The 57,671-nt window shown below is 53.1% G+C and carries 51 protein-coding genes and 4 pseudogenes (2 of these 55 cut by a window edge); 16 read left to right on the top strand and 39 right to left on the bottom strand.

The genetic code is table 11. From position 1 onward, the window contains the following. Positions 1–359, bottom strand: a pseudogene (locus tag P4S53_RS14415) (MurR/RpiR family transcriptional regulator) (it extends 503 nt beyond the left edge of the window). Positions 360–528: 169 nt separating this feature from the next. Here P4S53_RS14415 and P4S53_RS14410 point away from each other — a divergent pair. Beyond that, positions 529–1,801 (top strand): annotated as a pseudogene (locus P4S53_RS14410) (amino acid deaminase). A 93-nt stretch (positions 1,802–1,894) separates the two neighbouring features. On the opposite strand, the gene P4S53_RS14405 reads toward P4S53_RS14410, so the two are convergent. Further along, on the bottom strand, positions 1,895–2,806 hold the full coding sequence (locus P4S53_RS14405; protein WP_337113182.1) for a LysR family transcriptional regulator: 912 nt from the start codon (positions 2,804–2,806) through the stop codon (positions 1,895–1,897). A gap of 113 nt (positions 2,807–2,919) precedes the next feature. On the opposite strand from P4S53_RS14405, the gene P4S53_RS14400 reads away from it, so the two are divergent. The 3 genes from P4S53_RS14400 (at position 2,920) to P4S53_RS14390 (ending at position 4,662) form a co-directional block, all read left to right on the top strand. Continuing rightward, positions 2,920–3,576, top strand: coding sequence for an alanine--tRNA ligase-related protein (locus P4S53_RS14400; RefSeq protein ID WP_337113181.1), 657 nt, complete (start codon positions 2,920–2,922; stop codon positions 3,574–3,576). Between the two features lie 26 nt (positions 3,577–3,602). Beyond that, complete coding sequence (locus P4S53_RS14395; RefSeq protein WP_337113180.1) at positions 3,603–4,238, top strand: LysE family translocator; 636 nt, start codon at positions 3,603–3,605, stop codon at positions 4,236–4,238. Positions 4,239–4,461: 223 nt separating this feature from the next. Continuing rightward, positions 4,462–4,662: a hypothetical protein gene (locus P4S53_RS14390; RefSeq protein WP_337113179.1), complete on the top strand. Its 201-nt coding sequence runs from the start codon at positions 4,462–4,464 to the stop codon at positions 4,660–4,662. A 69-nt stretch (positions 4,663–4,731) separates the two neighbouring features. Here the strand turns inward: P4S53_RS14390 and gloA2 are convergent, their stop codons facing one another. The 5 genes from gloA2 to amrS form a co-directional block, all read right to left on the bottom strand. Next, a complete protein-coding gene (gloA2, locus tag P4S53_RS14385; RefSeq protein WP_337113178.1) occupies positions 4,732–5,118 on the bottom strand; it encodes an SMU1112c/YaeR family gloxylase I-like metalloprotein in 387 nt (128 codons plus the stop codon). Continuing rightward, a complete protein-coding gene (locus tag P4S53_RS14380) occupies positions 5,118–5,807 on the bottom strand; it encodes an MOSC domain-containing protein (RefSeq protein WP_337113177.1) in 690 nt (229 codons plus the stop codon). Before P4S53_RS14380 ends, gloA2 begins: the two co-directional genes overlap by 1 nt. Next, a complete protein-coding gene (locus P4S53_RS14375; RefSeq protein WP_337113176.1) occupies positions 5,804–6,256 on the bottom strand; it encodes an OsmC family protein in 453 nt (150 codons plus the stop codon). Before P4S53_RS14375 ends, P4S53_RS14380 begins: the two co-directional genes overlap by 4 nt. A gap of 61 nt (positions 6,257–6,317) precedes the next feature. Then, positions 6,318–6,617, bottom strand: a complete 300-nt coding sequence (locus P4S53_RS14370) for a glutaredoxin domain-containing protein (RefSeq protein WP_120510462.1) — start codon at positions 6,615–6,617, stop codon at positions 6,318–6,320. A gap of 99 nt (positions 6,618–6,716) precedes the next feature. Then, the gene (amrS, locus tag P4S53_RS14365; RefSeq protein ID WP_337113175.1) at positions 6,717–7,841 is read right to left on the bottom strand and encodes an AmmeMemoRadiSam system radical SAM enzyme; all 1,125 of its coding nucleotides are present in this window, start codon (positions 7,839–7,841) and stop codon (positions 6,717–6,719) included. A gap of 170 nt (positions 7,842–8,011) precedes the next feature. Between amrS and amrB the strand changes: the two genes are divergently transcribed. Beyond that, positions 8,012–8,815 (top strand): AmmeMemoRadiSam system protein B, encoded by an 804-nt coding sequence (gene amrB / locus P4S53_RS14360; protein ID WP_337113174.1) that lies wholly within the window; start codon positions 8,012–8,014, stop codon positions 8,813–8,815. Continuing rightward, positions 8,769–9,383 carry an AmmeMemoRadiSam system protein A gene (gene amrA / locus P4S53_RS14355; protein WP_337114494.1) on the top strand — a complete coding sequence of 205 codons (615 nt, stop codon included), beginning with the start codon at positions 8,769–8,771 and terminating at the stop codon, positions 9,381–9,383. Before amrB ends, amrA begins: the two co-directional genes overlap by 47 nt. Before the next feature lie 167 nt (positions 9,384–9,550). On the opposite strand, the gene P4S53_RS14350 is transcribed toward amrA, so the two are convergent. From P4S53_RS14350 to P4S53_RS14335, 4 genes are all read right to left on the bottom strand, one after another. After that, positions 9,551–10,072 carry an outer membrane beta-barrel protein gene (locus tag P4S53_RS14350; protein ID WP_337113173.1) on the bottom strand — a complete coding sequence of 174 codons (522 nt, stop codon included), beginning with the start codon at positions 10,070–10,072 and terminating at the stop codon, positions 9,551–9,553. Then, positions 10,048–12,201, bottom strand: a complete 2,154-nt coding sequence (locus tag P4S53_RS14345; protein ID WP_337113172.1) for an Ig-like domain-containing protein — start codon at positions 12,199–12,201, stop codon at positions 10,048–10,050. The genes P4S53_RS14350 and P4S53_RS14345 overlap by 25 nt, the downstream gene beginning before the upstream one ends. A gap of 5 nt (positions 12,202–12,206) precedes the next feature. After that, positions 12,207–17,888: an Ig-like domain-containing protein gene (locus P4S53_RS14340; RefSeq protein ID WP_337113171.1), complete on the bottom strand. Its 5,682-nt coding sequence runs from the start codon at positions 17,886–17,888 to the stop codon at positions 12,207–12,209. A gap of 211 nt (positions 17,889–18,099) precedes the next feature. Continuing rightward, positions 18,100–19,173, bottom strand: coding sequence for a TIGR03032 family protein (locus P4S53_RS14335; protein ID WP_337113170.1), 1,074 nt, complete (start codon positions 19,171–19,173; stop codon positions 18,100–18,102). Positions 19,174–19,242: 69 nt separating this feature from the next. Here P4S53_RS14335 and P4S53_RS14330 point away from each other — a divergent pair, with 69 nt between their 5' ends. Beyond that, the gene (locus P4S53_RS14330; RefSeq protein ID WP_337113169.1) at positions 19,243–20,529 is read left to right on the top strand and encodes a sulfotransferase; all 1,287 of its coding nucleotides are present in this window, start codon (positions 19,243–19,245) and stop codon (positions 20,527–20,529) included. A gap of 21 nt (positions 20,530–20,550) precedes the next feature. Here P4S53_RS14330 and P4S53_RS14325 read toward each other — a convergent pair whose 3' ends face one another. The 15 genes from P4S53_RS14325 to P4S53_RS14255 all read right to left on the bottom strand — a co-directional run bounded on the left by P4S53_RS14325 (position 20,551) and on the right by P4S53_RS14255 (position 30,672). After that, positions 20,551–21,078 carry a GNAT family N-acetyltransferase gene (locus tag P4S53_RS14325; RefSeq protein WP_337113168.1) on the bottom strand — a complete coding sequence of 176 codons (528 nt, stop codon included), beginning with the start codon at positions 21,076–21,078 and terminating at the stop codon, positions 20,551–20,553. A 27-nt stretch (positions 21,079–21,105) separates the two neighbouring features. Then, entirely contained in the window at positions 21,106–22,377 is a 1,272-nt protein-coding gene (locus P4S53_RS14320) for a S8/S53 family peptidase (protein ID WP_337114493.1), read from the bottom strand. 48 nt (positions 22,378–22,425) lie between these two features. Beyond that, entirely contained in the window at positions 22,426–22,956 is a 531-nt protein-coding gene (locus P4S53_RS14315; protein ID WP_337113167.1) for a phage tail protein, read from the bottom strand. A 12-nt stretch (positions 22,957–22,968) separates the two neighbouring features. Beyond that, complete coding sequence (locus tag P4S53_RS14310; protein ID WP_337113166.1) at positions 22,969–23,490, bottom strand: phage tail protein; 522 nt, start codon at positions 23,488–23,490, stop codon at positions 22,969–22,971. A 14-nt stretch (positions 23,491–23,504) separates the two neighbouring features. Beyond that, positions 23,505–24,044, bottom strand: a complete 540-nt coding sequence (locus P4S53_RS14305) for a phage tail protein (protein WP_337113165.1) — start codon at positions 24,042–24,044, stop codon at positions 23,505–23,507. Between the two features lie 15 nt (positions 24,045–24,059). Further along, positions 24,060–24,356, bottom strand: a complete 297-nt coding sequence (locus P4S53_RS14300; protein ID WP_337113164.1) for a DUF6916 family protein — start codon at positions 24,354–24,356, stop codon at positions 24,060–24,062. 336 nt (positions 24,357–24,692) lie between these two features. After that, the gene (locus tag P4S53_RS14295) at positions 24,693–25,004 is read right to left on the bottom strand and encodes an NIPSNAP family protein (RefSeq protein ID WP_337113163.1); all 312 of its coding nucleotides are present in this window, start codon (positions 25,002–25,004) and stop codon (positions 24,693–24,695) included. 14 nt (positions 25,005–25,018) lie between these two features. Then, positions 25,019–25,618 (bottom strand): DUF2238 domain-containing protein, encoded by a 600-nt coding sequence (locus tag P4S53_RS14290; RefSeq protein WP_337113162.1) that lies wholly within the window; start codon positions 25,616–25,618, stop codon positions 25,019–25,021. Positions 25,619–25,673: 55 nt separating this feature from the next. After that, positions 25,674–26,291, bottom strand: a complete 618-nt coding sequence (locus tag P4S53_RS14285) for an NUDIX hydrolase (RefSeq protein WP_337113161.1) — start codon at positions 26,289–26,291, stop codon at positions 25,674–25,676. Positions 26,292–26,371: 80 nt separating this feature from the next. Beyond that, a complete protein-coding gene (locus P4S53_RS14280; RefSeq protein ID WP_442958667.1) occupies positions 26,372–27,490 on the bottom strand; it encodes a DUF3541 domain-containing protein in 1,119 nt (372 codons plus the stop codon). Between the two features lie 117 nt (positions 27,491–27,607). Continuing rightward, a complete protein-coding gene (locus P4S53_RS14275; protein ID WP_337113160.1) occupies positions 27,608–28,219 on the bottom strand; it encodes an alpha-ketoglutarate-dependent dioxygenase AlkB family protein in 612 nt (203 codons plus the stop codon). A gap of 8 nt (positions 28,220–28,227) precedes the next feature. Continuing rightward, positions 28,228–29,349 (bottom strand): endonuclease/exonuclease/phosphatase family protein, encoded by a 1,122-nt coding sequence (locus P4S53_RS14270; protein ID WP_337113159.1) that lies wholly within the window; start codon positions 29,347–29,349, stop codon positions 28,228–28,230. Positions 29,350–29,428: 79 nt separating this feature from the next. Then, the gene (locus P4S53_RS14265; protein ID WP_337113158.1) at positions 29,429–29,923 is read right to left on the bottom strand and encodes a hypothetical protein; all 495 of its coding nucleotides are present in this window, start codon (positions 29,921–29,923) and stop codon (positions 29,429–29,431) included. Between the two features lie 240 nt (positions 29,924–30,163). Further along, positions 30,164–30,529 carry a macro domain-containing protein gene (locus P4S53_RS14260; protein WP_337113157.1) on the bottom strand — a complete coding sequence of 122 codons (366 nt, stop codon included), beginning with the start codon at positions 30,527–30,529 and terminating at the stop codon, positions 30,164–30,166. Beyond that, the gene (locus P4S53_RS14255) at positions 30,454–30,672 is read right to left on the bottom strand and encodes a macro domain-containing protein (RefSeq protein WP_337113156.1); all 219 of its coding nucleotides are present in this window, start codon (positions 30,670–30,672) and stop codon (positions 30,454–30,456) included. The genes P4S53_RS14260 and P4S53_RS14255 overlap by 76 nt, the downstream gene beginning before the upstream one ends. Positions 30,673–30,792: 120 nt before the next feature. Between P4S53_RS14255 and mobB the strand changes: the two are divergent. Then, positions 30,793–31,318, top strand: a pseudogene (gene mobB / locus P4S53_RS14250) (molybdopterin-guanine dinucleotide biosynthesis protein B). Between the two features lie 54 nt (positions 31,319–31,372). Here mobB and P4S53_RS14245 read toward each other — a convergent pair. Next, positions 31,373–31,852 carry an RNA-binding S4 domain-containing protein gene (locus P4S53_RS14245; RefSeq protein ID WP_337113155.1) on the bottom strand — a complete coding sequence of 160 codons (480 nt, stop codon included), beginning with the start codon at positions 31,850–31,852 and terminating at the stop codon, positions 31,373–31,375. Positions 31,853–32,110: 258 nt separating this feature from the next. On the opposite strand from P4S53_RS14245, the gene P4S53_RS14240 reads away from it, so the two are divergent. From P4S53_RS14240 to P4S53_RS14230, 3 genes are all read left to right on the top strand, one after another. Continuing rightward, positions 32,111–32,926 carry a TPR end-of-group domain-containing protein gene (locus tag P4S53_RS14240; protein WP_442958688.1) on the top strand — a complete coding sequence of 272 codons (816 nt, stop codon included), beginning with the start codon at positions 32,111–32,113 and terminating at the stop codon, positions 32,924–32,926. Positions 32,927–33,032: 106 nt separating this feature from the next. Then, entirely contained in the window at positions 33,033–33,491 is a 459-nt protein-coding gene (locus P4S53_RS14235) for a methylglyoxal synthase (RefSeq protein WP_192014866.1), read from the top strand. Between the two features lie 203 nt (positions 33,492–33,694). Continuing rightward, on the top strand, positions 33,695–34,678 hold the full coding sequence (locus tag P4S53_RS14230) for an alcohol dehydrogenase catalytic domain-containing protein (protein ID WP_337113153.1): 984 nt from the start codon (positions 33,695–33,697) through the stop codon (positions 34,676–34,678). Positions 34,679–34,696: 18 nt separating this feature from the next. On the opposite strand, the gene helD is transcribed toward P4S53_RS14230, so the two are convergent. Then, on the bottom strand, positions 34,697–36,796 hold the full coding sequence (helD, locus tag P4S53_RS14225; protein ID WP_337113152.1) for a DNA helicase IV: 2,100 nt from the start codon (positions 36,794–36,796) through the stop codon (positions 34,697–34,699). 142 nt (positions 36,797–36,938) lie between these two features. Between helD and yccS the strand changes: the two genes are divergently transcribed. Beyond that, the gene (gene yccS / locus P4S53_RS14220) at positions 36,939–39,134 is read left to right on the top strand and encodes a YccS family putative transporter (protein ID WP_337113151.1); all 2,196 of its coding nucleotides are present in this window, start codon (positions 36,939–36,941) and stop codon (positions 39,132–39,134) included. Between the two features lie 123 nt (positions 39,135–39,257). Then, positions 39,258–39,896: a LysE family translocator gene (locus P4S53_RS14215; RefSeq protein WP_337113150.1), complete on the top strand. Its 639-nt coding sequence runs from the start codon at positions 39,258–39,260 to the stop codon at positions 39,894–39,896. A gap of 83 nt (positions 39,897–39,979) precedes the next feature. Here the strand turns inward: P4S53_RS14215 and treC are convergent, their stop codons facing one another. The 3 genes from treC to treR all read right to left on the bottom strand — a co-directional run bounded on the left by treC (position 39,980) and on the right by treR (position 44,330). Continuing rightward, entirely contained in the window at positions 39,980–41,662 is a 1,683-nt protein-coding gene (gene treC / locus P4S53_RS14210) for an alpha,alpha-phosphotrehalase (protein WP_337113149.1), read from the bottom strand. Positions 41,663–41,722: 60 nt separating this feature from the next. Beyond that, on the bottom strand, positions 41,723–43,153 hold the full coding sequence (gene treB / locus P4S53_RS14205) for a PTS trehalose transporter subunit IIBC (protein WP_337113148.1): 1,431 nt from the start codon (positions 43,151–43,153) through the stop codon (positions 41,723–41,725). Positions 43,154–43,367: 214 nt separating this feature from the next. Beyond that, the gene (gene treR, locus P4S53_RS14200; RefSeq protein WP_337113147.1) at positions 43,368–44,330 is read right to left on the bottom strand and encodes a trehalose operon repressor TreR; all 963 of its coding nucleotides are present in this window, start codon (positions 44,328–44,330) and stop codon (positions 43,368–43,370) included. A 305-nt stretch (positions 44,331–44,635) separates the two neighbouring features. On the opposite strand from treR, the gene P4S53_RS14195 reads away from it, so the two are divergent. After that, on the top strand, positions 44,636–45,802 hold the full coding sequence (locus tag P4S53_RS14195) for a Card1-like endonuclease domain-containing protein (RefSeq protein ID WP_120510428.1): 1,167 nt from the start codon (positions 44,636–44,638) through the stop codon (positions 45,800–45,802). A 65-nt stretch (positions 45,803–45,867) separates the two neighbouring features. Here the strand turns inward: P4S53_RS14195 and udp are convergent, their stop codons facing one another. From udp to P4S53_RS14175, 4 genes and pseudogenes are all read right to left on the bottom strand, one after another. Beyond that, positions 45,868–46,635: a uridine phosphorylase gene (gene udp, locus P4S53_RS14190; protein ID WP_337113146.1), complete on the bottom strand. Its 768-nt coding sequence runs from the start codon at positions 46,633–46,635 to the stop codon at positions 45,868–45,870. A 381-nt stretch (positions 46,636–47,016) separates the two neighbouring features. Further along, positions 47,017–49,494, bottom strand: coding sequence for a zinc/cadmium/mercury/lead-transporting ATPase (locus tag P4S53_RS14185; protein ID WP_337113145.1), 2,478 nt, complete (start codon positions 49,492–49,494; stop codon positions 47,017–47,019). A gap of 159 nt (positions 49,495–49,653) precedes the next feature. Beyond that, the gene (locus P4S53_RS14180; RefSeq protein WP_337113144.1) at positions 49,654–50,070 is read right to left on the bottom strand and encodes a CBS domain-containing protein; all 417 of its coding nucleotides are present in this window, start codon (positions 50,068–50,070) and stop codon (positions 49,654–49,656) included. A 160-nt stretch (positions 50,071–50,230) separates the two neighbouring features. Then, a pseudogene (locus P4S53_RS14175) lies at positions 50,231–51,549 on the bottom strand (DUF945 family protein). 169 nt (positions 51,550–51,718) lie between these two features. On the opposite strand from P4S53_RS14175, the gene P4S53_RS14165 reads away from it, so the two are divergent. Beyond that, entirely contained in the window at positions 51,719–52,711 is a 993-nt protein-coding gene (locus tag P4S53_RS14165; RefSeq protein ID WP_337113141.1) for a 2-hydroxyacid dehydrogenase, read from the top strand. Between the two features lie 191 nt (positions 52,712–52,902). After that, positions 52,903–53,451 (top strand): hypothetical protein, encoded by a 549-nt coding sequence (locus P4S53_RS14160; protein WP_192014853.1) that lies wholly within the window; start codon positions 52,903–52,905, stop codon positions 53,449–53,451. Between the two features lie 179 nt (positions 53,452–53,630). Here the strand turns inward: P4S53_RS14160 and sucD are convergent, their stop codons facing one another. The 4 genes from sucD to sucA all read right to left on the bottom strand — a co-directional run. Further along, positions 53,631–54,503 (bottom strand): succinate--CoA ligase subunit alpha, encoded by an 873-nt coding sequence (gene sucD / locus P4S53_RS14155; protein WP_337113140.1) that lies wholly within the window; start codon positions 54,501–54,503, stop codon positions 53,631–53,633. 2 nt (positions 54,504–54,505) lie between these two features. Continuing rightward, positions 54,506–55,672, bottom strand: a complete 1,167-nt coding sequence (gene sucC, locus P4S53_RS14150; RefSeq protein ID WP_120510421.1) for an ADP-forming succinate--CoA ligase subunit beta — start codon at positions 55,670–55,672, stop codon at positions 54,506–54,508. 131 nt (positions 55,673–55,803) lie between these two features. Continuing rightward, positions 55,804–57,015 (bottom strand): 2-oxoglutarate dehydrogenase complex dihydrolipoyllysine-residue succinyltransferase, encoded by a 1,212-nt coding sequence (odhB, locus tag P4S53_RS14145; protein ID WP_337113139.1) that lies wholly within the window; start codon positions 57,013–57,015, stop codon positions 55,804–55,806. Positions 57,016–57,047: 32 nt separating this feature from the next. After that, positions 57,048–57,671, bottom strand: partial view of a 2-oxoglutarate dehydrogenase E1 component gene (sucA, locus tag P4S53_RS14140; protein WP_337113138.1) — the 3' portion only. 2,190 nt of this gene lie beyond the right edge of the window; only the last 624 of its 2,814 coding nucleotides appear in the window; the start codon falls outside the window, past its right edge; it ends in the stop codon at positions 57,048–57,050.

The raw sequence follows: 57,671 nt of genomic DNA, 5'->3' as shown, positions 1-57,671 counted from the left end.
CGGCTTGGGCGACATCCGCCTCGTTCACGATTTTGCGGTTGATGTTGATGACGTTCTTAATCGACTCGTACACCCCCTGGATCCCCGACTCATCCGGACTTTCATGGATGAATCTCTGCCCTACCGCCAGCGACTGGGCCAGCTTCATTTTCAGGTCGCGCACATTTTTACAACCCACCGCTTTAGCAAAACGGGTGATCGTGGCTTCGCTGACACCGGCTTCTTCAGCCAGTTCTGTGATGCTGGCTGACGCTGCATCACTTAAATCGTCCATCACCAGGCGGGCGACTTTTTTCTGCTTCTCTTAATTGAGGGAAGCACTCTGTAATTCTGGACACGATGTCCACTTCAATGGTCACGGCTGCCTTTCCTCTATGGGGTGAATACTAGTAAGACGGGCGGTCATAAACAGTGAGAAACCGCACAATTCATCTCGTATTGTTTGATAGTTTCTAACATCAGGAATACTATCAACATGCCACAAACCATATGTGGCAAGGCCTAAAGGCTATGTTAGGAGAATAACCAATGCCTCAAGCAAACAAAAAGCATGTTAGTAAATACCAAGAATTCGATCACAAAATCTTTCCTGCCGGCACCAAAGGTGTGTGGGTAGATGAAAAAAGTGACGGTCAATACAGCCTGATTCACGAAGAAATCTGCCTGCCTGCCGCCGTGATCCGGAAATCGGCGATCCACAACAACCTGAACTGGATGCAGCAGTTCGCCAATCATCATCAGGTGAAATTGTCGCCGCACGGTAAAACCACTATGACACCGGCCTTGTTTTCAGAGCAGCTGGAAGCCGGTGCCTGGGGAATTACGGTTGCGACCCCAGCCCAGGCAGAGACCGCAGCGATTGCGGGCGCCAGGCACATTCTGATGGCCAATCAGCTGGTCGGCAAAGCCAACATGGCACTGATTGCCCGGCTGATGCGCCAGCACGGCGCGCAATTTTACTGCTGTGTCGACTCTTGTGAAAACGCTGCGCAACTGAGCCACTTTTTCGGAAGCATCTCTCACACTCAATGTGCTGATTGAATACGGTGTCCCTGGCGGGCGATGTGGGTGCCGTAATCACCAAGAAGTCGAGACGCTGGCCGGTTTCATTCAAGCGGCCAAAGGCCTGACTTTATACGGGCTGGAGGTTTACGAAGGGGTGATCCACGGGGCGGATGCTGAAGATAAAATCCGGCTGTTTCTGCGCGATGCCGTGATGCTGGTCGAACAGCTGACCGAGAAAAAACTGATCACAGCCGACAGCCCGATTGTCACAGGGGCAGGTTCTGCCTGGTACGACATCGTGGCCGATGAATTTTCCGCGCATCCGCACTTAACGGCCATCATACGTCCGGGGTGTTATCTGATCCACGACACAGGGATTTATCAGGATGCCCAGCAGCAGGTCATGTCCCGGGCAAGACGCAATCAGGGCTATGCCTGCGAGCTGGGCGGTGATCTGGAATCTGCCCTTGAACTGTGGGCCTATGTGCTGTCTGTGCCTGAAGCCTGTAAAGCCGTGATCGGCATGGGCAAACGGGATGTGGCTTTTGATGCCGGGCTGCCGCTGGTTGAGCGCGGATTCCGCGACGGTCAGCCCCTCAATATTCAGGGACTGGAAACGACCGCGATCATGGACCAGCATACCTTTGTCAATGTGCCGGCCGGTTGCGATCTCAAAGTCGGGGATATTCTGGTGTTCTCAACCTCGCATCCCTGCCTGACCTTCGACAAGTGGCGTTACATCTGTGTTGCCGATGATACAGATACAGTGACGCATTTCGTGGATACCCGCTTCTGATCACGGTTTCAGACCATGACGCTGCAGCCGCCCTCGGGTGGCTGTTTTTCCGTGATGCCTGTGCCGGTAATGGCACACTGCATCCGCACATACTCAGCGACCCAGCTTACCCACGATATAATCGGCAAACAGGCTGACTTTCGCCGGGATATGCCGTGTTGCGGGGTACAGCATCCACAAATCACCTGTGTAGGCGGTTTCAAATTCCCAATCCGGCAATACCTGCCTGATGCTGCCATTGGCGATGCCCGCTTCTGCCACAAACACCGGCAGGCTGGCAATACCGATGCCCTGCTCTGCCGCTTCCAGCCGCACACGGGAATGGTTGGCGCGGTAACGACCGGTCACAGGCACTGTCAGCCGGCTTTCGCCCTGCCTGAAGCGCCATTTTGAATCTGCATCGTTTTCTCCCAGCGAAATACAGCTGTGCTGCGTCAGCGCTTTGGGGTGGGTCGGCGTCCCTCTGCGACTCAGATAATCCGGTGACGCGCACAGCACATGATCGATCGGCATCAGGCTGCGCCCTATCAGTCCCTGCGGCGGCTGGCGGGTGATTCTGAACAGGATATCGATCTCCTGTTCAATCAGATCCAGCGCCTGATCATCCAGCACCAGGTGCACATCGATGTCCGGATACAGACTGAGAAACTCCGCCACATAAGGATGAATCAGTGAATGCGCAACAGCTTTGGGCGCAGCCACTTTCACCACACCACGGGCCGAGCTGTCCTGGCTTTCACACAGTGCCAGCACCTCTCGTGCGGTGTCATCCAGCTGCAGACAGCGCTCATACACGGTCCGGCCGGTTTCACTCAACCGCAGTTTGCGTGTGGTGCGCTGCAACAAACACACACCCAGTTGCTGCTCCAGTTGCTTGATGGCGCGGCTGACCGCAGAAGGCGACACACCCAATAATCTGGCGGATTCGGAAAAACTGCCGGTTTTCACCACAGACACAAAAATCGCCATGTCCTGCATTAAGCCAATGTGTTTGTTGCTGCTCATGCCGCCTCTGATTCATGCGCTCTGCGCAAAAGTTATTTGAATTGATGATGGATTATCATGTAGTGCAGCCACGATTACAATGAATGACAGACAAGCGGACAGGGAAGCACAAGATGACAACACAAGCCTTATACCTGGATTCACATGCCCTTCACTGTGAGGCCGAGTTACTCGCCTGCTATCAGGAAAGTGACCATTGGATTGCCGTGCTGGACAAAACCGTCTTTCATCCGCAAGGCGGTGGCCAGCCCGGCGACACCGGCCGCATTACCACCCATTGCGGTGAGCGGGCGCAAGTCCTGCACACCAAAAAAGAGGGAGACATTATCCAGCATGTGATCAACCAGCCGCTGCCGACGGGCATCGTCACGATTGCTATGGATAAAGAACCCAGAAATACCCACAGCATACTGCACAGTCTGGGTCATCTGATTGGCAATATCGGTCAGCAAAATGGCTGGCAACCCGAGAAAGCCCACCACTGGCCGAACGAGTGCCGGGTCGAATTTTCGCCCCGTGATCATGTTGTTGAACTGGACGAACTCACTATATTACAGCACCTGACCCGGCTGATTGCGGCCGATCTGCCCATGCGCTCGCACACAGAAGCGGATGGTACACGCTGGGTTGCCTTTGGTGATTTGATGGCCTGGCCCTGCGGCGGCACCCATGTCGCGACCACCAGCGAGATCCCGGCCAATGTACAGGTTTCAACCAAGCTGAAAAAAGGTAAGCTTCAGGTTCGCTATCAGATTGCTGATAGGGGCTGAGTCCAACAAGCAGAAGGATATTGCTGATGTTCAATGAATACTGGCCTGAATTTATTTCCCTGGCGCTGATCCATTTTATGGCCGTTGTTGCCCCCGGCCCCGATTTTGTCATGACAGTCCGCCAGAGCCTGAAGTTCGGCCGCCGACACGGTATCGTGACCGCCTTCGGTATCGGTGCGGGACTGTCGGTTCACGTGCTCTATACCCTGCTGGGCGTGAGCGCCATCATGCATACTTCAGAATGGCTGTTGATCGCCGCCAAGCTGCTGGGCGCCGCGTACCTTGTCTATCTCGGCGTGCAGTTATGCCGCAGCCAACCAGCCACCAGCGACGCCCCGGCGATCGATGCAACATCAGAATCAGGCCATCAGACGCTGCGTCGCGCATTCGGCATCGGGTTTCTGACCAATGCCACCAACCCGAAAGCCACCCTGTTTTTTCTGGCCATTATCACCAATGTGGTCAGCCTGGATACGCCACTGACGATTCAGATTTTCTACGGTGTCTGGATGTGTGCCGTCACCGCTTTGTGGTTTGTGCTGGTCAGCCTGTTGTTTTCCGCCGAAAAAGCCCGGCTGTGGTTTCACCGCCAGATGCACGTGATTGAGCGCACTTTGGGTGTCGTCCTGATTGCCTTCGCGGCAAGGCTGGCCTTGGTGTGAAAATCGGCAGGCAAACAACCGCTTAACCTTTACACCTTTGTCATCCTTGATTACATCCTCCGGGATTACACTTGCGGCCAGAAGGTGTATCATGCGCCCCGAAATAACGACCAATCCGGGTAATGTTCCGGTTGGGATAAGACGTGCAGTTCGTCCCTGGCCAGCCGCCAGGAAGGCCAACAACAAGCATGCATACACCTTGGGCTCATCAAAGAGGATTGATATGGCGTTTATTGATTTCGTCCAGGCCGGTCTGTTCAGTCTGGGCGTACTGGCCGTTGCTCTGGCGGGAGGCTGCGTCTTCAGCATGCTGACCGTTCAAAAAGAAGAAGTGGATTGTATCGTTGAAAAGCGCGTCGAATACGGCGTCTTTGGCGGGGCTTGCATTATTTTTGCCAGCCTGATTGGCTACGCCCTGTCGTAATCAACTGCACACTACACAAGACAACGGGCTACCCGGGTAGCCCGTGCTTCAATGCGGAACAATACCCCTTCATTCGCATTCGTACAGCTCAAGCGGTAAACCATCCGGATCACGGAAAAACGTAAAGGCTTTCCCTGTCAGTTCATCGATACGAACCTGTTCAGTCGCAATCCCCTTCTCGTTGAGCCAATGCGCCACGGTTTCCACTGACTCAACGGCAAAAGCAAGGTGCCTGAGTCCCTGAGCTTCAGGGTAACTTGGCCTTGGCGGCGCGCCGGGAAAAGAGAACAGCTCAAGCTGACTGCCGTCCGGCAGGGCTAAGTCGAGCTTCCAGGATTGACGCGCTTCACGGTACTGTTCAGAGATAATCTCCAACCCGAGCAGTTCGGCGTAAAACGCTTTCGAACGGGCATAATCGGAACAGATAATCGCCGTGTGGTGGAGCCCTTTCAGCATCAGTCCACTCCGTTCAGACGGTAATGCCAGTTTTCGAGCTCGCCTGTCTTCAGGCGTTTCTCCACCGTATTACGCCAGCTGACCGACAACGCCTCACACTCTTGCAGCAGGCGCAGTTTGTCCAGATTCATCGGGTCATTGAAATACCAGTCCATCACGCGTTTTACCGTGAACCTGTCTTCTCCCTGCCGGATCAGCACCAAGGGGTCATCGCAACTGACATATCCCGGCGTAATCACCCGGTACAGCCAGCCACTGCGACCTGTCTGCTGCATGACGGCCGAAAATTCCGGCAGTTCCCAGCGACGGCTGAGCTTATAGCAAGGAGAGCGAGGCTGGCTGATTTCTATCACCGCCTCTCCCCATTGAAAACGATCACCGACCCGCACATTCTCTTCCGTCATGCCCTGGGTGCTGATGTTTTCTCCCACTCCGGGGGCTGGCCAGTCACGGTCCGGAAACTGCTGCTGCCAGAACGCATAATGCTCCAGCGGATACTGATGCAGCGCCCTTTCCGTACCGCCATGAAATTTAGGCTCGGCGCATTCATCGCCGTCCAGTCCGGTGGCAGAGAGATAGCGTTTGCCGCTGACCGCCTGCTTGGCCATCGCCGTTCTGATACCGTATTTCTGCGCCACTTTTCCGCAGTACAAACCTGTTAATGCAATTGCTGTATCAAGCTGAATCAATGGCTGAACTCCTTTCCGTTCAGCCGGACTGTGGTATTCAGGCTGTTGGCAATAAAACAGTTGTCGTGCGCTTTCTGGTGCATTTTTTCCAGCACTTCCGGCGATACCTCGACACCGTCGACAAAAGTGATGACAGGGTTGAGATCAATCACGGCCACTTTGGTTTTTCCGACATCGTTCTGGCCCAGTTCAGCCGTGACATTGTCCTGGTAACTGGCAACCGGCAATCGCTTGAGATGAGCAATCGCCAGGAAAGTCAGCATGTGACAGGACGACAGGGCCGCCATCAGGCTTTCTTCCGGGTTGACCTTATCGGCACTGCCGTTGAAATCCGGCGCAGATGAAGCCTTAAGCGCTTGCCCGCTGCCAAACTGGATCTGATGATCCCGGCTGAATGCTTCACCCGGCTGAGAGTTACCCTGCCAGGCAACTTTGACGTTAAAACTCATACCGACCTCCTAATGAATAGTTAATCAATAAAGAAAAGGCTCCCAACGGGAGCCTTGCTGATCACAATTCGAAATCACCGAGTGCATCGGCTTCGACCTGCCGCTCTAAAAAGGCAACCAGATCATCGTGACCTCCGATATATTTACCGTCCAGGATGATTTGGGGCACAGTGCGTACTGTGGTGCCGGCCACTTGCTCGATAAAAGCAATCATCTCGGTTTTTTCCAAATTCTGGCCCAGTACCAGCGTGGTATAGTCAGTCCCGCGATCATCCAGAATCGCTTTCGCTCTCACACAGTAAGGACAGTTAGGTTGGGTAATGACCAGATTCTGAAACTGGTGTAATTCTTCAATCGTCATGCGGGCCGTTCTCTGTTGGGTACCGGGAAAAACGGTAAGATAATGCAAAGCGGCACAGGAGTAAAATCTCAACGCCCGACTTGCTGGTTTTATCCGCTTTCAGGCACGGATACGGATTGGAATCCGTCTGCGGCCGAAGCTGCCATGGTAGGCCGTAAACCGTCCTGCCAGATGAAAACCGCAATGTTTGCAGCAGCCGGTCTCGGTCAGATCATAATCACCCAGCGCATACCAGTTGCGCGCAATCACCCGCTGACCACAACCCGGGCAATAAGTGCTGTCGCCAGCCTCATCGAACATATTCCCGACATAGACATAATGCAGACCGGCCTCCAGCGCAATCCGCCTGGCCTGCAGAACCGTGGCCGGCGGAGTCGGCGGCGTATCCATCATTTTAAAATCCGGATGAAAAGCGCTGAAGTGCAAAGGCACATCCGGGCCGAGGTTGTCCATCAGCCAGCGGGACATGGCAGCGATTTCGGCCGGGCTGTCATTCTCGCCCGGGATCAGCAAGGTGGTGATTTCAAACCACACCCGGGTTTCGTGACGCAGGTACAACAGGGTATCGAGCACAGGGGCCAGATGGCCGCTGCAGATTTTATGATAAAAGTGCTCAGTGAAGGCTTTCAGATCGATATTCGCCGCATCCATCTGGCGGTAGAACGCCTGCCGGGGGGCATCACAGATATAACCGGCACTCACCGCCACACTGTGGATGCCATGCGCATGACAAGCCTGCGCACAGTCCATGGCGTATTCCATGAAAATCACCGGATCGTTGTAAGTGAAGGCTATCGAGTCACAGCCATACGCCTTGGCCGCCCGGGCAATCTGCTCCGGCATGGCCGTTGCGCCTAAGGTATCGATTTCACGCGATTTGCTGATGCTCCAGTTCTGACAGAATTTACAGCCCAGATTGCAGCCCGCCGTACCGAACGACAACACTGAGCTGCCGGGATAGAAATGATTCAGCGGTTTTTTCTCAATCGGATCAATGCAAAAACCGCTCGAACGCCCATAGCTGGTCAGCACGATCTGGCCATGCTCCGCCATACGTACAAAGCAGGCACCGCGCTTGCCCTCACGCAACCGGCAATGCCGCGGGCAAACGTCACACACCACCCGGCCATCATCCAGCGGATGCCAGAACTCAGTCGGCCAGCTGTCAGCTGAGCGGCTTCCTGTTTCAATCTGTCCTGTCGGTGCGGGGTTCAGTCGTGACATGGCGGTGCTTGCTGTCCGGTTGGTTTTCTGGAAACGGCGCTGGTAACAGTTCTGGTAACTGCCCGGTCATGATTCCTTCCTATACTTAACTATAGTTGGTAGCGCACTGTTCTTGCCTGCAAGCGGTGCGTGACCTTGTTGCAGTCATCACCCAGAACAAAGGCCAGACAATGAGCATTCGCGCTCCCGCCGTGGCTGGACGGTTTTATCAGGCTTCACCGCTCGGGCTGAGAAAACAGATCCAGCAATGGTTTGCTGAACCCTGTAACCCTGAGCTGATGCCCAGGGCGCTGATCGTGCCGCACGCCGGATACATGTTCTCCGGAAAAGTGGCGGCCAATGCTTTTCGCTGGCTGAAAAAAGCGCACAGTCAGTATCGCAAAGTGATTTTGATTGGCCCCAGCCACCATTATGCGTTCGACGGCTGTGCCCTGCCTGCTGACCAGTATTTCGCCACACCGTTAGGTGAAGTCAAAATCGACTTACAAGGTGTTGAAAAGCTGTCGCATTTGAATGATATTGAGATATCAGATCGCATACACGAACTGGAGCATTGTCTGGAAGTACAGTTACCTTTCCTGCAAAGCTGCCTTTCTGCGTTTACCTTGCTGCCGATTCTGACCAGTCGCATTGCACCAACCAGGCTGGCAGAGATGATCGATCCCCTGTGGCAGGACGACACCCTGCTGGTGATCAGCAGCGATCTGAGCCATTACCACCCCTATGCAGATGCACAGGATATCGATCACCATACCCTGACAGTGATCGAAACGTTCGACCCCAGTCTGACACCGCAGCAAGCCTGCGGGTCTACCGGGATCAACACCTTGTTATTACTGGCAAAGCAAAGAGGCTATTTCTTAACACAAATAGAATACAAAAATTCCGGCGACACAGAAGCCGGAGATAAGGAGAGAGTCGTTGGATATGTCAGTTACCTCGTGTCCGCCACCACCCAAACCGGCCCTGAATAAAGGCGAAATGACCCAACTGCTGGATATCGCCAGAGAGGCCATTCGCAGCCATTTCTCTGAAGCCTTGCCGCGACCACCGCAACTGGATTTATACAATCGCAAATTACTCGCTAACGGTGCATGCTTTGTAACCCTGGAAGTCGACGGCGAATTGCAGGGCTGTCTGGGGACTGTGACCGCCAATGAGCCTCTGGTCCTTGAAGTGCACAACAAAGCCAGAGACAGCGCCTATCAGGACAGACGCTTCATGCCACTGACCGAAGATCAGCTCAGCAGCCTGACCATAGAAATTTCAGTACTTTCCGATCCTAAACTGCTGCAGGTCGATTCCGAAGACGCGCTGATCGCCTATCTTGAAGAGCATAAAGTGGGCGTGATCCTGACCGAGCACCATTCACAGGCAGTCTTTTTGCCTCAGGTATGGCATAAACTGGCCTCGCCGGCTGCCTTTCTCAAAGCGCTGAAACAAAAAGCGGGCTGGCCGATCAACCACTGGTCACCCAATGTCAGAGTAAAAACCTTCACCACGACCCAAATCAAAGGGAAGTATTTCTCTCAGTTTGTGTGAGTGAATCGAGTCACCGGTCTAACCCCCAATGCTGACAGACGCCAGCATTGGGTTTCTCTGGCTATGGTTACTCTGGCTAGCGTTTATCTGACCAGGGTGTTTAGCTGCAGGTTACTGACCAAACTGGTAACTCAGCGTCAAGGTGATCTGGCTGACATCGTTGATATCTATAAAATATCGATTGAATTTCCCCCGACCCGCCATGCCGGTGCGATACGATAATCCAGCCCGGCAGTCAGATACGGATCCACGCCCCAATCAGATGAACGGATTGTCTGCCCCTGAAACGTACTGCTGTAATCCGCTTCCCAGCGGTAAACACCGCCACCGACTAAAAAGCGGAACCCCTGATCAGACACCACGGGATAGCGCACATCCAGCGCCACACCCGAGGTCAGCACAGGGGTGGCCTTGACCACGCTCTGATGATAGTCAGCAGAGACTGCGCTGGTTGGCTTGAGTGTGGCCTTGCCGTCACCCTGATCCAGATAGCGGGCCGTCAACAGCCAGTGATGCCGGGTTTCGTAGCCCACCCCCAGTGACACAGCCGTGTCGCTGTCATCTTGTGAAACCAGGGTCTCCGCCGGTTGCGTATTGCGCTCGCTGGCTTCACTCACCCCAAGTTCGGCATCGACAAACCAGGCTGCCTGGCTGTTCAAGCTGATCAGTGCCAATACCAGCGCAAGCAAGCGTCCCCCCTGCGACGGATAACGGCCAAACCGCCGAGTAATACCAGCATCAGGGCAGTGACCGCCCCTCCAGCCCGGTTTTTCACTTCTGTGCCCTCACTGAGCCTGGTGCTCACTCGTACCTGCGCACTGGCTTGCAGGCCAGTTGCATCCGCGATGTGGTAAGTAATGATACTTTCTCCTTCGTAACCGACTTCGGGTGTAAATGTCAGGCTCTGGTCGCTGTTCATCCTGACTGTGCCTCGCGTGGTTATCGCGGAGATGACGGACAAACGGTCACCGTCGGCATCGGTATCATTGTCCAGTACAGCAATGACCACGGCTGTTTTATCGTCAGTCTCGATAACATCATCCACAGCCACCGGGTAATCGCTGTTCAGCACGGTCACTTTCGCTTCCGCATTCGCCGTACCGCCAGCCCCGTCTGAAATACTGTAACTGATGGTCGCAACGCCATAGAAACCATCGGGAGCGGCATAGTGGATCTGATTCGCCGTCAGATTGACGACACCAAAATCAACCAAGGCAGCCATCACTGACAAGGGATCATTGTTGGCATCGGTATCATTGGTCAGCACATCGATCGTGATGTTTCCGTTCCGGTTCAGTAATACAGCATCATCCACCGCCGATGGCGACAGATTCGCACTCAGGGGGACACCGACACCGCCCGGATCCATCACGCTGCCATTGGCCTGGCCGTCATCATCATTCGGCCCGCCATCTTCTATGGTGAGCTGCACGCACCAATACCCTTCCTGCAATCCGGCCTGCCACTGACTGTCGCCCGGAGGCGGACAGTAACCGGCTTCACCCTGGGCAGAAAAGACAAGGTTCTGCGCATCCGTGACAAAGTTTTTCCAACCCTGACTCTCTGTGTATTTGCGATAGACTGCGTTTGCCGGTATGGGTAAGCGTTGCGGCAGTACCACCTGATAACTCTGACCGGCGACCGGCAAACCATGCGCGATAAAGTCAAACACACCACCGATGTTTCTGACCTCGGCATCTGGCGGGATTTCACTGGCCAGCAGTTGTACGCCTCCGGTCTGATTTCCTGCCACCGTCACCCCTTTACGCAGGCAAACACCCGGATCGCCTTCCAGCAGATAACGGCCTGATAACTGAACCTGCTCGGGGATGACATTACAGTCTGCCGCCATGTCCAGATAATCCGGAATGCCGTCTTCGTCACTGTCGGTAAAGCCTTCCAGATTATCAGGCAGCAGATCGCCATCGCTGTCCTCGCTGCCTAACTGGGGTAACTGAGTCACAGCCTCCAGGTAGATTTGTTTCACCACAGACTGAGCCGGCGTTCCGCTGTCAGTGACGGTCAGTTTCAGGCTGTATACTCCCTGAGTCAGCCCATCCGGTGCAAAGATAAAGTGTTCGTCGTCCGTGCTGAGATTAGCCATCGCACTGTGGCTGGCTTCCCACAGATAGCTGTGGCTGTCGCCACTGTTCTGATCTGTGACTTGCGCACTGACGGTAACCTGACCGCCTGAGATATCCACAATCTGCCGGGAGTCACCATCCTGGCTCACAGCCGTGGTCACTTTTGGCGCTAAATTCTCTTCTGAGATAGTCAGCGTGTATTGTGACTTACTGCCGAGATTCAGGGTGGGGGATAAAGTAACCGTCAATGTTTCCGGCCCCTCGGGCAGACCATCGCTCAGTACCTCGAATTCAATCGCACCTTGCGTCCCTTCCTGAATCTCCAGAACACCATCAATCAGGGTGTGATCACTCGCATCACTGCTGCCTGATACGGTATAAGGAATCGTTACCGGGTAATCAGGTGCAGGGCCGTTCAGGTACACACTGATGCTGTGTGTCGTCCCTTCCGTGGTGTGGTCATCTTTAGAGAGTGTGATACGCGGATGCAGAACCACCTGCTGGCTGACTTGGGACTCATTGCCCTGCGAATCCACCGCCCGCCAGTAAACCGTATGTCTGCCCGGCTTGAAGACAGGCACCTGATCCACCAGAGAGACAGCCAGTGACCTGCCCTGGCTGTCGGTGGCTTTGGCAACGCCCAGATTGACCCGGGTAAACAAACCGGTTGCGTTCAGCTCAATATCAGCCGGGGGCTGAATCGTCGGAGGCTGGCTCACCGCCGACGCAATCACCACAGTCACCTGACCGATTTGCTGGCTCCCCCAGCGTCGCTGACGCCATATTGCAGCGAGAAAGTCCCCTGCTGAGTGGTGGCCAGAACCAGCTGACCATTGTGTATGCTGGCCGCCCCTTTCGTCGATGTCACCCAGAGCAGGTTCAGCAAATCCTGATCGATATCCGTATCGTTACTCAGCACATCCAGCACATAACGGCCCGAGGCGCTGGCCTTGAAGTGGTAGGTATCAGACACGATCACGGGCGGATCATTCACAGGCGTCACGGCAAGTGAAACTGTATAAGTGCCGGATACTGTTTCGCCGTCTGTCACCTGATAACTGAAGCTGTCGACACCGTTAAAGTCGGCATGGGGTGTATACAACCAGCCGCTGCCCTGTGCGGTCAGATTGCCGTGCAGCGGCGGATCGCCCACCAGCAGACCCAGTGCCGTGCTGTCGACATCGGTCAGGGTCGGGGCAATCATCAGGCTGGTATCTTCCGCCAGCGTCACCGCCAGGTTTTCCCCCTGCGGTGCATCGTTGACGTTGATCACATTGATACTGAAGGCTGCCAGAGATGCCGATTCAATGCCGTCGCTGACACTGATCACTATACCGCTGCTGCTGCCGACATGGCTGTTATCCGGTGTGCCGGACAACTCACCGGTCTGCGGATTAAAGCTGGCCCAGAGTGGCTTGTTCTGGATACTGAAGGTCAGCGTGTCCGCATCGATATCGGAGGCCTGAGGGATAAAGCTGTATTGAGTATCTTCAGACACCTGCTCCTGAGGCTGCCCGCTGATCACTGGCGCATCATTCACATTATTGACTGTCAGCGTAAACGGCGGTAACGAAGCTGTTTTATCGCCATCACTCACACTGATCACGATATTGCTGACGCTGCCTACCGCATCATTATCCGGAACGCCATACAAACGCCCGGTCTGCGAATCAAAGCTCGCCCAGCCGGGCAGATGAGTGATACTGAAGGTCAGACTATCGTTCTCGACGTCCGCAGCCACAGGCTGGAACTCGTAGCTCTGATCCTGATCCACGCTCAGCACAGGCGTGCCGCTGAGGGTCGGCGCATCATTAACCGTCTCGATCGTTACCGACACAGTGGCTGTATTGGAGACTTCAGCCTCGTTATCGGCAATGGTATAGGTAAAGCTGTCATTGCCGGACTGATCCGCAGCCGGGGTATAGCGCAGACTGCCGTTCCCCAGATCCTGCAACTGGCCCATCTGTGGCGGCGTCAGCACCTGGATTGAGTTCAGATCCAGCGTCCCGTCCAGATCACTGTCGTTGGCAATTAAAGCAATATCAACCGCCGTATCTTCCTGCGTGGTGACCTGATCGGCATTGGCAACCGGGGCATCATTCACCGCCTGTACTGTCATGGTGACGGTGGCGAGATTCGACCATTCATTCAAATCATCTTTCACCCGATAGGTGAACTGATCGTGACCGCTGAAATTCGCTGCCGGGGTATAGATCACTGCACCATTGCTTTCAACGGTCACGCTCCCCTCGCTGGGTTGTGTGACAATGGCCAGCGTTCCGGCCTGAATGGTGCCATCAATATCCTGATCATTCCCCAGCACATTCACGGTATGGGGCGTATCTTCCAGCAGGGTTGCTGTATCATCCGCGACTACAGGCGCATCGTTGACGCTGGCCACCGTGACAGAAACCGTCGCTGGCTGTGAGGTTGCCCCCAGATCGTCCTGCACCACATAGGTAAAGCTGTCGCTGCCAAAGAAATTCGCGTTGGGGGTGTAGGTCACCCGTCCATTGGCATCAATGCTGGTCTGCCCGTGCTGTGGCTGGGTGATCACCTGGAGCGTACTGACATTCAGTGAGCCGTCGACATCGCTGTCATTCGCCAGCACATCGACAACGCCGCTTTCATCCTCATTCACTGCCAGGCCATCCCCCACGGTGACCGGTGCATCATTGACGCCTGCCACATTGACCGTCACCTGAGCGATATTGGAAACCAGCCCTGTGCTGTCCTGTACGGTATAACTCAGCGTGTCTGTCCCCACATAATTCGCGCCCGGCTGATAGTGAATCTTGCCGTTTTCAACCGTCGCGGAACCATGGGCAGGCTGAGTCACCACAGTCAGAGTAGCTGCGTTCAGCGTATCCCCTGTGTCCACATCGCTGTCGTTCACCAGCACATCCAGCACCACCAGTGTGTCTTCATCCGTACTGCTGACATCCGCCGTTGCCACCGGGGCATCGGCGACAGGTGTCATTGTCACAGAGACTGTGGCCGGTGAAGAGACAGCGCCATAGATATCCTGCACCTGATAGGTAAAGGTATCTGTCCCGGCGAAGTTTGCATCCGGCGTATAGGTAATGGTGCCTGTCCCGGTATTGATGCTGGTGGCACCATGCAAAGGTGCCGTCACGACGGTGACACTGGCCGCATTGAGATCGCTGTCGGCATCGCTGTCGTTGTCGAGCACATTGATTGCAATCAGGTTATCTTCCGCGACCGTCACCGCGTCATCGCTCGCAACCGGTGCGAGGTTGGTGATGGTGAAATTGAACACCGTCTCGGTACTGAAACCGGCAAAGGCATTCCCGGCCGTATCCGTTAACGCATCGTTCGTCATGGTGACGTAGTAAGTATGTGTCGGTGTGAAACTCACACTCGGGTCGACCAGCAGCTGACTGCCGGAAATACTCACCTCGGTATCAGACATTGCGTATGTTGCCAGCGTTGTTGCATCCGTGGCATCTATCAGACTCAGTGTGCCGGAGGAATTGCCAATCTGTATATCCTCGCTGAAAGTCAGCGTCAGATTGCTGTTGCGGCTGACATCCGTCGCATCATCAGCCGGATTCAACTGGGTGATATAAGGCGCAGTACCGTCGTAGCTCACCGCCAACTGAGTCGCAGCCAGATTGCCGTTGCCATTCGGGTCGGTAAACCGGTCGCTGGCAATATCCAGCGTGATATTGCCGTCGGTGACCGGCGTCAGGGTCGCACTGTAGCTGCTCCCACTGCCGGTAAAGCCCGACAGGGTCCCGCCACTGACCGTAATATCCGCCGCTTCAAAATCGGTGCTGTCTTCGCTCAATGTCAAGGTGATGTTCGCGGTTTCACCCTGTTTCAGTGCGGATTTATCCGAGTTGATGGTCACGCTTGGGACGACAGTATCCACACGAAGGGCGAGCTGGGCAGCGGCTGTATTGCCATTCCCTGCAGCGTCGGTGAATCCATCCGCCGCGACATCAATCGTGGCTTCCGTCGTACTGTTTGCATCCGGGGTGAACGTCGCACTGTAATTGGTGCCACTGCCGGTGAAATTTGTCAGCGTACCACCGGCAACAATCACATCTCCGGCGGCGAAATCGCTGCTGTTTTCGCTGAGGGTGAAAGTAATGGTAGCCGTTTCGCCCTGTTTCAGCGCGGATTTGTCACTGGAGAGATTCACCGTCGGCTGAATCGTATCCACCGTAATGCTGAGTTGCGTTGCCGCCGTATTACCGTTCCCTGCGGCGTCCATAAACTGATTGGCGGCCACATCGATCGTACCGCTGGTGGCATTCGCGGCGGGTGTGTAAGTCGCGGTATAGACCGTGCCACTGCCGGTGAAGTTCGACAGCGTACCGCCGGAAACAATCACATCTCCGGCGGAAAAATCACTACTGCTTTCGCTCAAAGCAAAGGTGATGTTCGCAGTTTCCCCCTGTTTCAGCGCGGTTTTGTCACTGCTGATCGTCACTGTCGGCAGCGCGGTATCCACTGTGATGGTTTCCGGCGTGGCCACGGTATTGCCATTCCCGGCGGCATCGGTGAACTTGCCGGCAGCGATATTGATGGTCGCCCCGGCAGTACTGTTGTCTGTTGGGGTGAAGGTGGCGCTGTAAGTCGTTCCACTGCCGGTGAAATTCGACAAGCTGCCGCCGGTAACATTAATATCATCCTCGGTAAAATCGCTGCTGCTCTCGCTGAGGGTAAAGGTGATGTTCGCAGTTTCGCCCTGTTTCAGCGCTGTTTTATCGCTGTCGATAGTCACTGAGGGTAGTGCGGTATCGACTGTAATAGCTATCTGCGTAGCCGCAGTATTACCGTTCCCTGCAGCGTCGGTGAATCCATTCGCCGCGACATCAATCGTGGCTCCCGTCGTGCTGTTTGCATCCGGGGTGAACGTCGCGTTGTAATTGATGCCACTCCCCGTGAAATTCGACAGCGTACCGCCCGTGACAGCCACATCGCCGATAGCAAAATTGCTGCTGCTCTCGCTCAGGGTAAAGCTAATGGTGGCGGTTTCGCCCTGTTTCAGCGCGGTTTTGTCACTGGAGATATTCACCGTCGGCTGAATCGTATCCACCGTAATGCTGAGTTGCGTTGCCGCCGTATTACCGTTCCCTGCAGCGTCGGTGAATCCATTCGCCGCGACATCAATCGTGACTCCCGTCGTGCTGTTTGCATCCGGGGTGAACGTCGCGCTGTAATTGGTGCCACTACCGGTGAAGTTCGACAACGTACCGCCGGTGACAGCCACATCGCCGATAGCAAAATTGCTACTGCTCTCGCTCAACGTAAAGGTCAGGGTCGCGGTTTCACCCTGTTTCAGCGCGGATTTATCACTGCTGATCGTCACTGTCGGAAGCACGGTATCCACTGTGATGGTTTCCGGCGTGGCCACGGTATTGCCATTCCCGGCAGCGTCGGTGAATCCATTCGCCGCGACATCAATCGTGACTCCCGTCGTGCTGTTTGCATCCGGGGTGAACGTCGCGCTGTAATTGGTGCCACTACCGGTGAAGTTCGACAACGTACCGCCGGTGACAGCCACATCGCCGATAGCAAAATTGCTGCTGCTTTCGCTCAGGGTAAAGCTAATGGTGGCAGTTTCGCCCGATTTCAGCGCGGTTTTATCGCTGCTGATGGTCACTGAAGGCAGCACGGTATCAACCGTCATCGTTGTCGGCGTGGCCACGGTATTGCCATTCCCGGCGGCATCGGTGAATCGGTTAGCGGCGATATTGATGGTCGCCCCGGCAGTACTGTTGGCTGTTGGGGTAAAAGTGGCGCTGTAAGTCGTTCCACTGCCGGTGAAATTCGACAACGTACCGCCGGTGACAGCCACATCGCCGATAGCAAAATTGCTGCTGCTTTCGCTGAGGGTGAAAGTAATGGTGGCGGTTTCGCCCGCTTTCAGGGCGGTTTTATCGCTGCCGATACTGACAGTGGGCGGCGTGGTATCCGTATCAACACAATCTGCGTCTGTAGAACAAACTTGATTGTTATTGGTGCAAATATAGAGATAGCACTCACCAGCCGCCAGCATTGCCTCGCCGGCCTGTGTGCTTCGGCTCGGTACATTTACAGGAGAGAGTTCACCCACGATGTGTCTGGATGCCTGTACACTGCGATTGAGATTCTGGGTTTGTGCCAAAAAGGTATTCAGATCAAACTCAAGGCCGGCAGACGCAGACTGAGTAATAGCACTGGGTTCAGAGAGTAAGGACTGTGACCTGATTTGCTGGGTCACTTCTGCGTAAGCGCCGGCGATTAAGAACTGGCTGCCTGCCAGTCCCAGCGCTAAAGTCGTGATCCACTTCGCCACATCCTGTTTAACCGGATGCAGTGAGAGTGTTTCAACATTCACTTCATCCGAACATGCGAAAAACTGCCGCGTTGCTGTTGCTAAGCGCGACATCATCAGCCCGTTGTTCATAATTTTCCTGCAATCGTGTGATGCTTCAAAACGAGCCAACCCCGCTTTCCGCCAACCACTCAGGAATGGGCCTTAGCTCCAACAAAAAAAATAAAAAATTAAATGCAACTTGTAGCTATTAAATCAGAGGCTAATGAATGTACAAGAAAGCCATATGAAAAATATGACATCACAGGATATTTTAAACGCAAAAAAATGAAGGGAAACTTTGTCAGAGGTGAAATAAATCAGATAATTCTTCCGAGTTTAAATCAAGAATGCGTGGATTATTGCAGCCAAAAACGATTTCGACGTCATAGATCTGATTCAAATCACCCGAAAAAGTCAGACAGGCAATTTCACTGCCATCACGGAGATCTATCACACAAATACCAGAACGCAGATCTTGTTGGTTTTCCAGCAAAGGCATGTCGATATGCCGTGAAGAGCCGTCTTTTGCCTGCCGTACTTTCGATAGCCCGACGAACGCCATATCACCCACCATACGCAATCCGCGGGTAAAGCCATTCAGTTCAGCTACCAATTCCAAATCGCTTTTTGATGCCGGCAACTGCGCTTCCGGGCATCGCCATAAGCGCCCGGTTCCGGATTCACAAAAGTAAAGATAGTTCCGGTGAATTCGTGGTGAATGCGGCAGGCACACACCTTGAATGACTGCCTGTTCATCTGAAATACGCATAATGGCGCCGTCAAAACTGCTGCCATCACGCCAGCCAAAACGATGATCGGTGGCGGAAAAATAGCTGACATAAGCCGGCTCTCCGTGTTTGAGTGCCAGACCATTTAAATGGCACCGATCTTCTGCCACCAGCGCGGAAATAAAGGGAGGTTTCCAGACAACCTCAAAACTTTTTCCATAAACAGGGCTGGCAATACAATTAAACCGGGTATTGACCATGTACAGTTTCTCTCTGCCCCAGGCTAAATCGTGGGTATTCAGATACCCAGTGGTCATTGAGCCACAAGGGTAAAAAACGGCGTCTCTGCCCTGAGTCGATTCGACCGAAGTGGGCAGCTCCGGCTGCGCCGTTATCCGCTGGTAATCCCACACCTGATGATAAGCCGCTAAGGATAGGCGTTGTTGATCGTCACTGAGCGCAATCCCCTGTATCTGCGGCAGGCGGACATGCTCCGCCTTTATCTCTTCGCCGTCACTGCTGATCACAAAGAGGCAGTCCAGGTTATGGGCGCTGACCAGTAAGCTGCTCTTCATTGCCTGCAGTAATAATGGAAAACGGGCACAGCTGGTCATGACATAATTCAGTTTCACTTCCTTGTTTGTCATAGCGATTGCTTTTCATCCAACAATAACGATAAGGTTTGTTATCTCTTTTTGACTTTTTACAGGCGAATTATGCTTCTTGACCAGGCCTGCATTCAGATAGGTGAGGTCGATATCAGCGACCTGAACCGGTTCCTGAAACAATTACCGGATTCCGCCTGGAAGGCAAATACTTATCGTCAAAACACCTATGAAGTACACAAACACACTGAAAGTGTCGTGCTGTACTTTAAAACCGATGAATTCACCGAAAGCAATGATGCCTTGCTCTCTGTGGTGCAGCCACTCCTCGCCCCGATATTTGCGCGCTTTGCCCAATACTACGGTTATACGCGCCTGGATATTGCCAAACTGATGTTTGCTAAGTTACCCGCCGGAGGAGAAATTGCCGAGCACAGAGACAGCGCCCCGATATTTGCCCGATATCACAGAGTCCATGTCCCGATGATAACTCACGACCAGGTGCAGTTTTACCTGGGCAGGGAATTGCACCACTTAAAAACCGGTGTCATGTACGACATTAATAATCTGGATCTGCACAGGGTTATTAATCGCTCTGATACCGACCGCATCCATCTGATTTTTGATGCCCGGCCCGTTAAACGGATTCACAATGCCAGACATCACCTGTTTGTGATGAGTCCGAACAATTCAGGCTCATCCCTGGTCTCTGCAGCGCTCGGCGACTGCAAACAAGCCATCACACTACCCGGCGAAGGGCACTATATTGCGGGTTTTGCCGGTCCGAATCCCAACCGGGATAACAGTCACTTTGTCTGGAGCCAGTTCAATACCTTCAATAAGCTCCGCAATCCCAGCGCCTACGACTGGCCAGCGATCCGTCACCTTTGGTCCGGTGCAGCAACACCACAATCCGATGGCGCCAGCATACTGGTGGAAAAATCCCCCTGCAATATTGCCAGAATGGCCATGCTGGCCGAGGAATTTGATGATGCGAAATTTCTGTTTCTGATCCGAAATCCGTACGCCATGTTTGAGTCGGTTGTCAGGGCAAGGCGTGATTTAGCCGGGATAGAAACCCTCGCAGCGCAGCATGTTTTATGGTGTTTCCGGCAACAGGCTTTGAATCTGGACCAATGCCAGTCACCACATATTTTGATTCGCTATGAAGATGTATGCGACGCACCCGTACAGACAGCTGAAGTCATACGCCACTTTATTCCTGAATTTGATGACCTGGATTTCAAGCCGCCTCGCTGGGTCAAGGGACAGCAATCAGCGCTGGAAAACCGCAATGCCGACCAGATTGCCCGCCTGAGCGCACAAGAGCGCGCCATAGCTGACAAACATTTTCAACCGCATGCCAGCTTGTTTGCTCAATTTGGCTACCCGGTTTAGCCCGGCCTGAAACCCGTATCGTCAGAGACCGGCATAAATCGGCCGGGTGCCGGGCGGATACCAGATCATCCGCTCATAGGGCGGCTCTATCTGATCAAGCACAAATCCGAGCTTCTGATAAAGCTGTCTGGCACTGTGGTTCATCTGCTGGACAGACAGGATCATCGGTGCTTTCAGCTGATTCGCGGAAAACATAAATGAACGGATAACCGCTTCTCCCAATCCGTGTCCTCTCGCCTCTCTTTGAAACACAATATCAACCAGGTGAACCTTGTCTTGCGAGAAATCGAGCACTGCGCGCCCTACCGCCTCTTTGTGATACTCAATAATGAAGTACAAGGCATTGGGGAACTGATCGCCATACCCCTGATTCATCGCGTTGAACTGCATCTCAATCAGCGACTCAATAAAATCCCGCTCGCCATCAATCAATCGCAAATCATCCCGGCGCTCATTGTGGAGCTTCGCCAGAAACACCCTGTCTGCGGCTGAGGAATTGGATGGCCGGACATGTAATCCACCCGGCAAGGTTAAATCTTGTAATTGCATTATCTGACTTCCCTGAACTGTTCGCTTTTAATGCGTCATACGATTGTTTTGCACATGCTGCATCATGCTTTGTGCATTCAGCGCTGGCTGGCTGTATTGCCGGACTAACTGACCCAGCTGTCTGGCAGACAGGGACGGCTGAACACTCAGCACTGCCGCCAGCACGCCTGTCATCGCGGCGGTTGCCGCCGATGAATTGGAAAACACCAGACTGTATTTGCCCGTCGCGCGGACATAGACCTGATAGGGCACCTCGACATAGCTGGCAATATGGCTGCCTGTCACCGGCCACTTCACCGTTTGGCTCACCGCATTCACCGTCAGCACCTGAGGCTGAGCGGCCAATGAAAAACCGTGATCGAGATACTCAGCATGATTACCTGCTGCCGCGACAATCACAGTGCCTTTTCCCTGCCGACCATGATCGGACAGATAATCTAGCGCCTCTGTGAGCGCTTGCTGAGTAAAAGGTAATGTCCAGGCGGCCTGAACCAGATCAGCCTCCGTCAAATAAGCCAATTGCAGCGACATGAGAATATCCGAGGTCCAGTTTTTATCGCGGCGCAATAAAATCGCACTGGCGTCAGGCGCAAGGCCGGGGTAATCAGGGTGGCGTGACCAAATCGTGGCCAGGCTGGCATCACCGTGTAACGTGTCGCTCTCAAGCAAGACCGGATCAGGTTTCATCGGTAAGGCCTGCCGGTGATCTATGTCGTAATGCATCTCAACAGACATGGATTCAAGCTTAGAATCAGACAGGCTGAAAGCAGAATCAATCACCGCGATCTTCACACCACGCCCGGCATGTTCAGGCCAGGTGGTCAGCGATAATCGCTGCCTGACCGCGGCTGCCGGTGCGCGGGAAACAGGGCTGTTTCCGCTGTCCCGATACAGCCTGACCTGTAACAAATCAGGTTCTGCCAGTGTGATGCCTCCTGTACGGCGCAGTTGTTCAATCAGAGCCAAAGACTCACTTGCGCTTTGAGTCAGCACGACAGACCAGCAGGCTTTGTCGAGTTCAAACACCCTGGCAAAGCGCCGGCCAGACAGCGCCGTCACCCGATCTAAATCCAGGCTTTTACGGTGACGAAACAGCACTCTTTGCCCCAATTTCAGCCCTTTGTTGGCCAACGCGGAATGCGTGTAAACCGGTTCGCCCTGCCGGAGAGAAGACAAGGTCAAGGCGAGCGGCTGCCCCTGATACATCATTGTGATCGAGGCAGGCCAGTCTGTACCCGCGGCCACCCTGCCCGATAACAAAACACAGAACATCATGATGAATCGCATCACACAGACCATCTGCTCCAACAACATCTCCGGCGGTAAAGAAGACCGGAGGATAACAAGCTACGGCCGCTGAGGATAAATACCATCAATACAGATACAAAAATTAATAGCCAGATAGGGCTGCATATTTTCATGCGCCGTCGTCTGCCCTGTCTCACTCAGACTCTCTATATTCAATGTCGTATTCGGATCACCTGTGCTGTAGCGGTTTTCAACCAGACTATTTTCGATCAGTATGCCAGGGACTGCGCCCTGCGCCTCAGTGGTCGAAATGGGTTTTACCGCACCTCTCATCTGATGGGTATGCTCGGGCAGATTAGCCTCCCACAGGGTGACGACATCACTCCCCGCCCTTTCAGCCAGACGTTGCGGGGTCAATCCGGGGCCATTCCCTGCTCCAATCGGCGCTCTGGCTCTCAGATCCGGTAAATTGAGGTATGTCCTGTTGTCCGAACCAAACCTGTCGCCGATCACGGCATACAAGACCTGATTTTGCATCAAACTCACTTGCTGCCCATTGCAGTATGCCCACCCTCTCGGCGCATAGGGATAAGGCATCATCATTATTTCACCGTAAAAAGCTTCACTCATTCGCCTGGTCCTCTAGCTTTGGGATGGATAAACACCTGCCGTGCAGATAATAAAATTCAGCGCCAGCGAGGGGGCCATATTGGCATGCGCCCGTCCGTCGCCCGTGGAAGCAATTGCCGCCTGCTGCATCTCAACAAGATCCTCAGCAGCAGGATCAGCAAAGTACTGATTGGCCTGTCCCAGCACCAAAGCAGCAGAAGGCTCCGGAGACAACGCAAGATTGGCCGATGCCTGTAGCGCATGACTGTGATTTGGCAGGTTATCCACGGTTAGCTGAACGTTTTCCTGTCCGATTTTTTGCCCCTGTCTTCTTAATGTCAGCCCGGAGCCCTGTCCCATGCCAACCGGCACGCGCCCCTGAAGGTCCGGCAAAGCAAAGCTGGTGCGCCCATCGCCGCCATTGGTAATTCCCAGCAAAGAATAGAGTGCTTCGTTATTGGCAATCGGCAGTAAAGTGCCGGCGCAGTATGCCCATTGTACAGGCGCATAAGGACCGGCAAAGAGGGTGATTTCCGAAAGATAGCGTGTAGACATGTTTGATCTCCGTATCAATCTCTTTCAGGAAAAAGGCCAGACAGCGCGATGCAAAAATTAATCACTGTACTGGGCTGGATGTTATTGTGTGGCTGATTGCCACCCGTTGAACTGATCGCCTTCTCATTCATCGCGATAAGTTGCTCAGGCTGGGCGTAAACCGGCGTGTTTAAGGCCGATGACGATAAAACGCCAGCCTGGCTGGCCGCTTTGTTGTTCGGCCTCGGGGAATTACCGGGTTCGGTAGAGGCATAAACCTCGTGACTGTGCGCCGGCATTTGCGCCACTGACAGGGTGACAGCTTCCATTCCCCCCGACTGACCTTGCACCACTTGCCGGTCTGAAGCCTGAAATACCCCCGGAGCAACAGGCATTCTTCCCTGCAGATCGGGCAGATTAAAGCTGGTATTGCCCGTGCCACCAAATGTCACACCCAATAAAGCATAGAGCGCTGGGTTTTGATTGATCAGGATCGTTTGCCCGTTACAAAAGGCATAATCTCTCGGCGCAAAGCTTGCCCCGAACATTTGAATATTACCGATATAAGGTTCCATGCTGACCTCTGATGTTTATGCGTGAGTGATCTTGCGGGAAAAAATCACTTCCAGCTCTTTTTCAGAATTAGGCGAAACAAACAAAGACGCTTCCCCTAAGCTATCGTGACCAAAAAGATAAGTGCCTTGTTCCACCGCCCCATTCAGCCCACTGCTATCCAGGTACAATGCAAAAGATTCCCATGTTTTACTGTGCGTGCCAGTGCGTTTCACCCCGGTAATTTCCACATCAACCGATGCCCCTTCATCCAGCATCATCGACATCTTGTCGCCCACTAATTTTTCCAACTGTTCAAATGTAAACTGCTCCATACCTGCTTCCTTAAAAGGGGAATACCTATGTCCATGTATTTTCCACTCGTAAGGTTTAGAGCATGGTTGCATGTGTGAACAAATGTCAGCGTGAAAACTTGAGGATTGATCATAAAAATAATTTAAATTTATTTTCACGATATTGAGAAGGCAAAATAAACACACAATATACTGATGCATTTGTTATTAGTGTGTTTTTAGTTACGCCCGAGACAACTTTATCATTTCCCCGGGATAGCCGTTATTTTAACGACTGAATGTATTCACAACGTCGAATCCCTCACTTTGATACCAGGACACAACTTTCCGGTTTACGACATGCAATTGAGAGCGTGATTATTCATGACCAAATACCGGGCGGAAAAAGTTACGCTCGTAACTGATAATACAGCGGGTATCCTCGGCAAACTGAAAGGCGCGCAGGCAATCCGGATCCGTCATGGATGCTTTCCGGTAGGTTTCGTAATCAGCAAGGCTGGGAAAGGTGAACAGCGCCAGTGCGATGTTGCTCGCCCCTTCAGAAGGCAGGAAATAGCCATTGTGCTGGCCGCCAAATTTATTGACGAGCGGGATCCACATCCGGGCATATTCTTCAAATTCGCTGACTTGATAAGGGTCAATAACGTAACGTAAAAAACAGGTCACCATGATTCATTCCTTTGTTATGGTTCATTCGTTTGATGCAGAGAAACCAGCTGACGGTTATGCCAGCGAGAAAGTAAGAACGTCGCGCATACAGCGCCCACTAACGCAAATGCCATATCAGACTGAGTATCCCAGACATACCCCTGAGTACCCAGAAATGCTTCCGCGTTTTCGCCTGTCGCCAGTGCCACCCACCATTCAATCAGTTCATAAAAGGCACTGAAGGCTAAACACATCGACACGGCAACCACACTCACCCAAAACCGGCCATTGACGATTTGCTTTCTGATGAGTATTTCCCTTGCCAGAATCGCCGGGACAAATCCCTGAAAAAAGTGGCCGACTTTGTCGTAGTTATTTCTTTCAGCCCCAAACAGATTGTCGAAGAAAGGCACTTCGGCGTAGGTGTAATGGCCACCCACCATCAAGACAATACAATGCAATAAAATCAACCCATACAGAAGCGGGGTGAGCCTGAAAGTGTTGTACGTGAGCGCAATCAGCACAAGGCCTATCAGCGCAGGCAGTACTTCGAGAAACCAGGTAAAGGTATCTTTCGGATCGATGCCGGACCAGAGAAGCACGACCGTAAAAACGAATAGCCAGATAGATTTCAAATGCTTGTCCTTTTATCGTTCGGATTGACTAAGTCGTCTTTCCCGTCCGATATCATTAATCAACTTGCACAGGCAAGTTCGGGTTTTCAAAATGCTCGAACATCATGACGATATCTTCGGGAAGTACCCGGCTTTGTGACAAAGGCGGAAGCGTATCTCGTGCAAAAAAATCAATCGCTGAAATTTCGATATTCTCTTTTGGCTCGCCGGACACAAAGTGACAGAGAAAGAAGAGTTTATAAATGTGATAGGGATAATCGGGCTGGTAGGGGTGAACTGCTCGGTCTTTGATCGCAATCAGTCTGGGTTGACTGACGACCAATCCGGATTCTTCCAACACTTCGCGGACAATCCCCTCTGATGGGGTTTCACACACATCGGCCCACCCTCCGGGTAATGTCCAGGCGCCATCCTCACGTTCTTTGACCAGCAAAATGCTGTTATCGCGAATCACTCCGGCCCGCAGATCAACTTTCGGCGTAGGATAGCCCTCTTCAGGCAGAAACAGATCATGCACTTTACTGAGTGGCTGGCCGCTCAGCTGTGCAAACATTTGACACGAAATGTCGGCTATCTGATCAAAGCGTTCAAGATCGTACGGATCGTGACAGTAAGCTTTACCAGCTTGTGCAATGGCCTGAAGTTTCTTGGCCCAAGTTAACCTGTCCTTCATTATCGTTATGCTCTCATTCCGGAAAAATATTGACTCACCCTATATGAGTCAATATCCATAATCAATGCCATTTCAATGGCCTAATGCCGCGGCACCAAACCAAAAGGTAAACTCTCGAACATCGCCGGTTGTTGGGTCACTGTCGGGGCAGTATGCACGCCTCGCCAGTCCAGTAACATAATAGCCAGCGTGTTGCGGTGCTCACCGTCATACAGCTCACTGACCCCTTTAACCGACGGCACCATACCCGTTTGCCGGTCGATCGATTTCTGGATGAACTGGCGTGTTTTTTCGACCACAGGGTCATCCGATAACCCGGCCAGCAGGAAGCTGATGCCCACTTCAGCCACTACATCTTCCTTGGTATGAAGCAGAATGTCGTCAATATGGCGGCGAAAGTGATCATAAATCCACTGAAAATCGCTTTCCTTGAGCTGATACTGATAATACGAGGATGCCGCAAAGATAATATGGGTCATGCCGTAAATCTTATTCATGTACTGCTGCTCGCTGAGCTGTTTATCCTGACTGTCCGGATAAGTCGCCCGAAAAGCGGCAATGAAAGGTTCAACCACATCCTGCTCGCCGAGCTGACGCAGCCAGTAAACCTGATTGGCAAGCTGCGCCGCCCATGCGCGGATCATGTCAGGGTCGGTGGCATAACGGGCAAAATCATAGCGGCGGATGATGTCGCGCAATTTATGATCGTCTCTGTGCTTGAGGCCGTATTCATTGGCTCGGGCCATAGAGCCAAGCAGGTCGACCCCCAGAAAGTAATACTCAGGGTAGTCTCGGGTAGCCAGATAACGTAAATCACTGCGGGCATCGTCTTTGCGCTGATACCTGGCTTCACGGGCATCGGAATAGGCTTTGATCTGCGCCGGTGTGTGAATTTCTGTCGTCACGGCATTCAGCCGGCTGGCCACACGTGCCAAGTCTGACCACACGGCCGACTGATATTTGGGATCCAGTGTCTGGCGATACATCCTCAGGCCATAATGGCCCATTTTAAAAGCCGGTAATGTAAACAACTGGGTTTCAAAGGTTTGCCGTATCAGAGCCGCATCATCGGCGTAGGATGGCAATCCCTGTTGCTGTACAGGCGGTTCTGCAGGTCTGGGCGATATTTGCATCGCCGCCCAGCCAGGCAGTGAAAGAAGCGTAATCAGAAGATAGACAACAAAACGACGAATATTCATAGCAACCCCGCAACGATTGAACAACACAATCATAGCAAAGTCGCCTTTGTTCACGTCAGCCGTTTGTCATTTAAGCCAGTGGAATATCAGCATTTTTACGTCTTCGGTGCTGAGCAGTTACGTATTTATCCACCGGTAGGTCAGGTTCATCCGTTCACCATGAGGCTGAGTGGTCTTGGGCACGCTGTGAACCCAGTGGGACTGAGTCTGACCCGCCATGATGAGCAAAGATCCATGACTGAGCTGAAAATCAATTTTCTGCCCGGTGTGGCGATGTTTCAGCAAAAAACGCCGGGTATCGCCTAAGGTCACTGAGGCAATCACAGGCGCAGGGCCGAGTTCAGGTTCGTTATCCTGATGCCAGCCCATGCTGTCCTGCCCGTGACGATACAGATTGGCCAGTACCGAATTAAACCGTGTCCCGGCAACCTGTTCGCAGGCGGCTTTGATCTGTAATAAGGCTGGCGTCCAGGGGTCCGGCTGCATCGTCAGTCCCGAATAGGTATAGGACGCATCCCCGCACCAGGCTTGCAAACGCGGCTGCATCACCCGGCGGCCATACACTGTAATGGCTTCCTGCTGCCAGTTGAGAGACTGGCGCAGCGCGCTGAAATAGCGATCTGAGTCGGAAACGGTAAAAAAGGCCGGCGACCAGAACAGCAAACCGTCATCAATGGCGATCCACTCGCCCTGCCCGCTCGCTTCACCGAATAAGTCGAGATTATGCATGACCTTGTCTAGTCCTTCACCGCAGGCAGACGTACATCAACCCAGACCAGCCGGTGATCAGAGCTGATATCGGCCCGTTCTTTGCCGTTCTCGTCAGTCACCAGTCTGCGCAGCGGATCTTTCTTATCCGGCCAGAACACGCCGCTGTTCAGCACATCGAAATCGGCAGAGGGCAGAACGTAATCAAGCCGCAGACCACTCAGATGTGTCCACTCCGAACTTCTGCCCCGGCGCAATTTCCACGGCCGGAAAAACCGCCCGCCCAGGCTTTTCGGGGTCAGTTTGCCTTCTGCAACAGCCCGATGAATCCTGGGGTGATATATCAGATGCCGGAGTGCAAGCACCATGCCTTCGCCATCATGCAAATCGGCGTTGAGATCCCCCAGCAACACAAAAGGCATGTCTTTGTCTAAACCGCCCGGGTTGCCCTGATCATCGATCAGATAAGCTTCGTCATTGATGATGTCCATCAAAAGACGCAACTCATCATGGTTACGGCGGGCATTACGCCGTTCAGGTCCGTCAAACACAGGCGGCGTCGGGTGAGCGCAAAGCAGCTGGAATCGCTGGAGGCCGACCTGGACCGGCAGTAAAAGATGGTTTTTTGAAGAGAGCCTGAGCTGTGCCATCGCTTCAGGGCTGTAATAGCCTTCAGGCATCTGGTTATCCGGCATCTGTTGCCACAGCAGGGTTTGCCAGCAGCGGATATCCTCTTCAATCAGCGGATAACGCGACAGCACGACGAAGCTGAAATGACCATGGTGAAACCCGTAACCCTGACCATCCTGCGGCAGAGTGCGCTCACCGTCTCCGTCCAGATCTGCCTCGCACAGCAAGCCGGTATTCGTGGGGGGACAATAACGGTAAGGATAATCAATCGCGACCTGACCATATTGCGGCTCAGCGAGATAATAGCGGCAAAAGTCATTCAGGCCGCCGTCATCGCCGCCCTCACCGGGATGGTCAAACTCGCACAGGAGCAGGACATCGGGCTGCACATGCTGAATCATGGCTGCCAGCCGGGCAATTCTGACGTGACCCGGCTCCGACAGCTTCTGCCGTATCCGGCCGGGGGCAGGATCCGACAAGGCGATATTCAATACCGCAACTCTTAAGGTAGGTGTTGGCACAACGCACTCCCAACAGACTGAAATTCAATAGCCTGTATTGATTGTACGCGGTGTTGTTCAGTTCCTCCAGCGCCTGGCATCAGCCCGGAATATTCACCAGGCTGCTGATGGCCTGATAAATCTGCCTGGCATCATGCATGGCCCTGTGCCTTGCCGGGCCGAGGTCTTCCAGCGCACGCTGAAAACGGGCTCTTTCTATACCGTTCTCCTGCTGCAACCAGTGGCCGATTTCAGTGAGAGTAAAAGAGGGGCGCATATGGGCTGCATGATACAGCCGCCCCAGCCAGAACAAGTCCCACTGGCTGTCACAAAACACATAATCGAGCTGCCCCAGCACACTGTTCAGATGCTGGCAGACTTCCAGCACCTGCATCCCATGCTGTTCCAGTTCAGACCGGGGGATTCTGTGAATACGTTGCTCGGCGTAGCTGTCCCAAAACAGCCAGACATCACCGGCAGTCAGCGGATTGATCAGGATACTTTGTCCACTGCCGTCAGGAAGAACATAACCCACTTCGATGGGGTAGGATTGATCCGATAAACCTGACGCTTCAAAATCTAATGTTGCCCACATTGCACTCTCCCTGATGCTTATGTCGTCCACGGCTCAGCCATTCTGGTTCCTTCCCTACCGGCAAAGACAAGCAGCCGGTAAGCTAAGCCGGACATCTCTCAATGAGCACAGCATAGTCGCGACAGCTCTCATACCCTGAGAGCACATCGGCACTGCGTCACTGGCTACCTTCTCATTAACTGTAGACCCGCGATAACACTTTACCCGCTATTTCATCCGCTTGACGCAGGATTGATACACTTAGTCAGACCGCAGCAAACGGCGATAAATGTCAGTATCTTCCTGGCTGAAACAGACAAAGTACACTTTGCCCGGCGTGCTTTGTCCTTCCAGAGACTGGCGGACTGTTTGCACGGCGATACTGGCCGCCAGCTGTTGCGGGAAACCGTATACCCCGGTACTGATGCAGGGAAAAGCAATCGTGCTGGCGCCCACTTCATCCGCCAGCGCCAGACTCTGCCGGTAACAACTGGCCAGTAATTCGGCCTCGTGATGCGCACCGTCCTGCCACACCGGCCCCACAGTGTGAATCACCCAGCGGGCCGGTAGCTGGTATCCGGGGGTGATTTTTGCTTCCCCGTCGGGCAGCCGTGCAAGCGCCGGCACTCTGCCAGCAACTGCGGGCCCGCCGCTTTGTGAATGGCACCATCGACACCACCGCCACCCAATAAGCTGTTATTCGCGGCGTTGACGATTGCATCCACATTCAAGGTGGTGATGTCACCCTGCCATACCAATAAATCTGCCATCTCAGTCTCCGGTTTGATCTGACACAGCAAAACACCCAAGTCCCAGGCAAGGTACTGTGTCGGCACTGACTATCATGTTATTTTAGTGCCAATCTTCCATCAAAAGGCCAAAGACTGACTATGACACCCGTTATCGGTTTCGCCGGTTTCAGCGGCTCAGGAAAAACCACATTAATTGAGCAGGTTATCCCATATTTAAAACAACACGGATTGCGTGTTGGTCTGCTGAAACACAGTCATCATGATGTTGAGCCGGATACACCAGGAAAAGACAGTTATCGGCTGCGCCATGCCGGCAGCGATCAGCTCTTGCTGGCAACACCGCATCGCCATATTCTTTTTTGAGTACCCGGACGATGAAGATCGTGAGCCGAAGCTGAAAGATTGCCTGGCGCAGCTGGATCACAGCCGTTTGGATATCGTGCTGGTAGAAGGGTTTCGCGACCAGCCCATCACCAAAATTGAAATTCACAGGCCGGATTACGGCAAGCCGCTGCTGTACCCCAAAGATACGCACATCGTGGCAATTGCCACCAGCGAACCGGGCGGCACTCACCCGATCCCTGTACTGGATTTAAACCAGCCTGCCAGTGTGGCGGCGTTTATGATGACGTGGCTTGAAAGCACCGGACCGGTGCGCGACTGACAGCAACTCTCAGGTTTGCTCTGAAAGAGATAACAATCACTGCAGTCGGTATGATCAGAACATCAGGCGTTTGCGGCCGGTCTGCTGATCGGCATCTTTGCCAATTGTTACCGACTTGTCTCTGTTTGACTTTTTCTTAGCCGCTTTACTGCCTGATTGGTTTTTCGCTGAGAGGTTTTTCGCTGACGGCTTTTTGCCCGATTTAGCCGGGCGATGGCTCGCCTGCTGCTCTTTTTTCGGTTTCGCGGCTGCGGGTTTGGCTTCTGGCTCACTGACCGTTTCTGTCACCGGCTGATCACAGAGCACAACATAAAACTCACCGTTAAACTCAATGACGTCGCCGTCATAAATCTTACAGCGTTTACGCAGTTCAATCTCACCATTGACGGCAACATAGCCTTCAGAGATCGCCATTTTGGCCTCACCACCACCACCGACGGCATTGGCAATTTTCAGCACTTTATATAACTCAATGGGCTGGACAGACACTTCTATCCCAAGCGCTTCAACTTCTATTTCCTGATCCTGACTCACGGTGCTTGACCTGTTTTTACTGAGAATGCAGTGAGTATACCACTTTGCCCTCCCGCACTGCGCATCATTCCTGCTTTCAATTGAACCGGTTCTCTGAAGACGCCCTCGCGTGTACCGACCCCAAGGTTTTGGCCTGTTACATAGAGATAACGAACTCAATCGGTTATGCTTGTTACAACTTTCACGTACGTTCCCGTTCACAAGGAAAACATTATGCTGAAACTGCTGTATGCCGCTGTATTCTGTCTGCTTTTCGCTATGCCAGTCATAGCGCAGGAATCAGAAGAAGCGCCGCCCTACTCGGAGCAGCCAGTGTTAGATAAGCCTTTAATGGAAAGGTATATTCTTGATGAAATGAAATCGCTACGCCAGGATCAGCAGGATCTGGAGCGTCGCTTAACCCTCTCTTTTACCGACCGCGAATTGTCAGTGGCCGATAAATCGCTCAATTATGCCAATGTGACAGTCACCTATTTTTTCTATCTGATCGCCGGTGCCGCCTCGCTGATTGCCCTGGTGGGCTGGCAGTCGCTGAAAGAGATCAAGGTCAATACCAAGAAAATGGCCGAACAGCAGTTAAAAGAAATCACGGATCAGTACGAGAAGAAATTCCAGATGCTGGAGCGGGATCTGAAACGTAAAACCCGGATCATTGCGCAGAACAACAAAGAGATCGAAATAATCAATGAAGTGCATAACCTCTGGCTCCGAGCTCAGAGCTCGCAAACCGCCGAGCAGCAAATGGAAGTGTACGATGAGATCCTCAAACTGCGGCCGGGCGATCTGGAAGCGCTGACTCACAAAGCGGATGCGGCGATGGAAATCCGTGAATTCCATTGGGCACTGAGTATCTGTAACCGGGTGCTGGAAGTGGATAACACCAATGCCAATGCCCTTTACCAGCGCGCCTGTGCTTACGCTTGTCTGGGGGCGGAAGATCAGGCCGTGTCTGACCTTGAGCGGGCCATTCAGGGCAGTGCTTTCCTGCGTGAATTGGCTAAAGAAGAAAATGATTTTGAAACGCTGCACGGTCACGAGCGATTCGATCAGCTGATCACTCACCATAACGAGTAAGTTTTTCTGCGTATTATTCTTACATGGGATATTCACTGGACAAGCTAATAACAGCAAGCTTAGTATCTGGTGATACGGAGATTATGCCGACTTAACGGAGTAACCAATGCACGCCACTACCCGACAGATGCAAGCCCAGAAACACATTGCCCTCGTGGCCCACGATAACTGCAAAAGCCACTTACAGCGCTGGGTCAATGAGCACAAAAGCAAGCTGGAAAATCATACCCTGTATGCCACGGGCACGACCGGGCATCTGCTTTCCAAACAAACCGGCCTGCCGATCAATTGTTTACTGAGCGGCCCTATGGGAGGCGATCAGCAGTTGGGTGCGCTGATTTGCGAAGGCAAAATCGACATGATGATTTTCTTCTGGGATCCACTGAATGCCGTACCCCACGATCCCGATGTGAAGGCACTGCTCCGGATTGCCGCGGTCTGGAATATCCCCGTTGCCACCAACCGTGCCAGTGCCAATTTCATGATAGCGTCCACCATGATGGAAGAAGCGGTGTCGATAGAGATACCCGACTATGAAGCTTACCTGGCCGAACGTCTGTCTTAAAAGCCTTGAGATCTGAGTGCTGACAACAGGGTGAGATACTCAGCACTCTAGACGTTATTCTTCAGCATCAGGAGTCCCGCACTGCCGGGGCTCTTTCGTTAGACTCCCCACCCACTTCCCGCGTTTCCCGCCAGCAAAGCCCGGCATTTAGGTATATGCTTTAAATCAATACCAAAAACAACCTGTTACCCGCATGGTGGCTTATGAAAGCATGGACTCTGACTGAACCCAACGGACTGGACAGCCTGCAGCTGACACGGACCACCCGGCCCAAACCCGGTGCGGAAGAAATCTGTATCAAAGTGGCCGCGATGGGCCTGAACCCGATTGATTACAAGCTGGCCGACTGGGGATACGCCACCTGGCACTATCCGCAAATTGTCGGTATGGACATCGCAGGCACTGTTGAATCTGTCGGGGTGAAAGTGCGGCAGTTTAAGCCGGGGGACAGAGTGTTTACCTTTCTCGACCCGCGTCATTGCGGAGGCTTTGCCGAGTATGTCTGCTGCAAAACGGGCGCCGTCAGCAGGCTGCCTGAAAGCGTCAGTGTTGAACAGGCGGCGGCTTTACCTTCTGCGGGTTACAGTGCCTGGCTGGCTGTGTACGATAAGCTCAGGCTCAAGCTGGGTCAGCGAGTCGCTATCACAGGGGCTGGCGGGGGCGTAGGCGGTTTTGCGGCCCAGTTGGCCAAACTGGCCGGGGCCACTGTGTATGCCATTGCCGCTGAAAGGCATCACGCCAGATTACTCAGCTATGGCGTCGATGCTGTGATTGATTCGGATCATGACAATGTCGCCATGAAGATCATTGAACTCACTGAAGATAAGCTGCTGCATGCCGTCATTGACTGTGTTTCTGCCCGTTCAGGCAGCATCATGAGTGCGCTGATCCGATTCAACGGCCAGATAGTGATGGTGGCCGATCAATTCAATCAGGTCCCCTTACTGGCGACCACAAAAGCACTCAGCATGCATGAAGTGGCGCTGCACGGCACCTATGCCCATGGTGCGCCTGAGGATATCCATCATCTCTCCGATATGGGCAACAGTATGAGTAACCTGATCGCCGAAGGAAAGCTGGATGCCATGATAGATAAGCTATTCGCTTTTGAGCAATTGAAGGAAGGACTGGCGCTGCTGCACAGGCAGCAGCACAGCGGCAAACTGATCGTGGTGCTGGATGAATAATCAAGCGAAGAGCCGGAATCAGCGCTTCATTTTTTTGATTTTATTATTAACCTGATACCTGTCTTCAATCAGTTCATTCACGAACGGTGAGAGGGTTTCCGGGTTGGCGCAAATCCAGACATGCTCTTTTGCCCTTGTCATCGCGACATAAAACAAACGACGCTCTTCCGCATCAGCCATGCCTTCGTGACCGCCTGACTGCAGACAAGCCAGCAGTCCCCTGTCCCGGTCCTGAGCCGGAAACACGCCGCGGTTCACATTGAGCACAAACACAAAATCAGCTTCACGGCCCTTGCTGGCATGGCAGGTCATGAACTGCAGATTCAGCTGAGGCCACTGGTTCTGCCAGTCGGCCAGCTTTTCAGGTCGCTGATCATGATTGCGTCCCAGCAGCAGCACGCTGGCTTCTTTTTTCACTTTAGAAGCGAGCTGTACCAGCTCCTGTTCCAGCAGATCCTGTGCCAGCAATGTTACCGCTTTTCGCTTCTGCTTTTTCACACTGACCAGCGACTTTTTCAGCTGCTGCGGATTTTGCTGAATAAACATATTGGCCACTTCACCAATCATGTTGTTGAAACGATAAGTGGTGTCGAGTTCCATGACATGGCTGGCGCCGAAACGCTGCTCAAACCCTGTGGTCAGATTGACATCGGCGCCGGCAAAGCGGTATATCGCCTGCCAGTCATCACCAACGGCATACAGACTGGGTGTTAAGTTATCCGTCCCCGGTGTCTGGCAAATGGCATCGATCAGCGCCAGCCGGTGTGGCGAAATATCCTGATACTCATCGACCATGACAAAGCGCCACTGCGGAATGAATTTACCTTGTCTGACATACTCAGTGGCGGTCTGGATCATGGTATTAAAATCAATCTGGCGATTGGCTTTCAGGTGCTGACTGTACACTTTGTAACACGGCCACAGCAGGGCCAGCTCGCTTTTCATCTGAGCTTTATCACCACTGCCCATGGCACTGTCAACCATGGCTGATAATTCTGCTTTGTTGCCGCCCTGCTGGCCCATCAGTTCAATATGGCGCCACACCCAGTTCAGCAAAGGTTCGCTGCGCGCCTGCTCTTCGATGGAATTGTCGCCCCGAAAACCCGGTATACGCCACTGGGTCAGGTGCTTTTGCCAGCGCTTAGCCGCCGTCTCGTTCTGCCACTGATCTTTAAGCAGCGCAGACAACCATTCATTCCGGGCATGCTCATCCTGGACTAACGGCGACACACCCGGTAACTCACCTTCAACCGCCTGAATGATCTGGCAGCCCAGGCTGTGGAAGGTCGCAACCCGGATCTCCCGGCCGACTTTGTCTTTCAGCCGCTCGCTCATTTCTTCCGCCGCTTTGCGGCCAAAGGCTAACATCAGAATATCGTCCGGCTGGGCTTGCTGGCTCGCCAGCAGATAACCGGCGCGGGCCACCAGCACACTGGTTTTGCCTGAGCCGGCCCCGGCCAGAATCAGATTGTGATCCTGATTCAGCAGCACCGCCTGCCGCTGAGAATCATTGAGCGGTGACGATTCAATCCGGTCGAACCAGGACGACCACTTTTCGGTTTCTTCCTGCATCCAGGCAGCATTGGTGTCTGTCACCCACTGCGCGTTGTCATCAAGCCAGGGGGATATCTGCTCAAACGCCATGGGGCGGAAAGAAGCGGCCAGCTCATCGGTCAAACCGGTCTCTGATAAGGCGTTATGCAGGGAAGATTGCAGGTTCAGGTGATCCGAGCGGCGCTTATAGCCAGGCTGGGTAATAAAAGCGTCGATGCGTGACAGCATCTGCGGCAGGTGGGCATCGAGCTTTTCCACCCGCCCTTTGGCCCATTGGCGGTAAGTGTCCACCAGATGGCCGGCAAAAGCCTGACACTCCTGCCAGGGCAAGCCATGCACAGTCCAGCTTGCCGTCTGATCTGCCGAGGTCAGTTCCATCGCGCCCCACAACACCCCGCGGTGCAGCGTCACTGAACCGTCCCAGTCATCAAATGACAGGACTTCACTGTTTTGCAGGCTTTCCAGAACAACCTGTTCTTCATCCAGCTCGATACTGCAATAGTCGCCCTGCACTAACCATTGTGCGAGCCAATTGGCCGTTAATCGCATTGTGTTACCTGACACCTTGATTCACTCAGCGAGAAGATTATCAAGAACTGCGCACAGACCATAGCGGTAAGCGATTTATTTACGTAAAATTTGAGACAAAAATGCCCGCTGCTTCAATGAACAACCCTGTTTATGATCAGCACCGACCGGATACCCGATGACAAAATTTTCTCTGCAGACTACTTTTCGACGTTACTGGGCAAAAGACCGCCTTCACCTCAGTGCCCGCGTCGCGTTAGCCTTGATAGGCGCTGTCGTACCCTGCTGGTATCTGAATGCCACCACGGCTGTCACCCCACTGGTGCTGGGGATCATTGCAGCCGCGCTGGCGGAAACCGATGACAACCTGACAGGCAGACTGAAAGCACTGGCAATGACCTTGCTGTGTTTCCTGATTGCCTCGCTGTCGGTTGAGTTACTGTTCGATTACCCGGTGCTTTTTGCCATCGGGCTGTTCTCATCCAGCTTTGCTTTCATGATGCTGGGCGCGATGGGCACCCGGTATGCCAACATCGCCTTTGCCTCCCTGCTGCTGGCTATCTATACCATGCTGGGTGCCGAGAGCAGCCAGAATTTGTGGTTTCAGCCCGCCTTACTGCTGAGCGGTGCCATTGGCTATGGCCTGCTGTCGCTCTTGTGGCAGATGCTTTGGCCGAATCAGGCAGTGCAGCACAGTCTGGCCCGTGTCTTTACTGCCCTGGCCGATTATCTGGATGATAAAAGCCGCTGGTTCCGCCCGGTCGACAACCTTGATCCGCAACAACTGCGTATTCAAGCTGCAGCCAGCAACGCCAGAGTGGTGTCGGCACTCAATCAGGCCAAGCAGACGCTGCTGAACCGGGTGAAGCGGGTGCAGCATAACCAGCGAGGCCATCGCTTTCTCAGCCTGTACTTCCATGCGCAGGATATTCATGAGCGGATCAGCTCCTCTCACCAGCGTTATCAGGATCTGGCCGCGGCATTTCGTCGCAGTGACATTTTGTTCCGTTTTCAGGATCTGATGCAGCAGCAGGCAACGGCATGCCGCAATATCAGCAGCAGCCTGGCCATGGGTCATTATTACCGGCACAGCCTGGATAACAGTCTGGCGCTGGACGAGCTGAAAGAATCTCTCAGCTTTCTTCAATCGCAGAATAATCCCGAGTGGCGCGCTTTCCTGACTCAGCTCGACTATCTGTTCAACAACCTTGCGACCATTGAACGTCAGCTCGCCAACCTGAATAATCCTGATGTAACTGAAGCGCAGGAAGATACTGAACTGGCCGATTCAGAAGCCCATACTGTGTCCGGTTTATGGCAACGGGTGAAAAGCCAACTGCACACCGACAGCCAGCTGTTTCGCCATGCGGTACGTATCGCCACGGCGCTGACGATAGGTTACGGCGTCATTCAAGTGCTGGACCTGCAGCACGGATACTGGATTTTGCTGACCACACTCTTTGTCTGTCAGCCCAATTTCAGTGCCACACGCCAGAAGCTGACGCAGCGGATCATCGGGACGCTCGGTGGCCTGCTGGTCGGTCTGCCGCTGCTGTATCTGTTTCCCGGCCAGGAAGGCCAGCTGGTCTTAATGGTACTGGCGGGGGTGGCCTTTTTCGTGCTGCGTAACCACAAATACACCCTGGCGACAGGGTTTATCACGCTGCTGGTGCTGTTTTGTTTTAACCAGCTGGGGGCCGGGTTTGCGGTGGTGCTGCCCCGTTTGGGCGATACCTTGCTGGGCTGTCTGCTGGCCGTACTGGCGGTGGTCTATATTCTGCCGGACTGGCAGGCGCGCCGCTTACATAAAATCATGGCGGCTGCGGTGACGACCAACCGCGACTATCTGGCACAGATCATCGGGCAATACCGGATCGGTAAAAAAGACAGCCTGAGTTACCGCGTGGCCCGCCGCGAAGCCCACAATACCGACGCCCAGCTCAGTACCGCCATCAGCAATATGCTGGCAGAGCCGGGACGCTACCGCCTGGCCATTGAAGAGTGCTTTCGTTTTCTGACCCTCAATCATGCGATGCTCAATTACATCTCGACCTTAGGTGCGCATCGTACGCAAATCGATGAGCACAAAACCCACAAGTTAATTGCACAGGCGCACAGCCAGCTCCATGTTCAGCTTGATACGTTGGCCCAGCAACTGGCCGACAAGCAATGTGCGCCGCCGCCGGAATCGGACAGCAGCCTTGAGCAGGCACTGGCTGCCTGGCGGGAAGGGGATGATCAGTCCGTGCGCCTGATCCTGCAGCAGCTGTTTCTGATCCAGCGCATGATGCCGGAGCTCTATTCACTGGCCAACAAACTGGCCGCCAGAACGCAGCTGACCAGCGACTCTGAACCAGCACAGAAAACCAGATAACTCCACCTTTCACTGATAAAAAATCAGTCAATCACACCACCTCAGGCATATATTTTCTTCATTTATGCCTGAGATGGTATAGAATCCCGCCTTTCTGACTTTCCTGATTTACACTCACAGACCATGATTGATTTTACGACACTGCCCTTATATCTCACCGCGGTGGTTGCCCTGTTGCTGGTACCCGGTCCGGATATGCTGCTGATTGCCAGCTCAAGCCTGAGTTACGGCAAACGCGTCGGCCTGTTTGCCAGCCTGGGCAATGCCACGTCCGGACTGGTACTGACCGTCTTGGCTGCGATGGGGGTTTCTGCACTCATCGCCATGAATCCCCTCGCACTGGAGGCACTGCGTTTTCTGGGCGGTGCGTACCTGCTCAAGATGGGCTGGGACTGCCTGCGCAGCACTCCGGCTGACTCCCCCACCGTTGGCAGGCAAAATGGACTGGCCCGGGCGCTGTATCGCCGAGCCGTGGTCAGTAACCTGCTTAACCCAAAGGCCCTGGTGTTCTTTGTCCTGTTTCTGCCTCAGTTTGTTTCCAGCCAGATTGAAGCCAGCTCAGGTGAGCAGATGCTGGCGCTGGGTTTGCTGCTGAACATTATGGGGCTGACGTTTAATCTGCTGCTGGTCGTGCTGGCGGGCACCCTTGGACGGCCATTACTGAATAACCCAAGCTTCCGGGCGAACCAGAATAAATTCATGGGCTGCATCTTCATCGTGCTGGCCATCTGGCTGCTGATTGCTCAGTTGCCGCAGGTGTAACGCACCACCTTCTGACAGTTCACAGACCTCATAAAAATGGCCTCCTGTTCCCAGTGAGGCCATGCATTTCAGATCACTGCGGATCAGGTAAAAAGCCAGATCCGGCTTTCAAAAGGCCGCAGCCTGCCGCTCAGGCTGATCTCGCCGGCTTCTTCATCGTCATAGTTCGCCAGCAAGGTTTCCCCGCGGCTGACGGGCAGATCAGACAAGTCGCTCACATCAAACGCTACTCTGTCGGCACTGTAGTTATTCAGGCAGATCAGGACTTGCCCATCGCACTGCCTGCGATACACATGCAGCGCCTGATCGTCCGGTAATAAATCCGTGTAATCGCCGTCTGCTATCACACTGATTTTCTTACGCAGTGCAATCAGCTGCCGGTAATAGTGGAACACGGAACCCGGATCGGCCACCGCCTGCGCCGCATTAATCACCGGATAGTTCGCAGCAACATCAATCCAGGGGGTCCCCTGGGTAAAGCCGGCATGGGGACGGCTGTCCCACTGCATCGGAGTGCGTGAATTATCCCGCGAACGCTCGGCCAGGATCGCCAGCGCATCCCGTTCGCTGAGCCCCTGCTCCTGGGTCAGAATCCGGTACATATTGATGCTTTCCACATCACGATACTGAGCAATATCCGAGAAGCCGGGATTGGTCATGCCCAGCTCTTCCCCCTGATACACATAAGGAGTGCCCTGCATCATATGCAGCGACGTGGCGAGCATTTTGGCTGAGAGTTCGCGGTAGACCCCATCATCGCCGAACCGGCTCACGACCCGGGGCTGATCATGGTTACACCAGAACAAGGCGCCCCAGCCTTTGTCATGCAACCCCTGCTGCCAGTGACTGAACAGCTGTTTCAGTGCCAGAAAATCCATCGGCGCCAGTTTCCATTTTTCGCCATTCGGATAGTCCACTTTCAGGTGATGAAAGTTAAACACCATCGACAGCTCTTTGCCGCCCTGCGCGGAATACTGCTGGCAATGTGCCAGGGTGGTCGACGACATTTCCCCCACAGTGACCGAGCCATACTGCTGAAACACATCCGCACTGATCTCCTGAAGGTATTGGTGCACTTTCGGCCCGTCGGTATAAAAACGCCGGCCGTCGCCTGCGTCGTCGTTCGGGAAGTCCTGCTGTTTGGAGATCAGGTTGATGACATCCAGGCGAAAACCGTCCACCCCTTTTTCGGCCCAGAAGCGGATCACCTGTTTTACTTCCTCGCGCACTTGCGGGTTTTCCCAGTTCAGGTCGGCCTGCTCTTTGGCAAACAGATGCAGGTAATACTGCTGGGTCGGTTCATGCCATTGCCAGGCATTGCCGCCAAATTTTGACTGCCAGTTATTCGGTTCGCCGCCATCCACGGCATCGTGCCAGATATAGTAATCGCGGTACGGGCTGTGCTTATCCGCCAGCGCCTGCTGAAACCAGGCATGCTCCGTCGAGGTATGATTGACCACGATGTCCATGATGATGCGAATGCCCCGCTGGCGGGCAGCATCCAGCAGGCGATCGAAATCTTCCATGGTGCCGAAATCCGGGTTGATGCTGTAGTAATCGGAAATATCGTAACCGTTGTCCACCATGGGTGAGGCATAGACAGGAGTCAGCCAGATTGCATCCACCCCCAGCGTCTGAAGGTAATCCAGACGTTGCGTAATGCCTTTCAGATCGCCCGTGCCTGTGTTGCCGCTGTCGGCAAAACTCTTGGGATAGATTTGATAAACCGTCGCTGTTCGCCACCAGGGCTGCGCTGTGTTCGTCATGTTCGTTAACCTGTAGAGAAAAAACGGCAGCCGAAACACTGCCGTTGAAGGTGATTGCCATTACGCGGCTTGCGGCTGCTGTTCGAGTTTGCCTTTCGCGGCGGCACGCTTGTACATCACAATTGTCAGCACCAGCGGTACCAGGATCGCCACCAGCATCGCCAGCAGGTAGATCAGCCAGTACTGAGGCTGAATGGACAGAATCCCGGGCAGACCACCAACGCCAATACCGTTGGCCATCACACCGGCGGCGCCGCAAATCGCGGCAGCCAGCGCTGAACCTGTCATGGCACACAGCATAGGGAATTTATATTTGAGGTTAATCCCGTACATGGCCGGTTCCGTCACCCCCAGATAAGCTGAAATCGCGGCGGGTACGGAAATCTCACGCTCATTTTCTTTCTTGCTGATAATGATAATGCCCACCACCGCAGATGCCTGAGCAATATTAGACAGCGCAATCAAGGGCCAGATGGGCGTGCCGCCCATGTCCTGCATCAGCTGCAAATCCACGGCGTTGGTGGTGTGGTGAATCCCGGTAATCACCAGCGGGGCGTACAGGAAGCCAAATAAGACCGCCCCGAGAATCGCAAAATCGCCTGTCATGGCCGCTTTCGCAACATAGGCCACACCGTCGCCCAGCATGCGTCCGAACGGACCGATCAGTGCATGGGCCAGGACAACCGCCGTGACCAGCGAAATGAAGGGAACGATCACCAGGTACAAATAATCCGGGATAATGCGTCTGAGATTGGTTTCAATAAAGGCTAACGCAATACCGGCCAGCATGGCGGGGATCACCTGAGCCTGATAGCCCACTTTCTCAATCACAAACCAGCCGAAATCCCACACTTCAGGCACTTGCTTGCCGATCAGATAGGCATTCATCAATTGCGGCGACACCAGGGTGATCCCCAGTACGATGCCCAAAATGGGTGTGCCGCCCAGTTTTTTTACGGTTGACCAGCACACACCCACAGGCAGGAAGAAGAAAATCGCTTCCCCGATCAACCATAGAAATGCATGCACCTGCGCCCAGAACGGGCTGATCTGCGTGAGGGTCTGGCCATCAAACATCGTGATATCGCCGATGACGTTTCTGAAACCGAGGATCAGACCGCCGGTGATGATCGCGGGTAACAGGGGAACAAAAATTTCAGCCAGGTGAGAGATACCGCGCTCCAGCAAGCTCATATTCTGGCGGGCGGCGACTTTTGCCTCGTCTTTACTGACTGCTTTATCCCCCAGCATCGCGTTGAGCTGCTTGTACACCTGGTCAACTTCGGTGCCGATCACCACCTGAAATTGTCCGGCGTTGGTAAAACAGCCTTTCACCATGGGAATAGCTTCCAGTTCCGGCACACTCGCCGCTTTCGGGTCTTTCAATACAAACCGCAACCGGGTCAGGCAGTGACTGACACTGACGATGTTTGCCTCGCCGCCTATTCTGGCGACCAGCTGTTCTATCTGCTGCTTCTCTATTTTACTCATGCCAATATCCGTCTCAGTCGTAAGGTACACAGGATGTTGTTCTTGTTTTATGCATTTTTGGGAATGTTCCCAACCAACAGGAACAATGATGAACCTGAAAGAAAACATTGGAAATGGGAATGTTCCCATTTTGTGTTTCAGCTCACGAAGCGTGTCATTTTAATCAGAATAGACGTTAAACAAGGAATATGTGCCTGAACTCTCAGGCACGGAGTCAGAATGGCAGGCAGGAACGTTGCACCAGGTGGGTGATATCCGCACTCTGGCGAAGATGCTGTAGCAGCAGATCGGCGGCGCGCTGACCCGCGTCAAAATATCCGGGATCGACGCTGAAGGTGTTGGGAAACATAAACTGCAGCAGATCTGTCGCCCCGACACCCGATACCAGCACATCGGCCCGGTTTAACTCCTGCAGTCTTTTCGCCACCCCCATCGCCAGCGTATCACTGGCACAGACAATGGCCTGGGTCTGAGCAGAAAGTACAGCATCTGTTAATGCATAAGCACTGTCATAGCTGAGCTCGCCGGTTTGATAACAAGGCTCAATGTGCTGTTGCTCGCAGGCGTCCAGATAAGCGTCCAGGCGCAACCGGCCGGTTGTCCGGTCGGCAGGATCAACACCAATATAGCTGATCTGTTTGAGGCCCTGGCCGGTGAACTGAGCCATCGCCAGGGAAATCATCCCCTTGTTGTCGTAACTGACAGATGAGACAGCATCGGTATCAACCGCAATCACAACGGCACGCTGTGTAAAGCTGTCCAGAACAGCGCAGTCGAACCCGGAGAAACCAAAGACGATGACGCCGTCGACATTACGCTTTTCCAGGACCGCAATGTGCTCGCGGGTTTTATCGGTACAAAACTGACTTTCCATGATCACGGCATCATAACCAGCCGCGTAAATGACTTCCAGAATACCGCGCACCGCTTTATTTTCTGACGGAGAATCCAGCCGCGACACAAGAATCCCAATGACCCTGCTGTGACCACCACGCATTGACTGGGCTGACTTGGACGGCACATAGCCAGATTCAAGGATCACCTGCTCCACTTTTTCTCGTGTTGCCGGTTTCACACGCGGGTCGTGTGTCAGCACTCTGGAGACGGTCGATTTACCCACGCCTGCCAGTTTAGCGATATCGAGAATAGTCAGTTTTTGTGCCGGTTTTTTGGTCATAGCGCCCTCAGTTCAATACGTCCCCGGGAAAAGGGCTTCAGGTTCACAGCCTGTATAAACGCTGTATTGTCACAGTCTTAGGGACAAATGCAATGCCTTTATCGCGCAACATCCCCTCACACAAAAAATGCACCGAATTGACAATGCGCCAACAAAAACGGTTGAGATATCCGATACTTTCTTTAAGTGCTTGAAATAAGTTTTCCATGCACCCATATAAAATAAATACTTACTCACTTTCTGGTCTCGGCCGTTTCTGGCTTTCGGTTTTATGCCGGTATCAGCCGAAGTACTCAAGGATAATTATGATTACTCATGTTGGCATTATCGATCAGGACCCGGTCAGACTGATCACTTCCCTTTTAGACCACGGTGTCCCAGCCGGAAAGATGATATTTATCGGCACAGAAGCGCAGCAGGAAACCTATGACCGCCTGAGCTCGATACTGATACCCCGCGATATTGAGACTGAATTTTTCACCATTCCCGACTCCATCAATATTAAAACCCTTCGCCAGAGACTGAATGAACTGGCAACCCGTTTAAAAGAGTCCGACAGTGAAGTTTGGTTTAATGCCAGCTGCGGCCTTCGCCACCGCCTGCTGTCTGCCTATGAGGTGTTCAGGAGCTACCAATGGCCGATTTATGTCATTGAACCCTACAGTGATGAGATGTGCTGGCTATATCCTGCCGGCCGGGAGCAGCAACAGGTTGAAGACCGTATCCAGCTCACCGATTACCTGACGATCTTCGGCGCACGCGCCGAGTTGCCTGAAACAAGCGTACCGGAAGCGCTGAACCAGCAACTCTGGGATCTGGGCCAGCGTTGGGCAAGCTCAGCGCTGGAGCTTGGCCCCGGGCTGGCAACACTGAACTATCTGGCGACGACCTGCCGCAAGGAACAAAAGCTGGATGTGGCGCTGAGCGACAAACAGCAAGGCTATAAAGAACTGGCTTTGCTGATCAATGACTTGCAGGAAACGGGCCTGGCGAACTATGACAATGGCATTCTGACATTCAAACACGAAGAAGCCCGCCGCTTCGCCAACGGTGAATGGCTGGAGAACCTGGTTCACAGTACCGTCAGAGCCATTCAAAGCAAGCTGCCAACCATACAGGATCATTCGCTGGGCGTTCAGGTGTATCGTCAGATTGGCGATCGGGAAGTACGCAATGAGCTGGATGTGGCGACTGTCGTGAATAACAAACTGCATATCATTGAGTGTAAAACCAAAGGCATGCGGGATGATGGCGATGATACCCTGTACAAACTGGAATCCCTGCGCGATTTATTAGGCGGTCTGCAGGCACGTGCCATGCTGGTCAGCTTCCGTCCGCTTCGTCATCATGATCTCATCCGAGCTGAAGATTTAGGACTGGCGATTATCGGCCCCGAACAGCTGGGTGAGCTTGAGCAACACCTCCACACCTGGTTCAAAGCGGCCGGCGGCCAGGCCAACCGACTGCTGTAACCGCCTTTGTGCAGACATAAAAAAACCGATGCACAAGCATCGGTTTTTTTGTTGCTGGCAATGAATTACTTGTTCAGCATGCGACGAGCAGCGTCGACAACCACACGGATTGCACGTGCTTCTGTTTCTTTCAGCGTCGCGTGATCTGGCGTCTCTTTCTGAGTCCGGTTGATGATCACACCCGCCACACAGCCGGCACGCAGACCTGAGCTTGCGCACATGGTCAGTAAGGTGGCTGATTCCATTTCAAAATTCAGCACGCCCATGTCCTGCCATTCTTTCATTGACCCCTGAAAACGGCGCACCACGCGGCCGGAGAAGGTGTCGTAGCGCTCCTGCCCCGGATAGAAAGTATCGCTGGAGGCAGTCACACCAGTGTGCACTCCAGTGTTTTCCGCGTCACACGCTTCCTTCATTGCCGTCGCCACTTCGAAGTCAGCCACTGCCGGGAATTCCATGGGTGCAAAATGCAGGCTGGCACCGTCCAGACGCACAGAGCCAGTGGTCACGATCATGTCACCCACATTGATATGCGGCTGAATCGCACCTGTTGTGCCGACACGCAGGAAAGTACGCACACCCAGCTGAGCCAGCTCTTCAACAGCAATTGAGGTCGATGGGCCACCGATACCGGTTGAACAGACCACCACAGACTGACCATCCAGCTTTGCACGGTACAGCGTGTACTCACGGGCACTGTTTAAAAACTCAGGCTCATCCATCAGATTGGCGATTTTTTCAACGCGTGCCGGGTCTCCGGGAATAATGGCAATTTCAGCGCCCTGAAGATCAGCTTTCGTAACACCCAGATGGAATACCGCGGTCTCAGACATAATTCTATCCTTCATTGTGTGGCCTGCTTTGTGGCGGCCTATTATGGGATCTTATTCAACAACTTGAACTCTCGAATACCCGCTAACCTTAGCTCATCACCGCCGTGATATGGGTGATTAACATCACATTAAGGGTATATGTAAATGCAACAGATTCATTAAAACAGATCATAGATCACATTAATATGCAACGTGATTTACCTTCCAGGAGCCAATACGCTTTCACCTGACAAAGGGCATCAGCCTGCTCTTGAGCTTAACCTGAGCACTCAATGTTCTCTGTTGCCTCATAAAGGCGCTGCACAAAGAAAAGGCTCAAGCCAGCGCTTAAGCCTTCTGATTGTAGCCCTGCCTCAGCCGGAGCGCTGACCCCGCGACAAATTATGCATCCGGCTTAAACCGCAGCAATCGCAGCGCATTCACAGTCACCAGGGCTGTGGCACCGCTGTCTGCCAGTACGGCAACCCAAAGCCCTGTCCAGCCCAGCAGAGTGGTCAGCAGGAAGATCAGCTTCAGGCCCAGGGCCAGGCTGATATTCTGACGGATATTGGCCAGCGTCATTCGCGACAAAGCAATCATATCCGGTAATTCATTCAGCCGATTATGGGTCAGTGCTGCATCGGCGGTTTCCAGTGCCACGTCCGTGCCGCTTCCCATTGCGATGCCGACACTGGCCATTTTCATCGCCGGCGCATCATTAATGCCGTCGCCCACCATGGCCACTTTATAGTCACGGCTCCACTGAGCGACTTCGGTCACTTTATCTTCAGGCAGCAGGCTGGCCCGAAAATCGACACCGACCTCAGAAGCGATCGCCTTGGCAGCCCGCAAGTTATCACCGGTTAACATCACACTGCGAATGCCTAACGCTTTGAGTCTGTCGACCGCCACCAAGGCATCTTCACGCAGATTATCCCGCCAGGCGATCAGTCCGACCGGCACGTTATCACGCAGCACCACAACCAGGGTTTTGCCCTCATCGCTCAGGCTGTCGATGTCAGCCTGCTGGGATTGGGTAATCCGGCCGGGATCGTCAAGACGATCGGTGGCGAGAAGGTGGATGACAGTGCCAGCAACCACACCCTGAATCCCGCGCCCAGGCAATGCTTTGCGGTTTTCAGCATGCGGCACCGCCAGACCCTGCTGGCGCGCTTTGTCGATCACAGCCTGCGCCAGCGGATGCAGCGATCCGGTTTCTATTGCGGCGGCCTCGCTCAGCAGCCTTGCTTGATCGCCTTGCCAGACGAGCACATCGGTTACCCGCGGTTTACCCTGGGTTAAAGTGCCTGTTTTATCAAACGCGACCACCTGCGTCTGGCCTAATTGCTCCAGGGCCGCACCGCCCTTAATCAGGGCTCCGCGACGCGCCGCGGCTGCCAGTCCCGAGGTTATAGCCGCCGGGGTTGAGATCACCAGAGCACATGGGCAGGCAATCAGAAGCAATGTCAGTCCTTTATACAGCCATTCATCCCAGGACAGGCCAAAAATCACAGTTGGCACCAGCACAATCAGCGTCGCCAGAACAATCATCGCAGGGGTGTACCAGCGGCTGAAGCGATCGATAAAACGTTCTATCGGGGCTTTACTGGCTTCTGCGTTTTCAATCAGGTGCAGTATGCGGTCGATGGCATTTTCACCCTGCTTAGACTCAACTTTGACCCGCACCAGGTGATCGGCTGACAGTGAACCGGCAAGAATACGCTCTCCCGCAAAACGCTCTACCGGAACCGATTCGCCGGTTAATGCACTTTCATCAAAGCTGGCTGCCTTATCAAGCAATAGGGCATCCGCCGGTAGCCGGGCGCCCGGTGCCACTTCAATCACATCGCCGGGCCGGAGCTGAGCGGCGGCCACTTCGCGTACCTGGCCGTTGGTGTCGACACGCATCGCCGTCTCCGGCACCAGCGCCATAAGGGCTTTTACCCCGCTGCGGGCACGGGCAGACGCATAGCCTTCCAGTTGTTCACCAATGAGAAACAGCAATAACACCATCGCCGCTTCGGCCGTTTCGCCCAGATAGAGCGCACCGACAGCAGCCACGCTCATCAGAGTTTCAATGGAGAATGGTGAGCCGTTTTTAGCAAGTTTGATGGCTTTGCCAATAATCGGAGTCAAGCCCACCAGCGTGGTGGCTGAGAATGCAATCAGTCCTAACGTGTCAGACTGAGTGGAGATGACATAAGACACAAAAACCAGCGCGGCTGTCAGCGCGAGCATGCCATACGTCTGCATGAATCCCGGAGCCGGGGCATCCTTACGCTGTTGCGGCCGACGCAAAGGGAAACCCGTTGCTTTGGCGGTGGCTTCTACCTCAGACATCATGTGTGATGTGATGCCGGCGACCACCAATTTCTCTGTCGCAAAGATCACTGAGGCCTGGTCGACACCCTCGATCGCCAGAATGGCTTTTTCGAGCTTGGCAGCACAGCTCGGACAATCCATGCCCTGCACGTGCCAGCTAAAGCGCGCAGCAGCCGTTGGCTCGTTACGTTGCTGAGAGCCATCACCTTTTGGCTGTGAAGCTGTCAGATGGGAGTCGCTGGGGATAGTCACATCGGGTGACGTGACAGCAGTGCCTGACGGCGCCGAAAGAGGGGTTAATTGTTGAATACCGGACAAGAGGGCCGGCTTACCGCTACTGGGCTGTGTTGACAATAACGCTCGCGGCCTGGCGGGGTCGCTCTCTTCACTGCCTCCTGAGTCGCACGCTCCCTCACAACAACTTGCCGACACAGAAGCAGACAGACCACCTGTCGCAGATGCTGTCGTTGCGCCTTGCTCGACACGGACACTGCTGCCTGTATTGGCAGGTTTGATTGTATGGATGTGCGGTTTTTTATTATGGCATTGATGACACATACTGTTCTTCCTTATTCAATCACAGTGGGCTTCTGTATCAATATAAACCTTGGAGTTACCTCCAAGGTCAAGCACTAAATACAGCTCGCAATCATTGAATGAATGGATGAATACAGATCTCAAAAAGAAAGGCGCTGAGCAGCGCCTGTACAAATCGCGTTACACCGGGTGCTTAAAGCAATCACCAATTTGATCACTGATGGCGGAAAGCACATTGCGGCGGGTAATAATACCGACCAGTCTCCCGCCTTCCACAACCGGATACAACTTAGGTTTTTGCCCGGACATGGTTTCAGCAAGGGCAATAATGCTGGTCTCCGGATTGACTGTCAGCACATCCGTTCGCATGACATCACCCACTGTGTGGGTATCCTGGCAGTGATAACCGACTTTCAGTAACTTCTGAATAAAATCCTGTTCAGACACAAAGCCCACCACTCTGCGGTACTCATCAACCACAGGTCCGCCAATTTGCTTGGATGACAGCATCTTGTCCAACGCTTTAGACAACGACATCCCTGCTTCAAAGGTTACCGGTCGGGTGTTCATATAATCTCTGACTTTAATCGACTCCATGTATCCCCCTGAAATTTTTCTTATATAACCGCAGGCAGATTCAGAGTGTGTCAATCTGAGTGCTTATCCCTGCGCCGATACTTTAAGTGTCGTCGATTTCAGCCAAATGTCTAAATTGATAGGTTCTATTTTATTCATTGTCGTTACCTATGATGCGCGCTTAAGAAAGAAGCAACATCATAAACATAGCCAAAGGTAATTGATCGCCATTGCCCAGAATCACCTTATCGCCCACCAGTTTCACAGCAATAAATGCTCTGTCTTCTTTCATTGTCAGCACACCGCTCTTAATCAGCCGGTCGGTTTGAAGCTCCAGCCCTTCGGTCAATGTCAGCAACTCGGACGGAAACTCAAAATACATATCCCCATCAAGTTTGCTGGTCACTTGGGCCAGATTCTGCGACGCGCGCGCCAGGCCTGGCTGCACAGTAAGACGGACATGGCCTTTTATTGGCCCTTCAGGTGCGACTACACTGATATCTTTCAGGTTCACGGTCAGCCCTTTGGCAACCAGCAGATCCAGCGCTAACGCCATCTCCTGAACCTGATCAGGAGATAATTCGCCGTCCAGCTGATCCCCCAGTGCACTGAGCCGGGTTACCGCGTCATAATCGAGATCAGACAACAGCAAATCAACATTGAATGTCTGGTATTGTTTACCGTCCAGACTGGTCAGAGACGCAATGCTGAGCTGGTTGCTGTTCGTTAACTGAGCACTGACTGCCGGACTCTCCTCTGTCGCTGCCTGAGCTTCTGACAGGCGATTGAGTGACGCGACTTGAATGGTATCCAGATCCACGGACGCTTGGGTCTGATGATTGGCAAAGCCCAGCTTGCTGATCTGCAGTTGCTGGTTACCGATCCAGAATCGTCCGTCCCAGCGGCCTTCCCCGCCCCCTGTCACACCAGACACCTGCATGCTTTCATCAGCGACTGTCTGCAATAACGCATCTTTCAGCGCATAGCTGAAACGACCGTTTCCGTCAGCAGAGACAGTCCCGGTAAACGTCAGCGGCTCAGACTTGAAGGCGTTGCCATCCTGATCGTTATACACAAAAGGATTCAGGGTTAGATCCAGATCGGTTTTCTTGTCAGTGCTGTGCGCGTTGTTAAGGTTAAAGGCACCGCATCGCTGCCCCACCAGGCTTCAACCTGAGAAGCGACCTGATCATCAACCACCAGCGTACTGTTGGACGTCAGCCCAAAGACGCCATGATGAATCTCATGCGCAATGTGCCATTCGGTTGGCCAGTCCTGCTCGGCGAAAACTTCTTTCCAGCTGGATTTCAGCGCAATTTTCGATACAGCATGAGAGGTCAGATAACCACGTTCATAGTGTTCAGTGGTGACAGAAACATAAGGGCTGTTGTACTCCCCCACTGTATCCTGATAAATACGCTCGCCAATCTGACCGACAGCCAATGGCCAGCACAACACCACGGCGACCGCACCGGCAACTGCACCTATTTTTCCTAACATGTTTCTTTCCAATGATTATTTCTGGATGAATGCAATGAGTGTATTACAAACACCATCTTTGCTCTATGGATCAATGACTTTTATCACTGATCACGGGTGATTAATCTGCTTGTCAGCCGGAGCGCACTGTGGGAAAGTGATCACAATTTCAGATTCAAGGAGTGCAGTGATGAAAGTTGCCGTGTTCAGCGCCAAAAAATACGATCAAATTTCTTTTAATAAGAGCAATCCGCTTTTTGGCCACCAACTGAGTTTCTTTGATATTCAGCTCAACCTGCAAACCGCGAAACTGGCCCACGGCTATGATGCTGTCTGCGCATTTGTCAACGACGATCTGAGCAAACCCGTGATTGAAACTTTATCGATTCTGGGCGTGCGTGTCATTGCCATGCGCTGTGCCGGTTTTGATAAAGTGGATGTGGATGCCGCCAAAATGTACGGTATGCAGATTGTTCGGGTACCCGCCTACTCTCCGCAAGCCATCGCAGAGCATACTGTCGGGCTCATGCTGAGTCTTAACCGTAAAATTCACCGTGCATATCAACGCACACGGGATGCCAACTTTTCATTGGATGGCCTGACGGGTTTTAACTTTCATGGCAAAACCGTCGGGGTTATCGGTACAGGCCGGATCGGTATCGCCACCATGCACATTCTGAAAGGCCTCGGTATGACCATTCTGGCCCACGACCCATATGAAAATCCGGAAGCGATAAAACTGGGGGCGACTTACACCTCGCTCGATGAGATTTACCGTCAATCGGACGTCATTACCCTGCACTGCCCGATGAGCAAAGAGAATTACCACATGCTGGACGCAAATGCATTCAGCAAGATGCGCGACGGGGTGATGATCATCAATACCAGCCGGGGTGAACTGCTGAATTCGAAAGATGCGATTGAAGCGCTGAAAAGTCAGAAAATCGGCTCACTCGGTGTGGATGTCTACGAAAATGAAAAAGACTTATTCTTTGAGGATAAGTCCAACGACATTATTCAGGATGACGTTTTTCGTCGCTTGTCTTCCTGCCACAATGTGCTGTTCACCGGTCATCAGGCCTTCTTAACGGAAGAAGCGCTGGCCAACATCGCCGACACTACGCTGTCGAATCTCAATCATTTTGCGCAAGGGACAAAATCTGGCAACGAATTAATACAATAAAAATGTTCTATCCATATTTGTGATAAAATGGCTGATTAAAAATTTGTCAATGATCACAATTATGTGATTTTTGCTGCATTTTTACGCTATTGTCTCCGTAATACGGCACTTAATCTAAGGCCAACCTGTTATTGCAGGGACGAGTTGATTAAAATGCTCCAATTCATTTTTTGTTCTTTGGATGAAGATTCATGCGTAAATCGTTTATCGCTGGTGCCCTGCTACTATCATTGGCTTCAGCAGCTCAAGCTAATTCAGCTAATACTATGAGCAACTTCAGCTACGACTATACAGAAGTGCGAATTGGCCTGAGCCCATTAACCTATGGTGCAGGTTTCAGCAAATCTATCCACCCGAATGCCCATTTAACCGGTAGCATCGATTCTGAATTCGAAAGCGACTGGGATCTTGCCTTAGGTGTTGGCTTTCACGCACCGATTAACAACTGGGCCGATCTGACAGGTGAGCTTAAAGCGCGCAACATCAAGAACAAAGACGAGTTTAACGACAGCACAGGCAAAACAGGTATGGAAATCAACCTGGGTGTTCGTCAGTGGTTAGGCCCGCAACTTGAAGTAGGTGCCAAGCTCGGCCACATTAACGTCCATAAAATCGAAGAAACGTTCGGTTCTGTTTATGGCCGTTTCCACGCTACTGAGCTGTTTTCAATCGGTGCTGAAGGTCGTTTCAACGATGTTTACGGCGATCAACTGTTACTGACGACCCGCTTCAAATACTAAGCGGTTCGGTATAAGACATTGACCGAGGCCCGGCAGTCATGCCGGGCTTTTTTTATATGTCTCACTTGCGCCATGCACATCCGATTTCTCAGCTCAAACCAATACACGAGCCAAGCCCAGATCAAAAGAAGCCCGTCAAATGACGGGCTTCTTGTTTCAGTCCTGCTCTGGCTTAACGATTACCAGCCAGTGACTTCTCGCAGTGCTTTACCGATATCTGCCAGGCTTTTCACGGTTTTCACGCCCGCAGATTCCAGTGCTGCGAACTTATCTTCCGCAGTACCTTTACCACCAGAAATAATCGCACCGGCATGGCCCATACGCTTACCCGGAGGAGCAGTCACACCTGCAATATAAGAAACAACCGGTTTGGTGACATTCTCTTTAATGAATGCTGCAGCTTCTTCTTCCGCAGTACCACCGATTTCACCAATCATCACGATTGCTTCTGTTTCAGGGTCTTCCTGGAACAGCTTCAGGATATCAATGAAGTTTGATCCTGGAATCGGGTCACCACCAATACCAACACAAGTCGACTGGCCGAAACCTTCATCTGTGGTTTGTTTTACGGCTTCATAAGTCAGTGTACCTGAACGTGAAACAATACCCACTTTACCTTTCTTGTGAATATGACCCGGCATGATGCCGATCTTACATTCGTCAGGCGTGATCACACCCGGGCAGTTAGGACCAATCATGCGAACGCCGGTTTCTTCCAGCTTCACTTTCACGTCGATCATATCTGTTGTAGGGATCCCTTCTGTAATGGTCACGATCAGCTTGATACCGGCATCAATCGCTTCCAGAATGGCATCTTTACAAAATGGTGCCGGTACATAGATAACAGACGCTGTTGCACCTGTTGCTTCTACAGCTTCGCGCACAGTGTTGAACACTGGCAAATCCAGGTGTGTTGTGCCGCCTTTACCTGGTGACACACCGCCAACCATTTGCGTCCCGTATGCAATGGCCTGCTCAGAGTGGAATGTACCCTGACCGCCAGTGAAACCCTGGCAGATGACTTTAGTGTCTTTATTAATTAGTACAGACATTCTTATTTGCCCTCCGCAGCAGCAACAACTTTCTGAGCTGCGTCGGTTAGCGACTCAGCTGCAATGATATCCAGACCTGACTTGGCCAGTACTTCGCGACCCAGATCAGCGTTCGTACCTTCCAGACGAACCACAACCGGTACCGTCACGCCAACTTCTTTCACCGCGCCGATGATACCTTCGGCGATCATGTCACAACGAACGATACCACCGAAGATGTTCACCAGGACGGCTTTCACATTGTCGTCAGACAGGATGATCTTGAATGCTTCTGCAACGCGCTCTTTGGTCGCACCGCCACCAACATCCAGGAAGTTTGCCGGCTTGCCGCCGTGCAGGTTGACAATGTCCATGGTCCCCATGGCCAGACCCGCACCGTTTACCATACAGCCAACGTTACCGTCGAGAGCAACATAGTTCAGCTCCCATTGCGCTGCGTGCGCTTCGCGTGCATCTTCCTGAGAAGCATCGTGCATATCACGCAGTTTTGGCTGGCGGTACATGGCGTTTGAATCGATGTTGATTTTACCGTCCAGGCACAGCAGGTTGCCTTCACCAGTGATCACCAGCGGGTTAATTTCAAGCAGAGCCAGGTCATACTGAGCAAACATCTGGCCCAGACCCATGAAGATTTTCACGAACTGCTTAATCTGGTCACCTTTCAGGCCCAGTTTAAATGCCAGTTCACGGCCCTGATAAGCCTGTGGGCCAACCAGTGGATCGATCGCCGCTTTGTGGATCAGCTCTGGGGTTTCTTCGGCAACTTTCTCGATTTCCACACCACCTTCAGTCGATGCCATGAAAACGATACGGCGAGTACCACGGTCGACAACAGCACCCAGGTACAGTTCGTTTGCAATGTTAGAGGCTTCTTCAACCAGAATTTTGGTTACCGGCTGGCCGTTTGCATCTGTCTGATAAGTCACCAGGTTTTTACCCAGCCACTTTTGTGCAAACTCTTTCAGGCCTTCTTTGGTGTCATGCAGTTCTACGCCGCCCGCTTTACCGCGGCCACCAGCGTGAACCTGACATTTGATGACCCACTTGTCACCACCGATTTTACTTGCTGCTTCCGCAGCTTCTTGTGGGGTATCACAAGCATAGCCTTCAGGAACTGGCAGGCCATACTCAGCAAAAAGTTGTTTTGCCTGATATTCGTGCAGATTCATTATGTTCTATCCGTTCTCTAATCCCTGTGGGACGTGTTATATCCATTGAAATACTCTTGGGTATTCCTTCGTCAATCAATCTGGCTCAACAACCGCCACCTCAGAACAGTGGCGGATCGTTATGCGCAGTGTTACACGTCCAGAAGCAGACGTGTTGGGTCTTCAAGCAACTCTTTCACGGTGACCAGGTAGCCGACCGACTCTTTACCATCAATCAGACGGTGGTCATAAGACAGCGCCAGGTACATCATAGGCAAGATTTCAACCTTGCCATCAACGGCCATTGGACGGTCCTGGATTTTATGCATACCCAGAATCGCACCCTGTGGCGGGTTGATAATTGGCGTCGACATCAGCGAGCCGAATACACCACCGTTCGTGATCGTGAAGTTACCACCAGTCAGTTCATCAACGGTCAGCTTACCGTCACGGCCTTTGATTGCCAGCTCACGGATACCTTTTTCGATTTCAGCCAGGCTCAGCTTGTCGCAGTCACGCAGTACCGGGGTGACCAGACCACGCGGTGTAGACACAGCAATGCTGACATCGAAGAAGTTGTGGTAAACAACATCATCACCGTCAATAGACGCATTCACTTCCGGGAAGCGTTTCAGTGCTTCAACAACCGCTTTGACATAGAAAGACATAAAGCCCAGACGAATACCATGGCGCTCTTCAAAGATGCCTTGGTACTGCTTACGCAAGTCCATGATTGGCTTCATGTTCACTTCGTTGAAGGTCGTCAGCATCGCTGTGCTGTTCTTCGCTTCCAGCAGACGCTCTGCAATACGCTTACGCAGACGTGTCATCGGGACACGCTTTTCACTGCGATGAGCCAGAGGGGCTTCCACTTTCGCTTCAGCAACGGGCGCTGCGGATGCAGACTTGCCATTTTTCACGAACGCTTCTACGTCTTCGCGAGTGATACGGCCACCGACACCACTGCCTTTCACAGCCGATGCATCAATACCGTGCTCGCTGATCAGACGACGTACCGCCGGGCTCAGCGCATCATTGGTCTCTTCAGCCAAAGAAGCAGTCGTACGTTTTGTCGGTGACGCTTCCGCACTAGCCGTCTTATCTTTGGTGGGTTCGCCGGCAACAGCGCCTGCTTTGATTTTACCCAGCAGCTGCTTGGTCAGCACTGTGGTACCTTCTTCTTCGAAAATGGCTTCAAGAATACCGTCTTCAGGTGCAGGTACTTCCAGCACTACTTTATCCGTTTCGATATCTACCAGAACTTCATCACGGCTTACTGCATCACCTGGTTTCTTGTGCCAGGTGGCTACGGTGGCGTCTGCTACTGATTCAGGTAAATCGGGAACCAGAATTTCGATTGTCATCTCAGTTTGTCCTTTTTGTTCCAGCTCTGGGTTTATTGTTCTGTGTTCAACGCGTCATCAATCAACGCTTTCTGTTGTTTCAAGTGTACTGACATATAACCAACGGCAGGGGAAGCTGACGCTGGGCGGCCGGCATAGGCTAGTTGTGCGCCTGCAGGCAATGCAGCACGGAAATTATGCTGGCTGCTGTACCAGGCACCCTGGTTTTGCGGCTCTTCCTGGCACCATGCGAAGTCAGTCACATGCTGATAATCAGCCAGTGCAGCTTCCACATCCTCTTTCGGGAATGGGTACAGCTGTTCAATTCGGATAATGGCGACATCCGTCTGCTCACGCTTGCGACGTTGTTCCAGCAGATCGTAATACACCTTACCTGAACACAGTACAACACGTTTCACTTGTTTCGGATCCAGCGCATCAATCTCACCGATTGCAGGCAGGAAATTACCTTCAGCCAGGTCGTCCATCGTGGAAGTACACAGCGGATGACGCAGGAGTGATTTAGGCGACATCACAATCAGAGGACGGCGCATCGGGCGCAGCACCTGACGACGAATCATGTGGTAAACCTGAGCCGGCGTTGAAGGAATCACAACCTGCATGTTTTGTTCAGCACACAGCTGCAGATAACGTTCCAGACGCGCAGAGGAGTGCTC

Origin of the sequence: Photobacterium sp. Hal280, assembly GCF_037162255.1 — a bacterium.
GTDB lineage: Bacteria > Pseudomonadota > Gammaproteobacteria > Enterobacterales > Vibrionaceae > Photobacterium.
The sequence above is the reverse complement of the archived record's forward strand: the minus strand, read 5'-3'. Positions and strand labels throughout refer to the sequence as shown.

What these genes read in the sequence shown, in the direction of transcription:
- P4S53_RS14230 (WP_337113153.1), top strand. Translation starts at nt 33,695, where the DNA reads ATGAAAGCATGGACTCTGACTGAACCCAACGGACTGGACAGCCTGCAG.
- P4S53_RS14405 (WP_337113182.1), bottom strand. Translation starts at nt 2,806, where the DNA reads ATGAGCAGCAACAAACACATTGGCTTAATGCAGGACATGGCGATTTTT.
- sucD (WP_337113140.1), bottom strand. Translation starts at nt 54,503, where the DNA reads ATGTCTGTACTAATTAATAAAGACACTAAAGTCATCTGCCAGGGTTTC.
- amrB (WP_337113174.1), top strand. Translation starts at nt 8,012, where the DNA reads ATGAGCATTCGCGCTCCCGCCGTGGCTGGACGGTTTTATCAGGCTTCA.
- P4S53_RS14340 (WP_337113171.1), bottom strand. Translation starts at nt 17,888, where the DNA reads ATGAACAACGGGCTGATGATGTCGCGCTTAGCAACAGCAACGCGGCAG.
- P4S53_RS14375 (WP_337113176.1), bottom strand. Translation starts at nt 6,256, where the DNA reads ATGAGTTTTAACGTCAAAGTTGCCTGGCAGGGTAACTCTCAGCCGGGT.
- treR (WP_337113147.1), bottom strand. Translation starts at nt 44,330, where the DNA reads ATGACCAAAAAACCGGCACAAAAACTGACTATTCTCGATATCGCTAAA.
- P4S53_RS14180 (WP_337113144.1), bottom strand. Translation starts at nt 50,070, where the DNA reads ATGGAGTCGATTAAAGTCAGAGATTATATGAACACCCGACCGGTAACC.
- P4S53_RS14275 (WP_337113160.1), bottom strand. Translation starts at nt 28,219, where the DNA reads ATGCATAATCTCGACTTATTCGGTGAAGCGAGCGGGCAGGGCGAGTGG.
- P4S53_RS14395 (WP_337113180.1), top strand. Translation starts at nt 3,603, where the DNA reads ATGTTCAATGAATACTGGCCTGAATTTATTTCCCTGGCGCTGATCCAT.
- udp (WP_337113146.1), bottom strand. Translation starts at nt 46,635, where the DNA reads ATGTCTGAGACCGCGGTATTCCATCTGGGTGTTACGAAAGCTGATCTT.
- P4S53_RS14335 (WP_337113170.1), bottom strand. Translation starts at nt 19,173, where the DNA reads ATGACAAACAAGGAAGTGAAACTGAATTATGTCATGACCAGCTGTGCC.
- amrS (WP_337113175.1), bottom strand. Translation starts at nt 7,841, where the DNA reads ATGTCACGACTGAACCCCGCACCGACAGGACAGATTGAAACAGGAAGC.
- treB (WP_337113148.1), bottom strand. Translation starts at nt 43,153, where the DNA reads ATGAGTAAAATAGAGAAGCAGCAGATAGAACAGCTGGTCGCCAGAATA.
- P4S53_RS14215 (WP_337113150.1), top strand. Translation starts at nt 39,258, where the DNA reads ATGATTGATTTTACGACACTGCCCTTATATCTCACCGCGGTGGTTGCC.
- P4S53_RS14330 (WP_337113169.1), top strand. Translation starts at nt 19,243, where the DNA reads ATGCTTCTTGACCAGGCCTGCATTCAGATAGGTGAGGTCGATATCAGC.
- P4S53_RS14235 (WP_192014866.1), top strand. Translation starts at nt 33,033, where the DNA reads ATGCACGCCACTACCCGACAGATGCAAGCCCAGAAACACATTGCCCTC.
- yccS (WP_337113151.1), top strand. Translation starts at nt 36,939, where the DNA reads ATGACAAAATTTTCTCTGCAGACTACTTTTCGACGTTACTGGGCAAAA.
- P4S53_RS14160 (WP_192014853.1), top strand. Translation starts at nt 52,903, where the DNA reads ATGCGTAAATCGTTTATCGCTGGTGCCCTGCTACTATCATTGGCTTCA.
- P4S53_RS14295 (WP_337113163.1), bottom strand. Translation starts at nt 25,004, where the DNA reads ATGGTGACCTGTTTTTTACGTTACGTTATTGACCCTTATCAAGTCAGC.
- P4S53_RS14280 (WP_442958667.1), bottom strand. Translation starts at nt 27,490, where the DNA reads ATGAATATTCGTCGTTTTGTTGTCTATCTTCTGATTACGCTTCTTTCA.
- P4S53_RS14240 (WP_442958688.1), top strand. Translation starts at nt 32,111, where the DNA reads ATGCCAGTCATAGCGCAGGAATCAGAAGAAGCGCCGCCCTACTCGGAG.
- P4S53_RS14255 (WP_337113156.1), bottom strand. Translation starts at nt 30,672, where the DNA reads ATGGCAGATTTATTGGTATGGCAGGGTGACATCACCACCTTGAATGTG.
- P4S53_RS14325 (WP_337113168.1), bottom strand. Translation starts at nt 21,078, where the DNA reads ATGCAATTACAAGATTTAACCTTGCCGGGTGGATTACATGTCCGGCCA.
- sucC (WP_120510421.1), bottom strand. Translation starts at nt 55,672, where the DNA reads ATGAATCTGCACGAATATCAGGCAAAACAACTTTTTGCTGAGTATGGC.
- P4S53_RS14370 (WP_120510462.1), bottom strand. Translation starts at nt 6,617, where the DNA reads ATGACGATTGAAGAATTACACCAGTTTCAGAATCTGGTCATTACCCAA.
- treC (WP_337113149.1), bottom strand. Translation starts at nt 41,662, where the DNA reads ATGACGAACACAGCGCAGCCCTGGTGGCGAACAGCGACGGTTTATCAA.
- P4S53_RS14320 (WP_337114493.1), bottom strand. Translation starts at nt 22,377, where the DNA reads ATGGTCTGTGTGATGCGATTCATCATGATGTTCTGTGTTTTGTTATCG.
- P4S53_RS14165 (WP_337113141.1), top strand. Translation starts at nt 51,719, where the DNA reads ATGAAAGTTGCCGTGTTCAGCGCCAAAAAATACGATCAAATTTCTTTT.
- P4S53_RS14310 (WP_337113166.1), bottom strand. Translation starts at nt 23,490, where the DNA reads ATGTCTACACGCTATCTTTCGGAAATCACCCTCTTTGCCGGTCCTTAT.
- gloA2 (WP_337113178.1), bottom strand. Translation starts at nt 5,118, where the DNA reads ATGCTGAAAGGGCTCCACCACACGGCGATTATCTGTTCCGATTATGCC.
- P4S53_RS14305 (WP_337113165.1), bottom strand. Translation starts at nt 24,044, where the DNA reads ATGGAACCTTATATCGGTAATATTCAAATGTTCGGGGCAAGCTTTGCG.
- P4S53_RS14315 (WP_337113167.1), bottom strand. Translation starts at nt 22,956, where the DNA reads ATGAGTGAAGCTTTTTACGGTGAAATAATGATGATGCCTTATCCCTAT.
- P4S53_RS14390 (WP_337113179.1), top strand. Translation starts at nt 4,462, where the DNA reads ATGGCGTTTATTGATTTCGTCCAGGCCGGTCTGTTCAGTCTGGGCGTA.
- amrA (WP_337114494.1), top strand. Translation starts at nt 8,769, where the DNA reads ATGTCAGTTACCTCGTGTCCGCCACCACCCAAACCGGCCCTGAATAAA.
- P4S53_RS14195 (WP_120510428.1), top strand. Translation starts at nt 44,636, where the DNA reads ATGATTACTCATGTTGGCATTATCGATCAGGACCCGGTCAGACTGATC.
- odhB (WP_337113139.1), bottom strand. Translation starts at nt 57,015, where the DNA reads ATGACAATCGAAATTCTGGTTCCCGATTTACCTGAATCAGTAGCAGAC.
- P4S53_RS14185 (WP_337113145.1), bottom strand. Translation starts at nt 49,494, where the DNA reads ATGTGTCATCAATGCCATAATAAAAAACCGCACATCCATACAATCAAA.
- P4S53_RS14400 (WP_337113181.1), top strand. Translation starts at nt 2,920, where the DNA reads ATGACAACACAAGCCTTATACCTGGATTCACATGCCCTTCACTGTGAG.
- P4S53_RS14300 (WP_337113164.1), bottom strand. Translation starts at nt 24,356, where the DNA reads ATGGAGCAGTTTACATTTGAACAGTTGGAAAAATTAGTGGGCGACAAG.
- P4S53_RS14285 (WP_337113161.1), bottom strand. Translation starts at nt 26,291, where the DNA reads ATGAAGGACAGGTTAACTTGGGCCAAGAAACTTCAGGCCATTGCACAA.
- P4S53_RS14265 (WP_337113158.1), bottom strand. Translation starts at nt 29,923, where the DNA reads ATGTGGGCAACATTAGATTTTGAAGCGTCAGGTTTATCGGATCAATCC.